Raw genomic sequence first — 56402 nt, 5'->3', positions numbered from 1 at the left:
TGCCCGTGGCCGGAGTCGCCGACACCGCCCTGCGGGGCACCGACCGAGCCCCACGTGGTGACGTACCCCTCGTTGACGTTGACCGTGCCCGCACGCACCCGGCGCGCCAGGGCGGCACCTCGACGCGTGTCGGCGGTCCAGATGCTCGCGTTGAGGCCGAGGTCGCTGTCGTTCATCGCGGCGACGGCCTCGTCGTCCGACGCGACCGGGTAGAGCGCGACGACCGGGCCGAACGTCTCCTCGCGGTGCAGCCGCGCCTCGGGCGGGACGTCGACGAGGATCGTCGGCTCGTAGAAGTACGGGCCGACGTCGGTGCGGTGCACGGCACCGGCGAGCACGGTCGCGCCATGGCCGATGGCGTCCTCGACGTGCTCGACGACCGTCGCGAGCTGGGCCGCGGACGTGAGCGACCCGACGTCGGAGCGGTAGTCGAGCCCGGAGCCGAGGCGCAGCGCGCGCGTGCGGCGGGCGAACGCGTCGGCGAACGCGTCGAACACCTCCTCGCGCACGTAGATCCGCTCGATGCTCACGCACACCTGGCCGGTCCCGACGAAGCACGCGCGGACCGCACCCTCGGCCGCGATCTCGACGTCGGCGTCCTCCGCGACGTACATCGGGTTCTTGCCGCCGAGCTCGAGGGTCACGGGCACGAGCCGCTCCCCCGCGCTCGCGGCGACGACGCGGCCGGTCGCGGTCGAGCCGGTGAAGCTCACGTGGTCGACGTGCTCGACGACCGCCGCCCCGACGGTCGGCCCGTCGCCGACGACGATCTGCAGCAGCCCGTCGGGCAGCCCGGCCTCCTCGAGGAGCTCGGCGGCCCACAGCGCTGTCAGGGCGGTCTGCGGGTCGGGGCGCAGGATGACCGCGTTGCCCGCGACGAGCGCGGGCAGGACGTCGCCCAGCGTCAGCGTGAGCGGGAAGTTCCACGGCGCGACGATCCCGACGACGCCGACGGGGTGCCGCAGCACGCGGACCGACGTGAGCCCCGGGATCAGGCCCGGGACGCGGCGCGTGCGCAGGTACCGCCCGGCGCGCGCGGCGTAGTGCCGCGACACGAGCGCGATGTCGCAGACCTCCTCGAACGCCGCGACGCGGGCCTTGCCGGTCTCGAGCTGGATCAGGTCGAGCACGTCGCTCTGCCGCGCCAGGACGAGGTCGTGCACGCGAGACAGCACCGCGGTCCGGGCCCGCAGGGGCGTCGCCGCCCACAGCCGCTGCGCAGCGCGCGCCGCACGGGCGGCACGGGCCACGTCGGCAGCGGTGGACAGCGGGACCGCGGCGATCGGGCCGCCCGTGTAGGGCGCGTGCGCCGTGTGCGTCGCGGCGCCCGGCTCGGCGACGACGCGGGCGAGGAGCGTGCGGACGTCCTCGGGTTCGAGCACGTACGTCGCGAGCGGGTCGGTCTCCGGGTCGTGGAGCTCGGTGTGTCCGTCGTGCGCCATGCGCGTCAGGGTACGCGCGGCACCTGTCCCCCCGGCCCGCGCGGCGCGGGTGTCGGCCGACGTCGCCCCGCCGGGTGACGCCCGTCGCGGCGGGCACCGGTCGTGGCGCCCACCGCGACGGTCGCTCAGACGCCGAGCGTGTCGCGCACCTCCGGCACGAGCATCGCGACGACGGCAGCGCGCGCGGCCTCCGCCGACTCTGCCGCGAGCGCGGCGGCGGCCATCGTCGCGCACTGCGCACCGGTGTGGTGGCGCAGCGCGTACCGGACGGCCGGCACGGCGCCCGCGGACATCGACAGGCTCGTGACGCCGAGCCCGACGAGCACGAGCGCGAGGACGGGGTCGGACGCGGACTCGCCGCACACCCCGACGGGCTTGTGCAGCTCCTGACCCGCGCGGGCGGTCGCGTCGACGAGATCGAGGACCGCGGGCTGCCACGGGTCGAGCAGGTCGGCGAGCTCGCCGCGCAACCGGTCGGTCGCCATCGTGTACTGCGCGAGGTCGTTGGTGCCGAGCGAGACGAAGTCGACCTCCGCGAGGATCTCCCGTGCGCGCAGGGCCGCCGCGGGGATCTCGACCATGACCCCGACCGTCGACAGGCCGTGCGCGCGGGCGCGCGCGGCGAAGTCCCGGGCCTCGGCGGCGGTCGCGATCATCGGCGCCATGACCCAGGGCGCGGCACCCGTCTCCGACTGCGCGGCGCCGAGCGCGGCGAGCTGGACGTCCAGCAGCTCCGGCGCGTTCCGGACGAGCCGGTACCCGCGGACACCGAGCGCCGGGTTCTCCTCGTCGGCCTGCGTCGCGAACGCGAGCGGCTTGTCGGCGCCCGCGTCGAGCGTGCGGACGACGACCTTGCGCTCGCCGAGCGCGGCCAGGGTCCGTGCGTAGACGGCGGACTGCTCCTCACGGGTGGGGGCGTTCGTGCGCTCGAGGAACAGCACCTCGGTGCGGAACAGCCCGACCCCCTCGACGGCCGCGCCGGAGATCCGCTCGGCGTCCTCGGCGGTGCCGATGTTGGCAAGCAGCTGCACGGGCCGGCCGTCGGCCGTGCCGCCGGGCGCGGTGTCGGCGGCGAGCGCGTCCTCGACGCCCGAGCGGCGGGTGAGCTCGGCGCGCAGCGCGTCGTCCGGGTCGAGCGTGAGCGTGCCGGCGGCGGCGTCGACGGCGACCTCGGTGCCGTCCTCGACCGTCGTCGCGAAGGGCACCTGCACGACGCAGGGCAGTCCCAGCTGGCCGGCGATGATCGCGGTGTGGCCCGTCGGGCCGCCGAGCTCCGTGACGATCGCAAGCACCTTGTCGAGGTCGAGCGCCGCGGTGTCGGCGGGCGCGAGGTCCCGCGCGACGACGACCGACGGGCGGTCGAGGTGCGGGACGCCCGGTGCGGGGAGGCCGAGCGCCTGGGCGACGACGCGGTCCCGCACCGAGCGCAGGTCGGTGACCCGCTCGGCGAGGTACCCGCCCGCCTGCTGGAACATCGTCGCGAACATCGCGACGACCCCGTCGACCGCGTGCACGACGTGGTCGCCCGCCGAGATGCGCGTGAGAACCTGGCTGCGCAGCGCCTTGTCGTCGGCCATCTGCGCGGTCGCCGCCAGCACGTCCCGCACGGTGCCGGTCGCGCGCGACGACTGCGCACGCAGGTCCTCGACGACCCGCGTGAACGCCTCGTCGACGATTCGGTGCGCCGTGGCCGGGTCCGCCGGGACGCCGTCCACCAGGAGCGGAGCGTCGTCGTCGACGTGCGGCGGCGGCTGCACCTGGGCGACGGGCCCGACGACGCCCCGCCGGCCCACGCCGACGCCGCGCAGCACGCGGTCGCCGTCGCGGGGGCCGGGCGCGTCGGGTGCCGCCGGCGTGGCCGGCACCGTCGGCGTGCTCACGAGCCCGTGCCGGAGGCCGCCGGGGCGTCCTCCGCGTCGAGGTCGGTCTCGAGCAGCGTGACGAGGTCGTCGAGCACGCGCTCGGCGCCGTCGTCGGTGCTGAGCGTGACCTCCTCGCCGTGCGGGACGCCGAGCGACATGACGAACAGGATGCTGCTCGCGTCGACCGGGTCGCCGCCCGGCCGGGCGATGGTCACCGGGACGCCGGTCGCGGCGACGGCGTTCGTGAAGATCATCGCGGGGCGGGCGTGCAGCCCGACGCGGGACGCGACGACGGCGGTGCGCTGAGCCATGGTGCTGGTCCTCCGGGGTTCGTGCCGGTGCGGGAGTGGTGCGGGGGGACGGCGTCAGGCCGTCTGCCCCACGAGGGCCGCCTGCTCGTCGGCGGCCTGCTCGGCCTCGACCAGCGGGTTGGGCTTGACGCTCTTGAGCGCCACGACGATCGCGGCCATGACGACCACGCCGATCGCGATCGCGAGGATGAAGCCGAGCGGGTTGCCGATGAGCGGCAGCACCCAGATGCCGCCGTGCGGGGCGCGCAGCGTGCAGCCGAACGCCATGACGATCGCGCCCGTGGCGGCCGAGCCGGCGATCGACGACACGATCACGCGCCACGGGTCGGCGGCGGCGAACGGGATCGCGCCCTCGGAGATGAACGACGCCCCGAGCAGCCAGGCGGCCTTGCCGTTCTCCTGCTCGGCGTGCGTGAACAGCTTCTTGCGGACGACGGTCGCGAGCGCCATGGCGAGCGGCGCGACCATGCCCGCAGCCATCACCGCGGCCATGACCTTGTACTGCGTGGCGTCGGCGTCGAGGCCCTCGGTCGCCAGGCCGGTCACGGCGAACGTGTACGCGACCTTGTTGATCGGGCCGCCCAGGTCGAAGCCCATCATGGCGCCGAGCAGCAGCCCGAGGAGCACGAGGTTGGAACCGGACAGGCCGTTGAGCCACGAGCTCAGGCCGTCCATGAGCGACGCGATCGGGCGCCCGATGATCACGAACATCACCAGGCCGACGACGAACGACGACAGGAGCGGGATCACCACGACGGGCATCACGCCGCGCACGCCCTTGGGGACCTTCCAGCGCGCGATCCACAGCGCCACGAAGCCCGCGAGGAAGCCGGTGACGAGGCCGCCGAGGAAGCCGGCGCCCACCAGCACGGACACCGACCCGCCGACGAAGCCGGGCACGAGGCCGGGCCGGTCGGCGATCGCGTACGCGATGAACCCGGACAGCACGGGGACGAGGAACCCGAACGCGACGCCGCCGGTCTGGAACAGCAGCACCGCCCAGTCCTGCAGCGACACCACGTTGAACGACGTCATGAGGTCGTCGAGCGGCACCTTCGTGACCTCGACGACGCCCTGGTCGCCCCACGCGAGCTGCGCGAGCATGAACGACAGCGCGATGAGGATCCCGCCCGCGGCGACGAACGGGATCATGTAGGACACGCCCGTCATGAGCCACTGCCGGACGCGCGTGCCGACCCCGGCGTTGCTGTCGACCTTGGTCGTCGGGCCTGTCGGCCCGGTGCCGGCCGCGTGACCGGTGGCCGCGGGGGCGGGGACGCCCGACTCGACGGCCGCGACGGCGGCGGCGATGACGCCCGGCGCGTCGTGCACGGCCTTCTTGACGCCGACGTCGACGAACGGCTTGCCGGCGAACCGGTCCTTGTCCTTGACCTCGAGGTCCGCGGCGTAGATCACGCCGTCCGCGTCGGCGATGACGCGCGGGTCGAGCGGCATCGAGCCCGCGGCACCCTGCGTCTCGACCGCGACCTCGTGGCCGGCGGCGCGGCCGGCCTGCTCGAGGGCCTCGGCGGCCATGTACGTGTGCGCGATCCCCGTGGGGCACGAGGTGACGGCGACGAGCTTCATGCCGGCACGACCTCTCGGGTGACGATCTCGGCGACGGTCGCGGCGTCCGGCGCGTCCTTGAGCGACGTCCGGAACGACTCGTGCACGAGCCGCCGGGCGAGCGCGGCGAGGATCTGCAGGTGCGCGCTGTCGCCGGAGTCGGGCGCGGCGATGAGGAAGACGAGCGTCGCGGGGCCGTCGGGCGCGCCGAAGTCGACGCCGCCGGGCACCTTGCCGACGGCGAGGCTCGGCACGGTGACGTGCGCCGAGCGGGCGTGCGGCAGGCCGATGCCTCCGGGCATGCCGGTCGCCATCTGCGCCTCGCGGGCGCGCACGTCGGCGTGGAACCCGTCGGCGTCGGTCACGCGCCCGGCGGCGGCGAGCAGGTCGATGAGCTGGCGGGTCGCGTCGTCGCGGTCCGTGGCGACGAGGTCGACGGCGACCAGGTCGGCGGTGATGAGGGGGGTGGTCACGTCACAGCTCCTTCAGCGCGGTTCGGGGGTCGGGGTTCTCGACGACCTGGACGGTGTCGACGTCGATCTGGTCAGGGGTGGGGACGGCGGTCCCGGGGAGCAGGACCGCGGCCCTGCCGAACGCGACGGCGCGGCGCAGGCGGGCCGCGGAGTCGCCGTCCCCGGCGATGAAGCCGGCGAGGGTCGTGTCGCCCGCGCCGACCGTGGACAGCGGCACGAGCGGCGGGCCACCGGCCCACCAGTGGTGCCGCGCGGTGACGAGCAGCGCGCCGTGCGCCCCGAGGCTCACGAGCACGGCGCGCGTGCCCGCCTCGATGACCTCGCGCGCGGCGTCGACGACGTCGCCGACGGTCACGAGCTCGTGGCCGACGAGCTCGGCGAGCTCGTCGTCGTTGGGCTTGACGAGCGTGAGCCCGCCGGACCGGACCGCCCGCGTGAGCGGGAGCCCGGACGTGTCGAGCGCGAAGGGCACGCCGTGCCGGGCGGCGAGGCCTGCGACCTGGACGAAGAAGCACTCCGAGGCTCCGCGCGGCAGGGAGCCCGCGCTGACCAGCGCGGCGGGCTGCGTCGTCAGCTGCTGCTCGACGGCCCGCAGCAGCGCGTCGCCCTCCTCGTCGGTGAGCCGCGGGCCGGGCGCGTTGACCTTGGTGGTCGCGCCGCCCGCCTCCACGAGCGTGAGGTTGGTGCGGGTGTCCTCGGCGATCGGGACCGGCAGCGCGGGCACGCCCTGCTCGCCCAGCAGCTCGACGAGGCGCGCACCGTCGGCGCCGCCGACGGGCAGGACGGCGAGCGTCGGGACACCGTGCGCCATGAGCACCCGGGAGACGTTGATGCCCTTGCCGCCGGGGTGCACCCACGCGCCGTCGGCGCGGTTGACCTCGCCGACCGCGAGCCGGTCGACCTGCAGCGCGCGGTCGAGGCTCGGGTTCGGGGTGAGTGTGAGGATCATGCGCGCACCACCCGCGTCCCGGCCGTCTCGATCTCGTCGACGAGCTCAGGCTCCGCACCGGTGTCGGTGACGAGCGTGTCGACGGCCGACAGCGGCACGACGTGCGCGAAGTCGACGCGGCCGAGCTTGGTGTGGTCCGCGAGCACGACGGTCCGCCGCGCGTTGGTGACCAGCGCGCGCTTGACCGCGGCCTCGGCGAGGTCGGGCGTCGTCAGCCCGTGCTCGACGGACAGCCCGTTGGTGCCGACGAACGCGACGTCGGCGTGGATGTCGGCCAGCGCCCGGACCGCCCACGTGCCGACCGCGGCGAGCGTGCGGCCGCGGACCGTGCCGCCCACCAGGTGCAGCGTGATGCCCGGACGCGTCGCGAGGACGGTGGCGACGGGCAGCGCGTGCGTGACGACGGTGAGCTCGCGGTCGTTCGGCAGGAGCTCCGCGAGGCGGACGGTGGTGGTGCCGGCGTCGAAGATGACGGCGCCCCCGTCAGGCAGCTCGTCGAGCGCGGCCTTGGCGATGCGCTCCTTCTCCCCCGCGAGCAGGCCCTCGCGGTCCGCGATGCCGGGCTCGAAGCCGAGGCGCTCCACGGGGATCGCACCACCGTGCACGCGCCGCACCAGGCCGTGCCGCTCGAGCGCGGTGAGGTCGCGGCGGATGGTCTCGGGGGTGACGTCGAGCTCGTCCGCGAGGGCGGTGACGTCGACCCGGCCCTCGGCGCGGGCGCGAGCCAGGATCTGCTGGTGCCGCTCCGGTGCGTACACGCTGCCTCCGTCGTGCCGGACACCGCGTTCATCGCGATGTCTGATGCGTCCAGAGTCCGCTTCTCACCCTGCCATGTCAAGAGATTCGGGCCCATTCGGACTTAAACAGACTTCTACCTGGGCAGACTCGGGCATCCGATCGTCCAGATTCCGGCCGTCGGACCACGCGCACGGGCGATCCGGACCCCGGGCGCTGATGAACGGGCACGACCGGACATCGCCGCAGACGACGGACGCCCGCCCCGGCGGACCGGGACGGGCGTCGTCGAGCAGGGCAGACGTCAGTGCGGCTGGTAGGGCGAGACCACGACCTCGACGCGCTGGAACTCCTTGAGGTCCGAGTAGCCGGTCGTCGCCATCGCACGCTTGAGCGCACCGACGAGGTTGAGCGTGCCGTCCGCGGTGTGCCCCGGGCCGAACAGGATCTGCTCCAGCGAGCCGGCCGTGCCGACCTCGACACGCTCGCCGCGCGGCAGGTGCGGGTGGTGCGCCTCCGGGCCCCAGTGCCAGCCCCGACCCGGCGCCTCGGTCGCGCGCGCGAGCGCCGCACCCAGCATCACCGCGTCCGCACCGCACGCGACCGCCTTCACCAGGTCGCCCGAGCGCCCCACGCCGCCGTCGGCGATCACGTGCACGTACCGGCCGCCCGACTCGTCGAGGTAGTCGCGCCGCGCCGCCGCGACGTCCGCGACGGCCGTCGCCATCGGCGCGTGGATGCCGAGCGACACGCGCGTCGTGTGCGCCGCTCCCCCGCCGAACCCGACGAGCACGCCCGCCGCACCCGTGCGCATGAGGTGCAGCGCCGCCGTGTACGTCGACGCGCCGCCGACGATCACCGGGACGTCGAGCTCGTAGATGAAGCGCTTGAGGTTGAGCGGCTCCGCGCGGCCCGACACGTGCTCGGCCGACACCGTCGTGCCGCGGATGACGAACAGGTCGACGCCCGCGTCGACCACGGTCCGCCAGAGCTCCTGCGTGCGCTGCGGCGACAGCGCGCCCGCGACCGTCACGCCCGCCGCCCGGACCTCCTTGAGCCGCTGGCTCACGAGCTCCGGCTGGATCGGCGCGGAGTAGATCTCCTGCATGCGGGCCGTCGCGCGGGCCACGTCGAGCGTCGCGATCTCCGCGAGCAGCGGCGACGGGTCCTCGTACCGCGTCCACAGACCCTCGAGGTCCAGCACGCCCAGACCGCCGGCCTGCCCCAGCGCGACCGCGGTCGCCGGGCTCATGACCGAGTCCATCGGCGCCGCGAGCACCGGCAGGTCGAAGTGGTAGGCGTCGATCTGCCAGCCGACCGAGACCTCCTCCGGGTCCCGCGTCCGCCGCGACGGGACGACCGCCACGTCGTCGAAGGAGAAGGCCCGCCGCCCGCGCTTCCCGCGCCCGATCTCGATCTCGTTGCTCACCGGACCAGGTTACCGGCGCCGCCACCCGCTCCCTGTCCGCGGCAGCATGGACGCATGCGGACGTGGCACCTCGACGTGGACGGGCACCGGTTCGACGTCAGCGAGCGGGCTCCGGGCACGTACGACCTCACGTGGATCACGGGCCCGCACACCGGGTACGGGTTCACGATCGGGTCGAACGACGGCTCGCCGATTCCCGCGGACCGCCTCGAGGCCGCGGCGCGCGGCTTCCTGCACGACGTCGACCCGTCGACCGGCTACCTCGCCGAGGACTGACTGCGGGCGCCGCGATCGTGTCGGTGCGCGGTGCTGTCGGTGGTCGGTGCGATCCTGGCGAAGCGGGCGGCACCACGAGCCCGTCACCGCCAGGCGCGTGCGCCGCGCGGTGAGCACGCCGGACGGACGAAGGACGCACGATGGGCTGGAACGACGGACCCTTGCTGGGCTTCGACACGGAGACCACGGGGCTCGACGTCGACCGCGACCGCATCGTCACCGCCGCGCTGGTCCGCCGTGACGCCGACGGCACGCACGTCCGCACCTGGCTGCTGAACCCGGGCGTCGAGATCCCCGAGCCCGCGGCGTCGATCCACGGCGTCAGCACCGAGCACGCGAAGGCGCACGGCGTCGCCCCCAAGGGTGCGCTCGACGAGATCGCCACCGAGCTCGCCGAGGCGTTCCGCGCGGGCGTCCCCGTCGTCGCCTACAACGCCGCGTTCGACCTGTGCCTGCTCGACGCCGAGCTGCGGCGCTACCGGCTGCCGACCCTCCCCGACCGGCTGCTCGGCGCTGCCCGGCCCGTCATCGACCCGCTCGTGCTCGACCGCGCCGAGGACCGCGAGCGTGAGGGCAAGCGCAAGCTCGTCGACCTGTGCGGCGTCTACGAGGTCGTCGAGTCGGGCGAGCTGCACAACGCCGACGTGGACGTCGTCGCGACGCTCGACGTGCTCGAGCGGATCGTCGGACGCTTCCCGCACCTCGCCGACCTGGACCTCGACACGCTGCACGAGTACCAGGTGACCGCGCACCGGGCGTGGGCGGAGAGCTTCAACGCGTGGCGCACCGAGAAGGGCCTCGACGGCCCGGGCGCGGAGCCCACCTGGCCCGCGCGCGAGCCCGTCGGCACCCTCTGGTAGCCCGCGGACACCCGCCTCCGCCGCCGCCCCACGGCCCGCCGCGGCCGCCTGGCGCCTCTGCCGCGCACGACGACGCCCGGGCCCCACGTGCGGGACCCGGGCGTCGTCGGACGTCAGCGGTGCGAGCTGTAGTTCGGCGCCTCGACCGTCATCTGGATGTCGTGCGGGTGGGACTCCTTGAGCCCGGCCGCGGTGATCCGCACGAACTGGCCCTTGGACTGCAGCTCCGGGATCGTGTGCGCGCCGACGTAGAACATCGACTGGTGCAGCCCGCCGATGAGCTGGTGCGCGACGGCCGCGAGCGGGCCGCGGTAGGGCACCTGGCCCTCGATGCCCTCGGGGACGATCTTCTCGTCGGTCGTGACGTCGGCCTGGAAGTACCGGTCCTTCGAGTACGAGACGCGGCCGCGGGACGCCATCGCCCCGAGCGACCCCATGCCGCGGTAGTGCTTGAACTGCTTGCCGTTGACGAACACGAGCTCACCGGGCGACTCGTCGCAGCCCGCGAGCAGCGAGCCCAGCATCACGGTGTCGGCGCCGGCGACGAGCGCCTTCGCGATGTCGCCCGAGTACTGCAGGCCCCCGTCGCCGATGACCGGCACGCCCGCGGGCTTGCACGCCTGCGCGGCGTCGTAGATGGCCGTGACCTGCGGGACGCCGACGCCCGCGACGACGCGCGTCGTGCAGATCGAGCCGGGGCCGACCCCGACCTTCACGGCGTCCACGCCGGCCTCGACGAGCGCGGTCGCACCCGCGGTCGTCGCGACGTTGCCGCCGATGACCTGGACGGCGCGCGTCGACGGGTCGGACTTGAGGCGGCGCACCATGTCGAGCATCAGCCGCGCGTGGCCGTTCGCGGTGTCGACGACGAGCACGTCGACGCCGGCGTCCACCAGGGCGGTCGCCCGCTCCCACGCGTCGCCGAAGAACCCGATCGCCGCACCGACGACGAGGCGGCCCTCGCCGTCCTTCGTCGCGTCGGGGTACTGCTCGGACTTCACGAAGTCCTTGACGGTGATGAGCCCGCGCAGCACGCCGGCGTCGTCGACGAGGGGCAGCTTCTCGATCTTGTGCTTCGCGAGCAGCGCGGCCGCGTCGTCGCGCGCGATCCCCACGGGTGCGGTGACGAGCGGCATGGGCGTCATGACCTCGTGCACGCGGCGGTGCTCGAAGTCGGCGGCCGGGACGAACCGCAGGTCGCGGTTCGTGATGATGCCGAGGAGGCGGTCCTGCGCGTCGACGACCGGCAGGCCGGAGACGCGGTAGGTGCCGCACAGGCGGTCGAGCTCGGCGAGCGTCGCGTCGGGCGAGACCGTCACGGGGTCGGTCACCATGCCGGACTCGGAGCGCTTGACGCGGTCGACCTGGTGCGCCTGGTCCTCGATCGACAGGTTGCGGTGCAGGATCCCGATGCCGCCCTGCCGGGCCATCGCGATCGCCATGCGCGACTCGGTGACCGTGTCCATCGCCGCCGACAGCAGCGGGACGCGCACCGAGATCTCGCGCGTGAGCCGGGAGGTCGTGTCGACCTCGCTCGGGATCACGTCCGTCTCCCCCGGGAGGAGCAGGACGTCGTCGTACGTGAGCCCGATCCGCGCGAAGGGGTCGGCCTGCGAGGGGGTGCCCGTCATCGCCCCAGGATACGTCCCGCGACGGGCAGCCCCGGCCCCCCGGTCCGCCTCCCGGACGCCGGCCCGACGCCCGCAGGGACGTCGGGACCGCGGCCGGTCGTCAGCGGATGAGCCCCCGGCGCAGACCGATCGCGACCGCCTGCGCACGGTCCTTCGCCCCGAGCTTGCGGAACAGCCGGCGCGCGTGCGTCTTCACCGTGTCCTCGGAGAGGAACAGCTCGGCGCCGATCTGCGCGTTCGACCGGCCGTTGCTCATGCCGACCAGCACCTCGACCTCACGCTTCGTCAGCGGCGCCGGCCCGGGCTCCGACGACGCGGGGGCGCCGTCGTGGCCGTCGACCGTGCCCGCCGCCGGGCGCGTCCCGTCCAGACCCGACCCGCCCATCGGCGTCGGCACCTCGACCGTCGCCCGCGGACCCTGCACCGGCAGCACCGCGCTCGCGAGCACGTGCGCCGCCACCGCCGACAGCTCCGCGCGGCCCACGTCGGGCGCGAGGAAGCCGCGCGCACCGAGCTGCAGCGCCCGGTCCAGCGCGACCGAGTCGTCGGGGTTGGCCAGCAGCACGACCGCCGCCGACGGCGAGACGGCACGCAGCCGTCGGATCGCCTCGGTGGCGCCGGGCGCCGGCAGGTGCGCGTCCAGCAGGACGACCGTCGGCGGGACCCTGCGTGCCAGCGTGATCAGCTCGTCCACCGATGCTGCCGCTCGCACCGGGGTGAGAGCGGGCACACCGATGGAGGTCACCACCAGGCGCTCGCGGATCACCGCTGAGCCGTGACAGACCACGACTCCCGCCATCGTTCCTCCTGTTTGCCCAAGACCGTCTCGTACGCCCGTCTGCTCCGACGGGCGGCGCGGCCCCTGCCGACCTGTCCGTCATCCGAACGGTTGATTCAGCACGGATATCGGTCGGCGCGCACGCAGACGTTAGCCCGCCGGGGCACTCCTGCGCCTCCCCCTGCCCTGGTTCCTCCCGCCGCGGGGGCTCCTGGCGGGGAATGTCCACTGGGCCGGACGGGGGACACCCGGCGGGTCGACGGGCCCTCGCCCGGCCGGGTGAGGGCCGCTGTGCCCCTCCAGGCCGCCCTGGGGCCCTGCCGCGATGCACCGGGCCCGCGGTGCCGAGACCACGACGGTGCCGCGGTGCCGAGACCACGACGGTGCCGCGGCGCCGAGGACGGCGCACGTGCCGTCAGGGGCGGTCGGCGGGTGCGGCGACCGCGAGCACCTCGTGCAGCAGGCCCGTGAAGGTGCGCGCGCGGTGCACGTGCCGCTCGACGGGCACGAGGCGCTGCGCACCGTCGGGCAGCATGACGAACTGCGGCAGGTCGGGGCGGTCCTGCGCGAGCCGGACCACGACCTCGAGCTCGGGCTCGGTGCGGCGCCCGACGGTGACCACGGCGCGCGCACGCGTCATCGCCACGAGCTCCGACGCGTGGTGCGGGGTCACGGGACCGCCGACGAGCCGGCCGTCGACCCCGCTCTCGACGAGCGCGCCGGCCAGCGCGTGCGCGACGAGCGGCCGCTCCTCCCCGGGCGGCACGAGGACCAGGACGACCGGGCTGCCCGCGGCGGGCGGGTCGACGGTCGCGTCGCGCAGCGCGGCGGACGCGGCGGCGCGGACGGTGAGCGCGGCGTCGACCCCGGGCCGGTCGACGACGGTCCGGCGGGCGAGCTGCGTGAGGGCCGGCTCGACGAGGTCGGTCCACCACCGCGCGACGGCTCCGGGCGTGCCGGGGGCGAGGGCGAGCAGCCGGGCGCAGCGGTCGGCGTCGTCCGCGAGCGCCGCGTCGACGACTGCGGTGGGGCTCGCGTCGGGGTGCGGGGCGACGGGCCGTGCGCGGTGGCCGTGCTCGGCGGACACGTCGGTCGCGAGCGCGAGGCGTGCGGCCTCGCCGGGGGCGACGCCCTCGAGCGTGAGGCGTCGCATGACGAGCAGCCGCTCGACGTCGGTCCCGCTGTAGCGCCGGTGCGCACCCGCGGAGTGCTCCGACGGTCCGAGCCCGTAGCGCCGGTCCCACGTGCGCAGCGTCGCCGGCGCGACGCCGAGCCGGCGCGCGACGGCCGCGACGGCGAGCGCGGGCGCTCCCGCGTCGGGCGCCGTGGCCGTGGGCGTCGACACGTCCTCGTCGGCGGGCATGACGCGATTGTGCCAGTGCTGCTGGGGTCGCCGTGCGGTGACGGCGACGACGCGCGGGCCGGACCGCGCCAGCCGACCTGGGCGTCCGCTCAGAAGCGCGTCATCACACGATCGTGCGAAGCAGTCTTGAACAACTTCTGGCGCGGTTGTAGCGTTCAGCCCACAGCACCACCCGCACCACCGTGCGGGGTGCCTGACAACCGAGCTACCGAGCGCGCTGGAGCCCACGGCCCGCCGACTCGGAATGACTGAGGAGGACGCATGGCGGAGATCTCGCGGTTGCCCGGACCGGTGATGGACCTGTGGGAGTGGCAGTTCGAAGGCGCCTGCCGCGACGCCGACCAGGACCTCTTCTTCCACCCCGAGGGCGAGCGTGGGTCGGCGCGCCGGCGCCGCGCGGAGGCCGCCAAGGCCATCTGCGCGACGTGCCCGGTGCTCAAGGAGTGCCGTGAGCAGTCGCTCGCGGTGCGCGAGCCCTACGGCGTGTGGGGCGGCCTCTCGGAGGACGAGCGGGCCGCGATCCTGGCGCAGCGCAGCGGTCGTCGCGCGGTCGTCTGACCCGCAGACCCACGAGACGACGAAGGCCCCCGACCAGCAGGTCGGGGGCCTTCGTGGTGCCCGGCGCCGTCAGCGACGGACGCCGGGCACCGTCAGATCACTTGACGACGACCGCGAGGATGTCGCGGGCCGAGAGGATGAGGTACTCCTCGCCGGCGTACTTGACCTCGGTGCCGCCGTACTTCGAGTAGATCACCTTGTCGCCGACGGCCACGTCGAGCGGGATCCGGTTGCCGTTGTCGTCGACACGGCCCGGACCCACGGCCAGGACCTCGCCCTCCTGGGGCTTCTCCTTGGCGCTGTCCGGGATGACGAGACCCGAGGCCGTCGTCGTCTCCGCGTCGAGCGTCTTGACGACGATCCGGTCCTCGAGGGGCTTGATGGAGACCGACACAGCGGACCTCCCCTTCGCATGTGAGTCGTGTTCGAGCTGTCCGAGCGCACCGACTCACGTCGTCGCGGGTGCCGTGACCAGGTGCGCAGCTGGCACACCCACAGGGAGAGTGCCAGCTCCTCACTCTAGGAACGCGTTAGCACTCGGTCAAGGCGAGTGCCAACGACCGGGCGTGGCGCGGGTGTCGCGCGGGCGCGCGCTTCACGAGCCACCGGGTGGCCCCGCCCGTCGTGCGGCCCGTCGGGCCGTGCAAGGATCGCCCGCATGGACGCCGCCGGCCTCAGCGCGCTGCTCAGCCCCCAGGGATGGGCCCTGCTCTCGGCGCTCCCGCCGTACGACGAGCAGCGGACCATGGCGCTGTCCGCGCGCCTGCACGCCGAGGGGCTCGACCCCGCCCTCGTCGCCGCCGCGCTCACGCAGTCCCGGCTGCGCGCGCGGGCCCGCGCGAAGCTCGGCGACTTCGCCAACGGCATGCTCTTCACCGCCGCGGGTCTTGAGCAGGCCACGCGGCTCACGGTCGCGGCGCACCACGCCCGGCGCTACCGCGACGCCGGCAGCACGCGGGTCGCCGACCTCACGTGCGGGATCGGCGCCGACGCGATGGCGTTCGCCGGCATGGGGCTCGCCGTGCTCGCGACCGACGTCGACGAGGCCACCGCCGCGATCGCCACCGTCAACCTGCGGCACTTCCCCGACACCGAGGTGCGGCACGCCGACGGGCTCACGCTCGACCTCGTCGCCGAGGGCGTCGACGGCGTGTACGCCGACCCCGCGCGGCGCACGTCGTCGGGCAGCCGCGTGTTCGACCCCGCCGCGTACGCGCCGCCGCTCGACGCCGTCCTCGCGCTGCGCGACCGCGTCCCCGCGCTCGGGCTCAAGCTCGGCCCGGGGGTCCCGCACTCGGCGCTCCCGCCCGACGCGCACGCGCAGTGGGTGTCCGTCGACGGCGACGTCGTCGAGGTCGGGCTCTGGTTCGGCCCCCTCGCACCCGAGGGCCCGGGGCGGTCGGCGCTCGTGCTGGCGGGGACGACGGCGCACACCCTGGCGACCGGTCCCGACGGCCCCGCGCACGCCTCCGCCGGACCCGTGGGCGCGTACCTCTACGAGCCCGACGGCGCCGTCATCCGCGCCGGGCTGGTCGGGGACGTCGCCCACCGGGTGCGCGGGACGCTCGTCGACCCCACGATCGCCTACGTGACGTCCGACGAGCTGCACGACGAACCCGTCGCCACCGCGTACCGCGTGCTCGACACCCTGCCGTTCGGCCTCAAGCGGCTGCGCACGTACCTGCGCGAGCGCGGCGTGGGGCGGCTGACCATCAAGAAGCGCGGCACGGCCGTCGTGCCCGAGCAGCTGCGCAAGCAGCTCGACCTGCGCGGCGACGCCGAGGCCACCGTCGTCCTGACCCGGGTCGCCGGGCACCAGCAGGTGCTCGTCGTGGAGCGCGTCTGATGGCCGCGCCCGTCACGCTGCCGTTCGCGCGGTCCGCGCGGTCGAGCGTCGGGCTCGAGTGGGAGGTCGCGCTCGTCGACGCCGACTCGGGCGACCTGCGGCAGGCCGCCCAGGCCATCTTCGACACCGTGCGGCCGACCGACGGCTCGGAGCACCCGCACATCAAGCAGGAGCTGCTGCTCAACACCGTCGAGGTCGCGTCCGGCGTGTGCCGGACCGTCGGCGAGGCCGGTGCCGACCTGCGCCGCGCGCTCGACGAGGTCGCCGCGGCCGCCGAACCGCTGCGCATCCAGCTCATGGGCGGCGGCACGCACCCGTTCGCGAACTGGGCGCAGCAGAAGGTCACCGACAAGCAGCGGTACGCGACGCTCATCGACCGCACGCAGTGGTGGGGCCGGCAGATGCTCATCTACGGCGTGCACGTGCACGTCGGGATCGAGGACCGCGACAAGGTGCTGCCGCTGTCCCGCGCGATGCTCACGGTGTTCCCGCACCTGCAGTCGCTGTCCGCGTCGTCACCGTTCTGGGGCGGCAAGGACACCGGGTACGCGTCCAACCGCGCACTGCTGTTCCAGCAGCTGCCGACCGCCGGGCTGCCGTTCGGCTTCGAGCGGTGGGAGCAGCTCGAGCAGTACGTCGGCGACATGATGCACACGGGCGTCATCGACCAGTTCGACGAGGTCCGGTGGGACGTCCGGCCGTCGCCGCGGTTCGGGACGCTCGAGATGCGCGTGGCCGACGGTGCGACCAACCTGCTCGAGGTCACCGCGATCTCGGCCCTCACGCACTGCTTCGTCGAGCACTTCTCGTCGATGCTCGACCGCGGCGAGGCGCTCCCCGCGCTGCCGCCGTGGTTCGCGCAGGAGAACAAGTGGCGGTCCGCCCGCTACGGCATGGACGCGATCATCATCACGAACGCCGCGGGCGACGAGGAGCTCGTCACCGACGCCGTGGGCCGCTGGCTCGTCGAGCTCGCGCCCGTCGCGGAGCGGCTCGGGTGCAGCGAGGAGCTCGAGCACGTGCGCGTCATCCTGCGCCGTGGCGCGTCGTACCAGCGGCAGCGGGCCGTCGCGCGCCGGAACGCGGGCGAGCTCGACGCGGTCGTCCGCTCGCTCGTCGCCGAGCTCGAGGCTGGCCGCCCCCTGTAGCCCGGGTCGCGACCCGGGCCCGAGGACCGGGTCGCGGGTCCGTGCGGTACCCGGCCCCGGGTCGCGGTCCTCTGACGCCCGGCCAGGCGTCGGGCGCCGTCACCGTGACGCAGGCGGACGTCAGGGCAGGCGGGTCGCGACGAGGTCGTCCCAGCGGACCGTCGTCGGGCCGTTCGTCGTCGACGAGCTGAGGTACGCCATCAGGCGCACGCCCCCGGCCGTCTGGAGCCCCGCCGTCGCGTCGGTCGTCGTGTACTGCCACGTCGTCGGCTCGGGTGTGCCGTCGAGCCAGGCCCGCGTGCGCACCGTCGTCGGCGCGGTGCCCTGGACCTGCACGCGCACGTGCAGGCGAGCACCCGGCGTGAGCACCACACCCGGCAGCGTGTTGCCCGTGAGGACCGTGCCGGACCGCTCGGTGTGCAGCTGCACCGCGCCGGTCGCGAGCACCTTCACCCGGGCGCCGTAGTCCGCGGACCCGACCACCCGCCCGGAGACCGTCGCGTAGAGTGGCCCGTCCGGGACGGTGTCGAGCGCGACGGTCGCGTGCACGTCCGTCGCGGTCGCCGCGACCGCCGCGGAGCCCAGCGTCGCGGTCAGCGTGGCACCCGCGGGGACCTGCGTCACGCCCGTCCCGGCGCCGACGGAGAACCGCGCCGACCCGCCCGCGACCGTCCACGCGCCGCCCGTGTCGGCGCTCCCCCAGCCACCGGTCACGGTGCGCGCGAACGCGTCGGCCGCGAGCGTCGTCGACGGCGGCGGCGGCGCGCTGACGGTGACCGCGCGCGTCGTCGACGCGGTCGCGCCGTCGTCGTCCGTCACCGTCAGCGTGACGGTGTACGTGCCCGCCGCGGCGTACGTGCGCGACGCGGTCGTGCCGGTCGCCGTGCCACCGTCGCCGAACGACCAGGTGCGGGACACGATCGTGCCGTCGGCGTCGGTCGACCCGGCCGAGTCGACGGACGCGGTGGGGCCGGCGGTCATCGCCGTGAACGACGCCGTGGGCGGCTGGTTCGGCGGTGGGGGCGGCGGCGCCGCGCCGATCGGCATGACGAGGAGGTCGTCCCACCGGGCCGTGAGCGCGCCGCCGGTCGTCGTGGAGCTCACGTACGTCATGAGCCGGACGCCCCCGGCGCCCTGCAGCGCGGCGGTCGCGTCGGTCGCGGTGAACTGCCACGCCGTCGGCTCCGCCTGCCCGTCCTCCCACGCACGCACCCGCACGACCGTCGGCGACGTGCCCTCGACCTGCGTGCGGACCCGCAGCCGCTCGCCCGCGGTGAGCGTGACGCCCGGCAGCGTGCCGCCTGTGAGGACCGTGCCCGAGCGCTCGGCGTGCAGCTGGACCGCACCGCCCGCGAGGACCTTGACGCGCGCGCCGTAGTCGCCCGACCCGACGACCCGGCCCGACACCGTGGCGTAGAGCGCGTTGCTCGGGATGCGGTCGAGCGCGACGGTCGCCGTCACGTCGGTCGCGGTCGACGACACGCCGCCGAGCGTCGCGGTGACGGTGCCGCCCGGGAGCGGCGACTGCTGGCCGGTACCGCCGCCGACGGCGAACCGCGCGGTCCCGCCGCCGACCGACCACGGGCCGCCCACGTCGGCGCTCCCCCAGCCGCCCGTCAGGGCCCGCCCGAACGCGTCGGCGGCGAGCGGGCCGGGAGGCGGGTCGGTCGGCGTGCCCGTCATCGCGTAGGGCAGCGCGAACTGGCTGTCGGCGTCGGTCTCGTAGCGGTCCAGCGTCGGCGAGTACGTCGTCGCGCGGATCTCGTCGGCCGCGGGGTCGAACGTGTAGTAGCGCAGCCAGCCGTCGCCGCCGTTGGCACGGTCCTGGTAGTCGGTGAGCACCGCGTGCACGGGCTGCCCGCACGCGTTGGTGTCGGTGCGGCGCGCCTCGCCGAGGTCGCCCTCGCTGAAGTGGCCCGAGACGACGAGGAAAACCGAGCACGACGGCCGGACGAGCTCCTCCCAGATCGCCCGGCCGCTGTTGCCGCCGTCGGCGCGCGCGACCTGCGTCGTGAGCCCGCCCGCGGTGTCGACGTAGGAGTGCGTCGCGACGATCGCGCGCCGCTCGGGGTAGGCGGCGAGGACCCGGCGGCCCCAGTCGAGCGCGGAGTCGGGCGCATTCATCTCGAGGCTGAGCAGCAGGAAGTCCATGCCGCCGGCGGTGAACAGCGCGAACGAGTCCATGTTCTGCCGGTCGACGGGGTCGGGCCCGAACAGCCCCTGCCCGAGGTACCCGCCGTACGACGCCGTCGCGCCGTTCCAGGACGCGTCCGCGTACCGGCTCGGCGGGAAGTACTGCCGGTAGAGCGGCGCCTCGCCGGTCGTGAGGTTCATGTCGTGGTTGCCGGGCAGCACGGCGTTCGGCACACCCGCCGTGTCGAGCACGGCCATGTGCTGCGACGCCCGCTGCCACTGCACGTCGGCGGTGTCGACGCCGACCAGGTCGCCGACCTGCGACACGAACGCGACGTCGAGCTCGTCGGCGTGGTCGGCGATCCACCGGGTCTGGACGCCCATCGTCGCCTGGTTCGCGGACGTGCTCACGTAGTTCTGCGTGTCGGGCAGCACGACGAACGTGAAGGGCGCGGGCTCGGCCGCGCCCGCGGGTGCGGCCGCGAGACCCCCGCCGACGAGGCCCGCGACGAGGAGGAGCACGACCGCGGCGCGCCGACGGCGCCGGGCCTCGCGGTGGGCGACCGGGAGCGCGTGGGCGGGCGGGTGCGGGCGGTCCGGGCGGGTGTGGCGCGGTCCGGGGCGGGGGCGGTCGTGCGGGGGCATGGCGACTCCTGGGCTCGTGTCCAGTGGATCGGTCCGGACAAACCGTGTCAATCACCCAGAAACGGGTCGCGCGGGTGATGTCCATGCCCGCTACTTGTCATTGCCAACTAGCGGGCATAGCCTCGACCCGTGGACGACGACCGGGACCCCCAGCTCCTCAAGGGCGTGCTGCCGATGCTCGTGCTGGCGACGCTCGGCCGCGGCGAGTCGTACGGCTACGAGCTCGTCACGCGCCTCCAGGACGCCGGCCTCACCGACCTGGCCGCCGGGACGCTCTACCCCGTGCTCAACCGGCTCGAGCGCGAGGGGCGCGTGTCGTCGCGGCTCGTCGCGTCGTCGGCCGGCCCGGCGCGCAAGTACTACGTGCCGACCGAGGCCGGCACCGCCGAGCTCGCGCGCGCGCAGCGGTCCTGGCAGCGCCTCGCCGGCACCGTCGCACGCGTGCTCGACGCCGGCACCCCGACCGACCCCGGCGCCGCACCGGCGCCCACCGACGACCCTTCCCGGAGGACCCGATGACCACCCTCTCGCTCCGCGACCGCCTGGTCCGCGAGGCCTACCTCACGCGCTTCTCCTGGGCCGTCCAGGACCACCCTCAGGACCGCGCGCTGGTCCGCGACGTCCGCCGCGAGGTCACGGCCACCGCCGAGGAGATCGGCATGCGCGCGGCCGTCGCCGGACTGGGCCACCCGCGTGTGCTCGCCGAGGGCTACCTCGCCGAGCTCGGTCGGCGCACCCCGCGCTGGGCGACGGGCGGGGTGTGGGCCGGGCTCGCCGTGGGCGCCCTGGTCTACCTCGGCTTCGCGTACGCGCTCGGCACGCTCGACACGCTGCTCGACCTCGGTGGCGGCACGCTCACCCGGACGACGCTCGGCGCGACGACCGAGTACACCGCGACGGCCGACGCGCTGGGCGTGGAGACCTCGGTGTCGTGGCAGTGGCTGGTGCTGGGCGCGGGCGTGTTCGCCGTGACGTTCGTGCTCGGGTCGCGCGCGTGGCGCGCGTGGTCACCCGCCTGAGCGTGCCGGCGTCCGACCACGACCCGCTTGAGCGGGTCGCCGTCAGACCAGGACCTGCGTGAGCGGCATCGACGAGTCGACCGGCAGGTCCAGCGACGACGGCGGCAGGCCGCGGCGCACGACGGCCGAGCCGAGCGCCGCGATCATCGCGCCGTTGTCCGTGCAGTAGCGGATCGGGGGGATGCGCAGGTCGATCCCTGCCTCGGCGCAGCGCTTCGCGGCCATGTCGCGCAGCTGCGAGTTCGCGGAGAAGCCACCCCCGACGACGAGCGTCGAGACGCCGTGCACGCGGCACGCGGCGATCGTCTTGGCGGTGAGCACGTCCGCGACGGCCTCCGCGAACGACGCGGCGACGTCGGGCAGCGGGATCTCCTCCCCCGCGTCCTGCCGTGCCTCGACCCAGCGGGCCACGGCCGTCTTCAGCCCGGAGAACGAGAAGTCGGTCGCGTGCTTCGCCTGGTCCTTGGGCGCGGTCAGCCCGCGCGGGAAGCGGATCGCGTGCGGGTCGCCCTCCCGCGCGAGGCGGTCGATGTGCGGGCCGCCCGGGTACGGCAGGCCGAGGAGGCGGCCGACCTTGTCGAACGCCTCGCCGGCGGCGTCGTCGAGCGTCGAGCCGAGCTCGGTGACGTTGACCGTGTCGTCGATCAGCAGCAGGGACGAGTGGCCGCCCGACACGACGAGCGCCATGACGCGCTCCGGGAACGGGCCGTCGACGAGCTCGTCGACCACCGCGTGCCCGATGACGTGGTTCACGCCGTACAGCGGCTTGTCGAGCGCGAGCGCGAGCGCCTTCGCGGCGGAGGCGCCGACGGTGAGCGGCCCGACGAGGCCGGGGCCCGCGGTGACGGCGATCGCGTCGACCTCGCCGAGCGACACGTCGGCGGTCGCGAGAGCGCGCTCGATCGTCGGCACCATCGCGTCGAGGTGGGCGCGCGACGCGATCTCGGGGATGATCCCGCCGAACCGCGCGTGCTCGTCGACCGAGCTCGCGACCGCGTCCACCAGCAGGTCGTGGCCGCGGACGAGGGCGACGCCGGTCTCGTCGCAGGACGTCTCGATCCCGAGGACGAGGGGCTGGGCGCCGGTCGCAGACATGTGCCCCAGGATAGGTGGGCGGACGGTGTGAGCAGCGTCACGGCCGCGTCGTGGAATCCTGCGGCCTAGTTGATGATTCAACGACACATGACCACCGACACGACCGTCCTGGACGGCCTCGACTTCCCGACGCCCGACCTCGCCGTCACCGACGACGTGGCCGACCTCCTCTTCCGCGAGGCCCGCACCGTCGGCGCCTTCACCTCCGACGAGGTCACCGACGAGCAGATCGCCGCCGTGTACGACCTGGTCAAGTGGGGCCCCACCGCCCTCAACACCACGCCGCTGCGCCTGCTCGTCGTCCGCAGCCCCGAGGCTCGCTCCCGGCTCGCCGCGCACATGGCCGAGGGCAACCGCGAGCGCGTCCTCGCCGCCCCCGTCTCGATCGTGCTCGCCGCCGACCCCGGCTTCCACGCGCACCTGCCCGTCCTCGCGCCGCACATGGCCGCGCTCGCCGACGCGCTCGAGCCGCAGGTCGAGCAGCGCGAGCAGATGGCCCGCACCAACGCGCTCCTGCAGGCCGGGTACTTCATCGTCGGCCTGCGCGCCGCCGGCCTCGACGCCGGCCCCATGGGCGGCATGGACGCCGACGGGATCGACGCCGACCTCCTCGCCGGCACCGGCTGGCGCTCGCTGTTCGTCGTCAACGTCGGCCACCGCGAGGGCGAGGGCACGCACCACCCGCGCGCGCCGCGCCTCACCTACGCGCAGACCACGCGCACCGTCTGACACCCACCCGGGCGCCGGCGACGACCGTCGGCGCCCGGGTCTCGGACGTCACTCCCACGACGAGCGTCGCCGCCCGGGTGCCGGGCGCCACGCCCGTCTCGGACGTCACTCCCACGACGAGCGTCGCCGCCCGGGTGCCGGGCGCCACGCCCACGACGAGCGTCGCGCCGGGTCCGGACCTCACCTTCGCGACGACGCCGCGGCCGCCGTCCGCTCGGCCCACGCGCCGACGTCGCCCTTCGCGAGCGCCACCGCGAGCAGCTCCGGGAACCGGTCGGGCGTGCACGCGAACGCCGGCACGCCCAGCGCCGCGAGCGCCGCCGCGTTGTCCCGGTCGTACGCGGGAGCACCCGAGTCCGACAGCGCCAGGAGCACGACGACCTGCACGCCCGACGCGGTCATCGACGCCACCCGGCGCAGCATCTCGTCGCGGATCCCACCCTCGTACAGGTCGCTGATCAGCACGAACAGCGTGTCCGCGGGACGCCGCACGAGAGACTGCGCGTACGCGATCGCACCGTTGATGTCGGTCCCGCCGCCCAGCTGCGTGCCGAACAGCACGTCCACCGGGTCGGCGAGCCGGTCCGTCAGGTCGACGACCGCGGTGTCGAACACCACGAGCGACGTCCGCAGCGCCCGCATCGACGCGAGCACCGCGCCGAACACCGACGCGTACACCACCGACTCCGCCATCGACCCCGACTGGTCGATCGCCAGGACCACGTCCCGCGCGACGACGTTCTGCGCGCGCGACCGACCCACCAGGCGCGCCGGGACGACCGTGCGGTGCTCGGGCAGGTAGTGGCGCAGGTTCGCGCGGATCGTCGCGTCCCAGTCGACGTCGCCCGGACGCGGCCGGTGCGTCCGGTCCCGTCGCAGCGCCCCCGCGACCGCCGACCGCGTCGCCGCGGCGATGCGCTTCTCGATCTCCGCGACGACCGTCGCGACCACGTGCCGTGCCGTCGCGCGCGTCTGCTCGGGCAGCGTGCGGTTCAGCGAGATCAGCGTCGACACGAGCGAGATGTCGGGCTGCACCGACGCCAGCAGCTCGGGCTCCAGCAGCAGGCGTCGCAGCCCCAACCGGTCCACGGCGTCACGCTGCATGACCTCGACGACCGACGTCGGGAAGTACGTGCGGATGTCGCCGAGCCACCGTGCGACGCGTGGTGCCGAGCCGCCGAGCCCCGCCGACCGCGACCCCGACGACCCCGCGCCGCGCGGACCCGGCCCGTCGCCGTCGTACAGCGCCGCGAGCGCCGCGTCCATCGCCGCCTCGTCCCGGCCGAGCGGCTCGGCCACACCCCCGGCCTCGCCCAGCACGAGCCGCCAGCGGCGCAGCCGCGTCGCCTCGTCGACCCGTGCCGGCCCGCCCGCGGCCTGCCCCGTCCCGTCGCCCACGTCGGCGGTGCCGTCGTCCGTGCCGTCGCTCATCGCGTCGCTCCCAGCAGCAGAGCCACCGTCCGGAGCGGACCGGCGGCGAGGTCAGCGTCGACGGCGACGGTGGTCGAGGCCGCCGGACCGCGTCCGCTGGCCGGGACCGCGACCGCCGCGTCGCCGACGTTGCGCCGCTCGGCCGGCGGCATCGCGCCGAACGTGCGACGCAGCAGCGGCAGGGCGTCGGTGAACGCGTCGGTCGGCAGCGTCGCGAGCCAGTCGTCCACGACGCCGAGCAGCGCGCGGTCGTGCGCGAGCAGCAGCCCGCCGCCCGCGAGGAACCCGTCGACCCACGCCGCCTGCGTGCGTGCGGGCGTGCCGTAGGACAGGTGCTGCCCCATCCGGGCCCGCACCTCGTCCACGTCGAGCTCGCCCGCGTCGAGCAGCAGCCGCGTCGCACGGCCGGTGAGCGCTCCCGAGATGTCCGCCCGGTCCGCGACCGCGCGCAGCGTGCCGAGCCACGCGCGCAGGCCGTCGGGGTCGTCCCGCAGCCGGACGGCGGCGTGCGTCGCGTCGACCTGACCGCGCAGCGCCGACGCGGCCTCGTCGTCGAGGCCCGTGACCGCGGCCGCCAGGCCCGCGCAGATGCGCGCGAGGAGCCCGTCGGCGACGCGCGCGAGGTCCGCGGTGCCCGTGCCCCGCACGTCGGAGTAGCGGTGGGCGCGCACGAGCGGCGGCAGCGCGGCCATGAGGCGGCCGATGTCCCCGTCGTGCGCGGCCTGCTCGTCGACGCGGCCCAGCAGCGGCCCGGTCGCGGCCGCCAGGTCGGCCAGCAGCGCCACCTCCAGCAGACCCGTGAGCTCGCGCAGGTCGGCGTCCGCCGCCCGGTCCACGCACCGAGCGGTCGCCGCCGCCTCGACCGTCGTGCCCCACAGCGCCGCCTCGACGACCGCGACCGCGAGCTCGGGACGCCACACGAGCGACCACGCCTCCCGGAACGTGCCCGTGCTGCGCGAGCGCGCCTCGTCCGCCTGCCCCCACGGCACGCCCAGCAGCGTGAGCCGGTGCAGGAGCCGCGAGCGGGCGAGGTCGTGGTCGCGCCGCAGGTCCAGCTCGAGCGTCCGCGGGGCCGCCGAGAACGCGAGCCGCAGGCGGCGTGCGGTCGCCCGCAGGTCCGCGTCGAGGGGCACGGTCGGCACGTCGTCGCCGATCTCCCCCAGCCGCTCCCCCACGACGAGCTGCGCGGTCACGTGCGCGACGAGCGCGTCGTCGCCGTCGCACAGCACCGCGCGGGTCGCCTCGGTGACCTCGGCCAGACCGGGCAGGTGCCGCCCGCGCACGGTCGCGAGCGTCTCTGCGAGCCGGACCGCCTCGATGACGTGCGCCGACGACACGGGCAGGTCCTTCTCCCGGAGCGCCGCACCGACCTGCACGAGCCAGCTCGCGACGACGTCGCGGTCCGTGCGGAACAGGTGCTCGCACCACCCGGGCGAGGTGATGCCCGCGCCGTAGCCCGACGCGCGGGCGAGCCGCGACGACGTCCACGGCACCCACGTCAGCGTGACCTTCTTCTTCGCCAGCCCGGTCAGGAGCCGGGCGTCGCCGGCGGCGGGCGGCAGGGGCGTCGTGAGCGCGGGCGCGTGCCACGCGCCGCACACGACCGCGACCCGGCGGTGGCCTGCCTTGAGGGCCGCGCGCAGCTGTTGGCGCATGTGCGCCTCGCGGCGCGCCTCGTGCTCGTCGGCCTCGGGCGCGGCGGCGCGCAGCGCGGCCATGGCCTCGGTGATCACCGCGAACGGGGTGGGCCCGTCGGTGCGGGACTCCACGACGTCCTCCCACCAGCGCTCGGGGTCGTCGTAGCCCGCGGCGGCCGCCAGAGCGGCGACCGGGTCGCGGCGGACTGCGGCGGGCGACGTCGGGCCGTCGTCGGTCCACGGCACGACGCCGTCGGCCGCACCCGGCGCGTCGCGGTCGACGTCGGTCCGCTCCGCGTCGCCGCCGGTCCGCTCCCCGTCGCCGCCGGCGTCCGTCCGCTCCCCGTCGCCGCCGGCGTCCGTCCGCTCCCCGTCGCCGTCGCCGTCCTCGTGCTCGCCGTCCCCCTCGGGGTCGCCTGCGTGCTCCCCCGCGGCCGCGTCCTGCGCGGCCCGCGCCGCGAGGACCGCACCGGCCGGGAGGTCGACGAACCGCACCGGCACCCCGCGCGCGGTCGCCCACACGAGCGCCTGCCACTCGGGCGAGAACTCGGCGAACGGCCAGAACGACGAGGTCGCGGGGTCGTCGGCGACGGCCGCGAGCATCGCGACGGGCGGGACGAGCCGACCGCCCGCGACGAACGGCACGAGGTGGTCGCAGTCCGCCGGGCCCTCGATGAGCACGACGTCGGGCTCGAGCGCGTCGAGGCCCGCGACGACGGCGCGCGCCGACCCCGGTCCGTGGTGCCGCACGCCCATGACCTCGACGCGCGCCTCGACGGTCTGCGTCACGCGGTGACCTCGCGGCACGCCCGGTAGAAGTCGGCCCAGTCCCGCCGCTCGCGCACGACGGCCTCGAGGTACTCGGTCCAGGCCACGGTGTCGGACGACGGGTCCTTGACGACGGCGCCGACGATCCCCGCGGCGACGTCGGCGGGCCGCAGGACGCCGTCGCCGAAGTGCGCGGCGAGCGCGAGGCCGCTCGTCACGACGGAGATCGCCTCGGCCGTCGACATGGTGCCGGACGGCGTCTTCACCGCGGTGCGCCCGTCCTCGGTCCGCCCGGAGCGCAGCTCGCGGAACACCGTCACCACGCGGGCGATCTCCTCCGCGGCAGCGGGGACCGGCGGCAGCTCGAGAGCACGGCCGAGCTGGGCGACACGGCGGGTGACGATGTCGACCTCCTCCGCGGCGGTCCCGGGCAGAGGCAGCACGACGGTGTTGAAGCGGCGCCGCAGCGCCGACGACAGCTCGTTGACGCCACGGTCGCGGTCGTTCGCGGTCGCGATGACGTTGAACCCCTTCGCGGCCTGCACCTCGGCACCGAGCTCGGGCACGGGCAGCGACTTCTCGGACAGGATCGTGATGAGCGCGTCCTGCACGTCGGACGGGATGCGCGTGAGCTCCTCGACGCGCGCGATCGACGCCTCGCGCATCGCGGTCATGACGGGCGACGGGACGACGGCCGCCTGCGTCGGCCCCTCGGCGAGCAGGCGCGCGTAGTTCCAGCCGTACCGGATCGCGTCCTCGCCGGTCCCGGAGGTGCCCTGCACGACGAGCGTCGACCGGCCGCTGACCGCGGCGGCCAGGTGCTCGCTGACCCAGGTCTTCGCGGTCCCGGGGACGCCGAGGAGCAGCAGCGCCCGGTCGGTCGCGAGCGTCGCGACGGCGACCTCGACGAGGCGACGCGGGCCCACGTACTTCGGGCTGACGACGGTCCCGTCGGCGAGCGTGCCCCCGAGCAGGTAGGTGACGACGGCCCAGGGCGACAGCCGCCACGCGGGCGGGCGGGGACGGTCGTCGACCGCGGCGAGCGCGGCGAGCTCGTCGGCGAACGCCTGCTCGGCGTGCGGGCGCAGCAGGTCGGCGGTGTCGGTCACGTGAGCTCCTCGAGGATCGTGCGGCGTTCGTGGACGAGGTCGGCCGCACGCGTGAGCGACGGCGCGACGTGAGGTCCGGCGCGGCCCGCGACGGCGCGGAGCAGGGCCTCGGTGCGCGCGGTGGGCTCGGCGTCGTGCCCCAGCCGGCGCAGGACGCCCGCGATGCCCCAGACGGCGCTCTGGCGGGCGGCCCACTCGGCGACGGCGACGGTGAGCGGCTCGGACCACGGTCCGCTCATCCCCTGCACGAGGCCTGCCACCGCCGCCTGTCCCGCGGAGGTCGCGCCGACCGTTGCCGTCACGGCGCGCACGACGTCGGCGCGGTCGCCGGGGTCGAGGACGGCACCGAGCGTCGCGGCCGCCTGCGCGGACCGCCCGGGGCTCGCGCGCAGCAGCGCACGCGCCCACCGCGGGTCGTGCTCGCGCTCCGCGGCGGCCGTCCAGCCGTCCAGCAGCGGCCCGGCGTCGGCGGCGGCGGCCAGCTGCGCGAGGGTGCCGGGGTCCCGACCGAGCCGGTCCCAGGCGGACAGCGGCGTGACCTCGACCAGCCGGGTGAGCAGCGCCGCCTTGGCCCCGGCACCGGGTGCGGGCGCGGCGAAGGGGTCGTCGGCCTCCGGCTCGGGGAGCTCGACGATGAGGTGGTCGCGCAGCATGCGCCGGGTGACCGTCACGGAGGCGAGCGCGCGCTCGGCGCACCGGGCCACGAACGCCGACGACGGCAGGTGGGCCAGCACGCCGACGGCCGCGGCCCGCACCGCGACCGAGCGGTCCGCGAGCGCCGCGTCGAGGAACGGCTCGTCGTCCGGGGACAGGCGGGACCGCAGCGCACGGACGAGCGTCGCGCGCTCCTGCGCCCCGGCGCTGCGCCACGCCTCGGCGACCAGCGCACGGGCGGTCGCGGGGTCGGCCGTCCGCGCCCGGTCGAGCCACGCGGCGCGCTCGGCGGCGTCGCCGTGCCGCCACGCCGGGTCGTCGCCGTCGACCGTGCCGGTGTCGACGGGAGCTGGGGCGGGCAGCAGCGCGCGCCAGGTCGGGTGCTGCGCGGCCAGCCACCGCCCGCGCTCACCGGCCGCGACCAGGGCGTCCGCGCGCAGCCCGGGTCGCCCCCCGGGCTCGGCGGCCACGGCCTCGAGCACGGGCACGAGGAGCGCCGGCGGGATCCGCAGCCCGCGCACCGCCGCGGTGCCCAGCCACAGCGCGAGCACGTCGACCGCCTCCGTGCCGCCCGCGAGGAGCCCCCGCAGGTGCGCGGCGGCCGCTGCGCCGCACAGCGGGAGCGTCTCGTCCGGTGCCGGCGCCAGCGGGGGGCCGGCGACCACCTGGCTGCCCGTCGCGCGGCGGGCCGTGGCGGCGAGCGCGGCCGCGTCCAGCAGCCGGGTCGCCGGGTCGTCGCGCTTGGGGAGCCCGGCGGCGGCGTCCGCGAGCACCGGGTCGGTCGTCGTCGGCGGTGCGGGCGAACGGTCCGTGCCGAGCAGCGCGGCGGTCGCGAGGTCGTCGCTCACAGTGCGACCAGCCCCTCGGTCGTCCAGGCGGCGCGCGGCGCGAGGCCCGTCGCCGTGCGGTCGGCCGCCACGGTCACCGGGCGACCGCCCGACACCGCGAGCAGCCCCCACGGCTCGACGCCCGCCGCGACGGGCGCGTGCGCGTCCGTGCCGTCCGTGAGCCACCACCGCTGCCCGTCCGTGCCGACCGTGACCGGCCCCGCGACGACCGGCACCGTCGACGCCCACGGGTCGGCCTCGAGCGTCGCCGACCAGACCGCGGCGACGTCCGCGAGCCCGACGGCCGCAGGTGCAGCGGTCGCGGTGACGGCGTCGGAGTGCCGCGTGCCCACGAGCGCCCGCAGCGGGTCGCCGGGGTAGGTGTGGACGTCCGCGTCGAGCTCCGTCCCGACGACGAGCGACGCGTCGAGCGGCTGTCCGGCCGCGGCGGCGAACGACACGACGGCGACGTCCCGCCCGGTCGCGCGCCCGTGCAGGTGGACCCGGCGCACCGTGAGGCGCCCGTCGACGCGGTCGGTCTGCGACAGCACGACCCACGTGTCGCGCACCGGGGGCGTCGCGAGGACGTCCTCCGTCCGGGTCGGCTGCCCGATCCGTCGCCGCACGACCGCTGCGAGCTCGGTCGGCAGCGCGCCGATCCGGTCGTGGGCCTCGACCAGGACGTGGAGCATCGCGAGCTCGTCGAGCAGGCGGCCGGGCCAGCCGTCGCCCGAGGCCGCGACGGACGGCAGCCGCCGCACCATGTCCGCGAGCCCCGGCGCCTGCGCGTCGACGAGCCGCGCGGCGACCTGCTCGTACGGCCGGTACCCCGCACGGTCCGCGCCGGCGAGCCCCGCCGCCAGCTGGTCGCGCAGCCACCGGCGCAGGTCCGCGACACCGCCCGCGACGCGGTCGGCTCGCTGCTCGGCGCGGCGCGCCGCCGCCTCGGGGTCGGGCGCCGCCGCCGGTGCCTTCTGCGCGCGCGCGGCCCGTGCGTCGAGCCACGTGGCCGCGAAGTCGGCCGGGGCGTCGGCCGCCGGGACCTGCCCGGCCGCCCAGATCAGCAGCAGGCCGAGGGCGTGCTTGCAGGGGAACTTCCGGCTGGGGCACGTGCACGAGTACGCGGGCCCGCTCAGGTCGACGACGGTCGCGTACGGGTTCTTGCCCGAGCCCGCGCACAGGCCCCACACCGCGGCGGGCGTCTCCGTGACACCTATCGAGCTCCAGGGCGCCGGGCTCGCGAGCTTGCGGCCCGCCGCGACCGACGAGGCGTCGGGCGCGAGCGCGAGCACCTGCTCCTGGGTCCACGTCGGCACGCGCGCGAGCGTAGCCGTCGGCCCCGACACGTCCGGCGCGTCTGCGCCCGTCGCCCGCGGCGAGCGCACCAGGTTCGCCCGGTTGCCGGACGGGCGCCCCGGTGCCGCCCTTCAGTCCCCCGTCGCGACCGGTCGGGACGGGTCGTTGGACCACTGCGACCAGGACCCTGGGTAGAGCGCCGCGTCGATGCCGACCGCGGCGAGCGCCGCGACCTCGTGCGCGGCCGTCACACCGGACCCGCAGTAGACGGCGACGGGCGCACCGGCCTCGACGCCGAGCGCGCGGAACCGCTCCCGGAGCGCGTCGTCGGAGCGGAACACGCCGTCCTCGGTGAGGTTGTCGGCCGTCGGGGCGCTCACCGCACCCGGGATGTGCCCGGCCCGCGGGTCGACGGGCTCGACCTCGCCCAGGAACCGCGGACGTGCGCGCGCGTCGAGCAGCGGGCCGTCCCAGCCGGCCGCGTCGTCGGCGTCGATCGTCGGCAGCGCCCCGGTGGACAGCACCACGTCGCCCGGCTCCGCCGTGACCGACCCCGCCTCGAGCGTGAGCCCCGCCGCGGTCCAGCCGGCCAGGCCGCCGTCGAGCAGCCGCACGTCGACAAGCCCTGCCCAGCGCAGCAGCCACCACGCGCGCGCGGCCGACGTGCCGCCCGCGTCGTCGTACACGACCACCGCACGGTCCTCGCGCACGCCCCAGCGCCGCGCGGCCTCCTCGAGGTCGGCGACGGCCGGCAGCGGGTGGCGCCCCTCCTCGGGGCTCGGCATCGACGCGAGCTCGGTGTCGAGGTCGACGTACACGGCGCCCGGCAGGTGCCCGGCGAGGTACTGCTCGTGACCGTCGTCGCGGCCCAGCGCCCAGCGGACGTCCAGCAGCACGGGCGGCTCGTCGCCGGCGAGGTGCGCCGCCAGCTCCACCGGGTCGACGAGCACCGCCTCGCGGGTCGTCGCTCGTCCCGTCCGCTGCTCCGTCATGGTGCCTCCCCCTCGTCGCGGCGCAGGTCGAGCCGCATGGTCCATGCGTCCGCATTCTCCGGCTGGTAGTACCCGCGCCGCAGGCCGAGCCGCTCGAACCCCGCGCTCTCGTACAGGTGGAGCGCCGGGGCGTTGTCCACGCGGACCTCGAGCAGCGCGGCTCGGGCTCCCAGCGCGCGCCCGTGGTCGAGCAGCGCGGTCAGCAGCAGCCGCCCGACCCCGCGGCCCTGGTGCGCGGGGTCGGTCCCGACGGTCATGACCTGGACGTCCTCGCCGTCGAACCACAGGCCCGCGTACCCGACGAGCGTGCCCGCGGAGTCCTGCGCGCCGACGTACCACCGGCCGGGCCCGACGACCTCCTCGAGGAGCGACTGCGCGGACCACGCGCCCGCGCCGAACAGCTCGTCCTCCATCCGGACCAGCGCCGGCACGTCCTGCGTCGTCAGCGCACGGACCTCGACGCCCGGCGCTCCCGCAGTCATCCGAGCACGCGCTTGCGGCTCGCGGCGGGGGTCACGTCGGGGCGGCGCAGGTAGAGCGGCGTCGTGGGGAGGTCCTCGCCGTGCGCGGACCGCTGCGCGGCGAGCGTCGCGAGGGCCGCGGGGTCCGGGTCGACGAGGCCACGGTCCTCCAGGTCGTCGGCAGCCCCGAGCACGGGGTACAGCAGACCGCCACGCCCGACGACGACCGCACCGGCCGTCCGCTCGTCCGCGGCGACGTCGTCGGCCGCACCGACCTCGGGGGCGACGAGCACGTCGACGCCACCGGCGCCGTCCGTGCGGTACAGCGACCAGTAGACCTCGCGGCGGCGGGCGTCGGTCGCGACGAGCACCGTCGACCCGGCGTCGAGGACGCGCGACGCGGCCACGGCGACGCCGTCGAGGCTCGGCACGCCGCGCACCGGCACGCCGAGCGCGAGACCGAGCGTCCGGGCGGTCACGAGCCCGACCCGCAGGCCGGTGAAGGGTGCGGGACCGGTGCCGACGACGACCGACGTCAGCGCCGCCCGGTCGACGCCCGCGTCCGCCAGGACGGCGGCGACCATGGGTGCGAGCAGCTCGGCGTGGTGGCGCGGCTGGTCGTCGCTGCGCGCGGCCAGGACCACGCCGGAGTCGTCGAGGAGGGCGACCGCGACGGCCGCCGAGGTGTCGAGCGCGAGGACGGGCACGGCGTCAGCCTGCCACCGCGTCCGCGCCGGGGAGCGCGACGCCCGCCCAGCGGTCGCCGACCGCCCGCACCGTGACGACCCGCTCGCCCGCGGCGGCGTCCTCGTCGTCGGCGGGGTCCACGCCGCCGCGCGGGCGGACCACCGTCACCTCGAGCCGGTCGGCCGCGAGGCCCTCGACCCAGCCCTCGCCCCACTCGACGACCGTCACGGCCTCGTCGAGGCTCGAGTCGAGGTCGAGCGCGTCGACCTCGTCGAGCGACGACAGCCGGTACGCGTCGACGTGCACGAGGCCCGGGCCGCGCGTGCCGTCCTCGCGCGGGAGGGGCGGGTGCTCGCGCGCGATGATGAACGTCGGCGACGCCACCTGGCCGCGGACGCCGAGCCCGGCGCCGATCCCCTGCGTGAGCGTCGTCTTGCCCGCGCCGAGGTCGCCCGTGAGGACGACGAGGTCCCCGGCGCGCAGCACCTCCGCGAGCGCGCGGCCGTACGCGCGGGTCGCGTCGCTGTCGGGCAGGTGCACCGTGGCCGTGGGTCCGGTGGTCACGGGGCCTGTGGTCACGGCGTCTGTGCTCACGGCGTCGGTCATCGGGCCACCTCCGTGGTGAGGGCGGGCCGGTCGCCCGCGATCGTGCCGGGCGTCCCGGCGTCGGACGTGCTGCTGCTGGACGTCGCGGCGTGCGCGCTGCGGTCGGCGTCGCCGTCGACGTGCACGCGCGGGACGCGGGCGCCGACGCGCGTGACGATCTCGTAGGAGATGGTGCCCGCCGCGCGCGCCCAGTCCTCGGCGGTCGGGCCGCCGTCGCGGCCGGTGCCGAACAGCTCGACGCGGTCACCGGCGACCTCGCGGGCACCCGGCCCGAGGTCGACGACGACCTGGTCCATGCACACGCGACCGGCGACACCCAGCGTGCGCCCGCCGACCCGCAGCGGCCCGCCGGGCCGGACCTGCGTGCCCGACGCGTGCCGCGGCACGCCGTCGGCGTACCCGACGGGCACGACGCCGACGACCGTGTCGTGCGGGGTCACGTACTGGTGCGCGTACGAGATGCCGTGACCCGCGGGGACGGCCTTGACCGTCGCGAGCTCGGCCTCGAACGTCATGGCCGGCACGAGCCCGAAGTCCTCGGGACCGCCGAGCTGCGGCACGGGCGACAGCCCGTACACCGCGATGCCGGGGCGCACGAGGTCGTGGTGGACCGCGGGGTCCGTGAGCGTCGCAGCTGAGTTCGCCAGGTGCCGCACCTCGACGTGCGCACCCGCGTCCTCGACGGCGCGCACGGCGTCGGCGAACACGACGGCCTGCGCACGGACGGTGGGGTGCGCGGGCTCGTCGGCGAACGCGAGGTGCGACCAGACCCCGACGACCTCGACCGCGCCCTCCGCCTGCGCGCGCAGGGCGTCCGGCAGCAGCGCGTCGAGGTCCGCGGGCGTCAGGCCGTTGCGCCCGAGCCCCGTGTCGACCTTGAGGTGGATCCGCGCGGTCCTGCCGGCGGCGCGCGCCGCGGCGACGACCTCGTCGAGCGCCCACGCCGCGGCGACGGACACGTCCACGTCGGCCTCGACGGCCTCGCGCAGCGGTGCGCCGGGCGCGTACAGCCACGTGAGCACGCGGGCGCCGACGATCCCGGCCCGCCGCAGGGCGACGGCCTCCGGCACCTGCGCCGCACCCAGCCACGTCGCGCCGCCCTCGACCGCGGCCTGCGCGCTCGGGACCAGCCCGTGGCCGTATGCGTCGGCCTTCACGACCGCCATGACCTGCGCCGTCGGTGCGTGCGCCGCGAGGCTGCGCACGTTGCCGCGGATCGCGGCGAGGTCGACGACGGCACGCGAGGGGAACTGGCTCACGGCGCCCAGTGTCGCACCCGCACCCACCGGCGCCCGTCGATCCGGCGACGCGGGCGACCTCTCCAGCAGACCCGGCACCGACGACCCGGGCCTCGGTACCGCGACGCGCCCCCGGGCGGTCACCAGACCCGGGTCGAGGGCGGGAGGCCGGTCAGGTCGACAGCCGGGCGCGTCGACCGGCTCAGGCCGGGCGGACCACGACGTCGGCGCGCCCCGCGGTCGCCGCGACCAGCCGCGCGTTGCGCTCGTCGGGACCGTGCGCCCACGCGTGCGCGGCGTCGGCGGGCTTGCCGAACGCCTCGTGCCGCGCGACCAGCCGGGCGAGCCGCAGGTCGTCGTCGGGTGCGACGAACCACGCCTCGTCGAGCAGCCCGGCCACGGGCGCGAAGCCGTGCGTGTCGAGCAGCAGGTAGTTCCCCTCGGTGACGACGAGCGGGACGTCGGGCGCGACCCGGATCGCCCCGGCGACCCCGTTGCGCAGGTCGCGGCGGTACTCGGGCGCGTACACGACCTCGTCGGGGTGCGGGTCGCGCAGCCGCCGCAGCAGTGCGACGAACCCGGCGGCGTCGAACGTGTCGGGCGCGCCCTTGCGGTCCGCGAGGCCGAGGCGCTCGAGCTCGGTCTGCGCGAGGTGGAACCCGTCCATCGGCACGACAACGGCGGCGTCGGGGTACGCGGCGGCGACCTGCGCGGCGAGCGTGGACTTGCCCGCACCGGGCGCCCCGGCGATCCCCAGCACCGCGCGGCGGCCCGTGGCGAGCAGCCGTTCGACCCGCGACGCGAGGTCGCGGTCGAGCGTCGTCGCGGGGGCGGTCATGCGGCCTCCCCCGAGCGCGCCACGACGTCCCTCCCGACCGCGGCGAGGACGGCGGTCACGCGGCCCGCCCGAGCAGGTCGGCGACGGTCGCGGGCAGCGCGTGCGCGACCGCGAGCGCGGTGACGGGCCCGCCGGGGTTGGCCCGGTCCGCGGCCCGCCCGTGCACGAGCGCGGCGGTCGCCGCGAGCGCGGGAGCCAGCGTGGCGTCGCCGTGCACGTCCTCGACGCGCCCCGCGAGCAGCGCCCCGAGCAGGCCCGCGAGCACGTCGCCGGCGCCCGCGGTGGCGAGCCACGGCGGCGCGTCCGACTGCGCGTAGACGACACCGTGCGACCCGACGACGACCGTCGTCGCACCCTTGAGCAGCACGGTCGCGCCGGTGCGGTCGTGCGTCTCGCGTGCCCACCTCAGCGGTTCCGCCTCGACGTCCGCCCGCTCGACGTCGACACCGCGCTGCGCGAGGAGCCGGGCGGCCTCACCCGCGTGCGGCGTCAGGACGACGTGTGCGCCGACCCGCTCGGGCAGCAGGTCGAGCGCGCCCGCGTCGACGACCGCCGCCTCGCCGCGGTGCAGCACGCCCTCGAGCGCCCGCTGGACGCGTCGCCGCTGGGCGGCGTCGTCGGGCGAGACCCCGGGCCCGAGGACCCAGGCCTGCACCCGGCCGGGTCCGACGACGACCTCCGGCCGGGCGGCGAGCACGGCGTCGCCCGCGTCGCCGACGTACCGGACCATGCCGACGCCCGCGAGCGCCGCACCCGACGCCGCGAGCACGGCCGCTCCCGGGTAGGTGCGGGTCCCCGCCACCACCCCGACCACGCCGCGCGAGTACTTGTGCGCGTCGCGCACGGGCACGGGCCACAGGGCTGCCGCGTCGTCGGTGTGGAGGGTCGCGACGTCGGGCCGCTCGGGCAGGTCCAGACCGAGGTCGACGACCTCGACGCGGCCCGTCGACGCGGCGGCGGGCGGCAGCAGCAGCCCGGGCTTGGCCCCGCCGAACGTCACCGTGACGTCGGCGTCGAGCACAGCGCCGGTGCGGGTCCCGTCGTCCACGCCGATGCCGGACGGCAGGTCGACCGCGACGACCACCGGGCCGTCCACGTCGCCGGTCGCGGCGCGGACCTCCTCGACCAGCGACGCGACCGGTCCGCGCAGGCCGCCGCGTGCCCCGATCCCCAGCACGCCGTCGAGCACGACGTCCGCGGCCAGGACCTCGTCGACCGCTCCCGCGACCGTCACCGCGGGCCACGGCCCGCCCGTCCCCGACGCGTCGTCGACGAGCCCCCGCACCCGTCCGCCGGCGGCCCGGAGCGCCGCGAGGCCGCCCTCGTGCACCCGGTCCGCGGTCGCGACCACCCGCACGCGCGCACCGCGCCGCGCCAGGAGGGCCCCCGCGTGCAGCGCGTCTCCCCCGTTGTTCCCGGCCCCGGCGAGCACGACGACGCGCGCGCCGGCGAACCGGCCGCGACGCCGCACGACCTCGCGCGCGACCGCGACGTGCAGCGCGAACGCGGCGCGCTCCATGAGCGGGACGCCCGCGTCGAGCAAGGGCTCCTCGGCGGCACGGACGGAGGCGGCGTTCCACGAGAGCAGCACGAGTCTCATCCTGGCGTGCGCGCAGGTAACGTGCCGAGCATGCGCTTCGGACTCTTCATCCCTCAGGGCTGGCGTCAGGACCTCACGGGCATCGAGCCCCGCGACCACTGGTCGGTGATGAACGGGCTCGCCCAGCACGCCGACCAGGGCGACGCCTTCGACTCGATCTGGGTGTACGACCACTTCCACGCGGTGCCCGAGCCCAACGGCGAGGCGACGCACGAGGCGTGGAGCCTCATCAACGCGTACGCGGCGACGACGTCGCGCGTGAAGCTCGGCCAGATGTGCACGTGCATGGCGTACCGCAACCCCGCCTACCTCGCGAAGGTCGCCGCGACCGCCGACGTGATCTCGGGCGGCCGCGTGCAGATGGGCATCGGCGCCGGCTGGTACGAGCACGAGTGGCGCGCGTACGGCTACGGCTTCCCGCGCGCGGGCGAGCGGCTCGCGATGCTCGACGAGGGCGTGCAGATCTTCAAGCAGCTCTGGACCAACGGGGTCGCCACCTTCGACGGGAAGCACTACCAGGTCGACGGCGCGCAGCTCGCGCCGCTCCCCCTGCAGGTCGACGGCCCGCCGCTGTGGATCGCGGGCGGCGGCGAGCAGAAGACGCTGCGCATCGCCGCCGAGCACGCGCAGTTCACCAACTTCGACGGCCACCCCGACGTCTTCACGCACAAGTCGGAGGTGCTGCGCGGCCACTGCGAGGCCATCGGCCGGCCGTTCGAGGAGATCACGCGCTCGTCGAACTTCAACGTCGTCATCGGCGAGACCGAGGCCGACGTCGACGACCGCATGGCCTGGGTCGAGGAGCACCTGTCGCTGACCGTGCCGAACAAGGCCCCGGAGGTCGCCGAGGAGTTCCGCAAGGGCGTGCTCGTCGGCACCCCGGAGCAGCTCGTCGAGAAGCTGAAGCACCTCGAGACGCTCGGCATGACGTACGCGATCACGTACTTCGCGGAGGCCGCCTACGACCGCTCGGGCATCGAGCTCTTCGAGCGCGAGGTCGTGCCCGCGCTGCGCTCCGCCTGACGGACGACGCCGGCGCGGGCGCTCCCGCTCGCGCCGGCGTCAGTCGCGCTCGGCGATCACCACGGCGGACGCGATGCCCGCGTCGTGCGAGATCGACAGGTGGAACCGTGCGACGCCGAGCTCGGCGGCGCGGGCGGCGACCGTTCCGGTGACCTCGAGCACCGGCTGCGACCCGGCCGTGCGCGGCACCTGCGCGTCGTGCCAGTGCAGGCCGGGCGGGGCGCCGAGCGACTTGGCGAGCGCCTCCTTGACGGCGAACCGCGCGGCGAGCGACGTCTCGGGCATCGCCCGCTCCGCGGGCGTGAACAGCTTCGCGCGCAGTGCCGGGACGCGGTGCAGGGTGTCGACGAACCGCGCGATGTCGACGACGTCGATGCCGACGCCGACGATCACGCGCGCCTCCCGACGCCCCGAGCCGGTCCCGTCACTCGACGGTGACGGACTTCGCGAGGTTGCGGGGCTGGTCCACGTCGAGGCCCTTGGCGGTCGCGAGCTCGCACGCGAACACCTGCAGGGGCACGACGGCGAGCAGCGGCGCGAGGAGCGTCGGCGCCTGCGGCACGTAGAACACCTCGTCGGCGTAGGGGCGCACGGCCTCGTCGCCGTCCTCGGCGATCACGAGCGTGCGGGCACCACGCGCGCGGATCTCCTGGATGTTCGACACGACCTTGGAGTGCAGCGAGTCGCGCCCGCGCGGCGACGGGACCACGACGAACACCGGCTGACCGGGCTCGATGAGCGCGATCGGGCCGTGCTTGAGCTCACCGGCGGCGAAGCCCTCGGCGTGGATGTACGCGAGCTCCTTGAGCTTGAGCGCCCCCTCCATCGCGACGGGGAATCCGACGTGCCGGCCGAGGAACAGCACGGACTGCGTGTCCGCCATCCAGCGCGCGATCTCCCGGACGCGGCCCGAGCGGTCGATGACCTGCTGGATCTTGTCGGGCATCGCGCGGAGCTCGTCGAGGATCGCGGTGACCTCGTCGGCGAACTTGTTGCCGCGCAGCTGCGCGAGGTACAGGCCGAGCAGGTACGCGGCGGTGATCTGCGCGAGGAACGCCTTGGTCGACGCGACCGCGATCTCCGGGCCGGCGTGCGTGTAGAGCACCGCGTCGGACTCGCGCGGGATCGTCGAACCGTGCGTGTTGACGATGGCCAGGACCTTGGCGCCCTGCTCGCGCGCGTGCCGGACGGCCATGAGCGTGTCCATCGTCTCGCCCGACTGCGACACCGCGACGACGAGCGTCTGCTCGTTGACGACGGGGTCCCGGTACCGGAACTCGTGCGCGAGCTCGACCTCGACGGGGATGCGGCACCAGTGCTCGATCGCGTACTTCGCGACGTGGCCCGCGTAGGCGGCGGTGCCGCACGCGATGACGACGATCTTGTCGACGGACCGCAGCACCGACTCGTCGATGCGGATCTCGTCGAGCACGAGGCGGCCGTGCGCGTCGGTGCGGCCCAGCAGCGTGTCCGCGACCGCGTGCGGCTGGTCGTGGATCTCCTTGTCCATGAAGGACGGGAAGCCGCCCTTCTCGGCGGCGGCGGCGTCCCAGTCCACGGTGTAGCGCCGTGCGTCGGCGGGCTTGCCGTCGAAGTCGGTCACGGTGACCGCGGTCGGCGTAATGGTCACGACCTGGTCCTGGCCGAGCTCGAGCGCCTCGCGCGTGTGCGCGATGAACGCGGCGACGTCGGAGCCGAGGAAGTTCTCGCCCTCGCCGAGGCCGACGACGAGCGGCGAGTCGTGGCGGGCGCCGACGACGACGTCGGGCGCGTCGGCGTGCACCGCGAGCAGGGTGAACGTGCCGTGCAGCGTGCGCGCGACCTCGGTCACGGCCTTGGTCAGGTCGCCCGTGCGGTCGTAGGCGCGCGAGACGAGGTGCGCGGCGACCTCGGTGTCGGTCTCCGACTCGAACTCCACGCCCTCGGCGAGGAGCTCGGCCTTGAGGGTCGCGAAGTTCTCGACGATGCCGTTGTGGATCAGCGCGAGCCGGCCCGAGACGTGCGGGTGCGCGTTGACGTCGGTGGGTCCGCCGTGCGTGGCCCACCGGGTGTGGCCGATCGCTGCGGTGGCCTCGGCGAGCGGGTGGGCGTCGAGCTCCTCGACCAGGTTCGCGAGCTTGCCGGCCTTCTTCGCGGTGTCGAGCTCGCCGTCGGGGCCGACGAGCGCCACCCCCGCCGAGTCGTACCCGCGGTACTCGAGCCGTCGGAGACCTTCGAGGACGACGTCCAACGGGCGGTCGCTCGCGGTCTGGGATCCGACGTAGCCCACGATTCCACACATGGCCGCGAGTCTAACGGGCGTGCGGCGGGTGACCGGCGGGGGGTGAGCACCGTCACGGCGTGCCCGGACGCCGCCACCGGACGCACGTCGGACGGTCGACGTCGTCGTCCGGCACAATCGTCCCGTGCCACCGTCGCTCACCCCGGCCACGCCGTACGTCGACCTGGACCGCGACGCGTGGCGTCGGCTCTCGGCCTCGACGCCGCTGCCCCTCACCGACGCGGACGTCGACCGTCTCGCCGGCCTGGGGGACCCGATCGACCTCGCCGAGGTCGACGCGATCTACCGGCCCATCTCGCGCCTGCTCGACCTGCACATCGAGGCGACCCGCGGCCTCCACGCGGCGTCGAGCACGTTCCTGCGCGAGGACGTCGGCGGCACGCCGTTCGTGATCGGCGTCGCCGGGTCCGTCGCGGTCGGCAAGTCGACGACCGCCCGGCTGCTGCGCGAGCTCCTGGCGCGCTGGCCGGCGACGCCGCGCGTCCAGCTCGTCACGACCGACGGGTTCCTCTACCCCAACGCCGAGCTCGAGCGGCGCGGGCTCATGGAGCGCAAGGGTTTCCCCGAGTCGTACGACCGGCGCGCGCTGCTGCGGTTCGTCTCCAAGGTCAAGGCCGGCCGCCCCGAGGTCCGGGCGCCCGTCTACGACCACCTGACGTACGACATCGTCCCCGGCCGCGAGATCGTCGTGAACCGCCCCGACGTGCTGGTCGTCGAAGGTCTCAACGTGCTGCAGCCCGCGCGACCGACGAGCGAGGGCACGTCCAACCTGGCGGTCAGCGACTTCTTCGACTTCTCGATCTACGTCGACGCCCGCACGACCGACATCCGCCAGTGGTACGTCGACCGGTTCCTGAGCCTCCGCTCGACCGCGTTCGCCCAGCCCGAGTCGTACTTCCACCGGTACGCGTCGCTCTCCGACGACGAGGCCGTCGAGCGCGCCGAGCGCATCTGGGACACGATCAACGCGCCCAACCTGCAGCAGAACATCCTGCCGACCCGCAGCCGCGCGACTCTCGTGCTGACGAAGGGCTCCGACCACTCCGTCGAGCGCGTGCGCCTGCGCAAGCTCTGAGCGTCCGAGGCTCCGTGCGTCAGCGGCCCGACGGCGGACCCGTCGGCGTGACCCGCTCCACGGGGAACTCGGTCGTGTCCGTCTCGTGCAGAGCGTCCAGCGCCGCGAGCACGTCCGCGACCGGCGCGCCGCACGCGTCGGTCGGCCACACGGGCCGAACCGCTCGCCCGAGCGCGTCGACCAGCCACAGCACCGTCGGCACCGCCCCCGACGTCTCGCACGCTCCCGACGGCTCCTGCGACGGCCGCTCGAGAGCGGCGAGCAGCGGGGCGAGATCCCCCTCGCGCCGGCTCTCGGTCACCGCCGCCCACGTGCCGGACGCGGACTTGAGCGTGCCGGACGCGGAGCACACGAGCACGCTCGACGCCGCGAAGTCCTCGGGCACGGCGCCCGGCGTCGCGGCCGGACCGGTCTCCTCGGCCGCGGCCGTCCGGTCCTCGAGCACGAGCCCGAGCTCGCGGACGACCTCCGGGTCGAGGCAGTCCGCCTGCACCGCGACCCGCGCCTCGGCCTGCCGCGTCACCGTCGGCGCACTCGCGCACCCGCCGGCCGCGGCGATCCCGGCGACGACGAGCGCGGCCACGCCCCCGCGTACGCCGGACGACCGCCGACCCCGTCGTCGGGACGTGCGTCTCTCGTGCGGTTCCCCTGCCATGTCTGCCCCCTGTCGTGTAGCCCCGCGGACAGCAGGCCGGGAGGCCACACGGGTCGCAGGGAGTGCCGACTGCCCTGTCGACCCGAGACGAGCGTAGGCACGCTCCGGCGCGCACGTCGCGGTCGACACCGGATCGTTAGCAGCCGCGGTCCGATCGTGAGCAGACCGTGACCCGGGGACGTCAGGCGACGGCGTCGTCCTCGGCCACGGCGCGGCGGTGCGCCGACGCCTCGACGCTGCGCAGCGGCACCGCGGGGGCGTGGTGGACCCGGGCCCGGCGGCGCTGCGCGAGAGCCTGGTAGCGGCGCAGCAGCCAGTCGATGACCACGCCGAGCAGCACGCCGCCGACGACACCCACGACCACCGCGAGGATCGGGTTGTGCCCGAGCCACGCCGCGGCACCGATGCCGATCGCCGTCGAGTAGACGCCCCACGTGAGCGCGGCGAGCGCCGCGAGCGCGCTGAACCTGCGGCGGCTGTACCCCAGCGCGCCCGCGGTCATGTTGACCGCCACCCGGCCGACCGGGATGTACCGCGCGGCGATGATGAACGACGCCCCGCGGTGCTCGAGCGCGCGCTCCGCCCAGTCGATGGTCGCCTGCGCCCGGGCCGAGCGCAGGAAGCGGACCTCGCGCACCTTGACCTTCGTCCCGATCTGGTACGCGATCTGGTCACCCGTGAACGCGCCGGCGGCGGCGACCAGGATCACGAGCACCAGGTTCGGCTCGCCCTGCGCCATGGCCAGCGTGGCCAGCGCGATGACGACCGACTCGCTGGGGATGGGCGGGAAGAACCCGTCGATCGTCGCGAAGAGGTACAGCACGACGAAGACCCACGGTGAGCCCACCAGGGCCAGCACCCATGCCTCCACGCGTCCTCCAGGTCGTCGGGCGCCGGCCTTGCGGACCGGCGTCGTGACTCCCACGGTAGGACCCGGGGCAGCGCCGCCGATATAGGGGACACCCCCGGATCATCCCTGAGGTCACCCCGAACGAGCCGTCGGGTGCAGGCAGGTCGGACCGCCCTCCTCCTCCGGGGGGAGGCCCCGGCGGCGCCGACGTGGCAGGACGGCGCCGACCGGTCAGGACGCGGGGCGCTGACCTCCGACGGGGTCCCCGTCCGACGCCGGCTCGCCGTCGGCCGCCGACCCCGACGCGTCGACGTCGTCGGTCCGGGCCGCACCGGCCTCGACGTCGCCCGCTCGGGCGGCACCGGCCTCGACGTCTCCCGCACGTCCCGCGCCGCCGTCGGGGTTCGCCGCCGGCGCGCCCTCCGCGACGGGTGCGGCGTTGTCGGCGGCGTCGAGGTCGACCTCCGGGCCGGTCGCGGCGTGGGCGCCCACCCGGGGTTCCGCCGGGACGGGAGCGTCGTCGGATGCGGGAGCGTCGTCGGACGCGGGAGCGCCGTCGGACGCGGCAGGGTCGGCGGACGCGGCAGCGTCCGGCACGGCACCGTCGTCGGGCACCGCGCCGAGGTCGAAGCCGAGCGCCCGCGCCGCGGTCGTCGGGCGCGGCTCGCTCGCCCAGCGCAGCCCGAGGGCGTCGGCCGCGGCGAGCGACCGCAGCTCGGCGCGGTCGAGGTAGAGCACACCACCGAGGTGGTCGGTCTCGTGCTGCACGATGCGCGCGGGCCAGCCGGACACGACCTCGTCGAGCGCACGGCCGCGCTCGTCGGCACCGGTGAGGTGCACGTGCCGCGGCCGTGCGACGACGGCCTGGTACCCGACGACGCTGAGGCAGCCCTCGTAGAACGCGACACGCTCGTCGTCGACGGGCGCGTACCGGGGGTTCACGAGCACGCGGAACGCCAGCGGGGAACGCTCGCGGACCTGGCCGACGTCGCCGTCGGGCGGCCCCGCGTCCTCGATCACGGCGACGGCGACCGGGAGCCCGATCTGCGGCGCGGCGAGGCCCACACCCGGCGCGGCGTGCATCGTCGCCCGCATGACGTGCACGAGCGACTCGAGCTCGTCGTCGGCGAGCTGGCCGTCGTACGGCAGCGCCTGCGCGCGCAGCACGGGGTGGCCCGCCTGCACGATCGGGACCGTGCCGGTGCCGTGGGCGGCGTCGAGCAGCCGCAGGACGAGGTCGCGCAGCGCGACGTCCCGCTGCCGCGCGGACCCCGTGGTGCTCACAGGGCGAGCCGCGACGACACGACGTCCGCGAGCTCGCGCGCGACACCGTCGGCCTCGGCCTGCGTCGCGGCCTCGACCATGACGCGGACGAGCGCCTCGGTGCCCGACGGCCGCAGCAGCACGCGACCCGTGTCGCCCAGCCGCGCCTCGGCGGCACGCACGGCGTCGAGCAGCGGCTCGTCGCTCGACGCCCGCGCCTTGTCCACGCCCGACACGTTGACGAGCGTCTGCGGGAGCCGCTGCACGACGCCCGCGAGCTTGGCGAGCGGCTCACCGGTCTCGGCGACGCGCGCGGCGAGCTGGAGCGCGGTGAGGACACCGTCGCCCGTCGTGGCGTGCGCGGCCATGATGATGTGGCCCGACTGCTCGCCGCCGAGCGAGTACCCGCCCGCGCGCATCGCCTCGAGCACGTAGCGGTCGCCCACCGCGGTCTCGACCGTGCGGACCCCGCGGTCGCGCATCGCGAGCCGCAGACCGAGGTTGCTCATGACGGTCGTGACGAGCGTGTCGTCGGCGAGCGTGCCGGCGTCGCGCATCGCGAGCGCGAGGACGCCCATGATCTGGTCGCCGTCGACCAGGTTGCCGTCGGCGTCGACCGCGAGGCAGCGGTCCGCGTCCCCGTCGAACGCGACACCGAGGTCGGCCTCCGACGCGACGACGGCCGCGAGCAGCTGCTCGGGGTGCGTCGAGCCGCACTTCTCGTTGATGTTGCGCCCGTCGGGCGACGCGTTGATGACGACGACGTCGGCGCCCGCCTGCCGGAGCGCCGCGGGACCGACCTCGCTGGCCGCACCGTTCGCGCAGTCGACGGCGATGCGCAGGTGGCCGAGCGAGGGACGGATGGTCGCGACGAGGTGGTCGACGTAGTCGTCGCCCGCGCGGCCCGTGTCGAGCCGGATCCGGCCGACGTCCGCGCCCGTCGGGCGGTCCCACGCCTCGCCCATGCGCTTCTCGATCGCGCGCTCGAGGTCGTCGTCGAGCTTGTGCCCGCCGCGCGCGAGGAACTTGATGCCGTTGTCGGGCATGGGGTTGTGCGACGCGGAGAGCACGACGCCGAGGTCCACGCCGAGCTCGGCGGTGAGGTACGCGACGGCCGGCGTCGGCAGCACGCCGACGTTGACGACGTCGACACCCGCGGAGGCCAGGCCTGCGGCGACGGCGGCGGCGAGGAACTCGCCCGAGGCCCGCGAGTCGCGGCCGACGACCGCACGCGGACGGTGCCCCTCGAACGCGCCGCTCGCGCCCAGCACGTGCGCCGCGGCGACGGACAGGTCGAGCGCGAGCTCGGCCGTCACGTCCCGGTTCGCCAGTCCTCGCACCCCGTCGGTGCCGAACAGTCGGGCCATCTCTGCACTCCCTTGTCACGCGACGTCGTCGGCGCGCCCCTGCGTCCCCGCCGTCTTCCCTGCTGTGCTCACCATCCCGCAGACACCGATGGCCCCGCTGGTCTTCCGACCGACGGGGCCATCGGGTGAGGCGCTGAGATCAGCGCTTCGAGTACTGCGGAGCCTTGCGGGCCTTCTTGAGACCGGCCTTCTTGCGCTCGACCACACGGGCGTCGCGCGTGAGGAAGCCGGCCTTCTTGAGGGCCGGGCGGTTGTGCTCGGCGTCGATCGCGTTGAGCGCACGGGCGATGCCCAGGCGCAGCGCGCCGGCCTGGCCGGAGACGCCACCGCCGGTGATGCGCGCGACGACGTCGAAGCGACCCTCGACGTCCACGAGCTTCAGCGGCGAGTTGACGAGCTGCTGGTGCACCTTGTTCGGGAAGTAGTCCTCGAGCGTGCGCCCGTTGATCTTCCACTGGCCGGTGCCGGGCACCAGGCGCACGCGGGCGATGGCCTCCTTGCGGCGGCCGAGGGCCTGGCCGGGGGCCGTGATGGACTGACCGCGACCCTGGGGGGCCGCCGTCTCGCTGGTGTAGCTGGTGGGCGTCTCGTCGCCCTCGAGGTCGATGTCGACCGTGGTCTCTGCCACTGGTGTCCTCGGTTCCTGTCTGCTCTACGCGCGGCGGCCGTCAGGCCTGCTGCGCGACCTGGGTGATCTCGAACGGCTTCGGCTGCTGGGCGGCGTGGGGGTGCTCGCCACCGGCGTAGACCTTGAGCTTGCCGAGCTGCTTGGCAGCGAGCGAGCTCTTGGGGAGCATGCCGCGGACGGCCTTCTCGATCGCGCGCTCCGGGTGCTTCTCGAGGAGCTCGCTGTAGCGCGTCGCCCGCAGACCACCCGGGTAGCCGGAGTGGCGGTAGGCGAGCTTGGTCTCGCGCTTGTTGCCGGTGAGGGCGACCTTGTCCGCGTTGATGACGATGACGAAGTCGCCGCCGTCGACGTGCGGAGCAAAGGTGGCCTTGTGCTTGCCGCGCAGCAGCGTGGCCACGTGGGTGGCCAGGCGGCCGAGGACGACATCGGTCGCGTCGATGACGTACCAGGTCCGCTCGACGTCGCCGGGCTTCGGGGTGTACGTACGCACGGGTCGTAAGCCTTCGTTCGTTGTGTCTGCATGTCACGGTCGTCGCGCGAGCGGCGCCGTGGAGGGCTGTCGGAGCATCCCTCCGGCGAGTGGGAACCGCACCGGGACGCCACCGCAGCGCTCAGGTGAGAAGTCCGGGCGCGCGACAGGGGACGCACAACAACGCACAAGACTACCTGCGCGTCGGAGGGACGGTCAAAACAGGTGGCGTCGGCTGCGCCACACCGTCCTGACGGTGGCCGCCGCACCGCGCCGTGGCGCTCAGGACCGGTGCAGCGAGCGCGACGCGCGCAGGACGCGCTCGGTGAGGTCGTCGAGCGTCGGCGTCCGCAGCGCCCAGTGCTGCCAGAAGAGCGGGACGTCGAGCCACCTCCCGGGCGCGACGTCGACGAGCGCGCCGGAGGCCAGCTCCCCGGCCGCTGCCTGCTCGGGCACCATCCCCCACCCGAGCCCCGCGCGCAGCAGCGCCACGAACGCCCCCTGCTCGGGCGCGTAGTGCAGCGGCAGCGGGGGCCGCGCACGCGTGACCTGCTGGACGAACGCGTGCTGGAGACCGTCGGCGCGGTTGAACGCCACCGCGGGCACGTCGCCGAGGACGTCGGCGAGCGCGTGCGCGTCCGGGTCGGGGTCGGCGAACCAGCGGTCCCGGACGTCCGGCGCCGCGAGTGCGAGGTAGCGCATCGACCCGAGCGGCCGCACGCGGCAGCCCTGCACTGCGCGACGCTCCGCGGTGACCGCCGCGGCGACGGTGCCGTCGCGCAGCAGCTGCGCGGACAGGTCCTGGTCCTCGCGCCGCAGGTCCACGAGCACGTCCCCGGGCAGGCCGACGAGGGCCGCGGGGAACCATGTCGAGAGGGAGTCGGCGTTGACGGCCACCGCGAGGCGTCGCCGGCCGCCGGGCTGCGCGCCCGCGACGGCACCGAGCTCCGCGAGCGCGTCGCGGGCGAGCGCGTCGACCTGCCCCGCGAGACGGACGAGGACCTCCCCCGCGGCGGTCGGCAGGCAGGGCCGCGAGCGCTGCACGACGACCCCGCCGACCTGCTGCTCGAGCGCCTTGATCCGCTGGCTCACCGCCGACGGCGTCACGTGCAGCGAGCGGGCGGCCGCGTCGAAGCTGCCCTCGTCGACGACCGCGGCGAGCGTGCGCAGGTGGTCGGTGTCGAACGTCATGAAGCGATGCTAATGGTCCGGCAGAAACCTGAACTGGTCTTCACGCGCGTGCTCGACCTACCGTCGACGCATGCTCCCCGCGGTCCTCACCGGCTTCCTCAGCGCGCTCTCGCTCATCGTCGCGATCGGCGCGCAGAACGCCTTCGTGCTGCGCCAGGGCCTGCGTCGCGAGCACGTCCTGCCCGTGGTCCTCGTGTGCGCCGGCGCCGACGCGCTGCTGGTCGCGGCGGGGATCGCCGGGCTGGGCGCGCTCGTCGGGGACCACCCCGTCGTGCTGCGCGTGATCCGGTACGCCGGCGCGGCGTTCCTCCTGGTCCTCGCGGTCGGTGCAGCACGTCGGGTGGCGCGGCCCCAGCAGCTCGACCCCGCGAGCGACGGACCGGCCCGCCGCTCGGCCGTCCTGCTCACGTGTCTCGCGCTGACGTTCCTCAACCCGCACGTCTACCTCGACACCGTGGTGCTGCTCGGCGGGCTCGCGCAGCAGCACCCCGCCGCGGGCGGGTGGGCGTTCGGCGCGGGCGCGGTGACCGCGAGCGTCGTGTGGTTCACCGCGCTCGGGTTCGGCGCCGGAAGGCTGCAGCCGCTGTTCGCGCGGCCGCGCGCGTGGCAGGTGCTCGACGGCGTCGTCGCGGCCGTGATGGCGACGCTCGCGGTGCTGCTCGTCGTCGGCGGCTGACCTGCGCCGCTCGTCGGCCGGCCGCCGCCGCACCGCTCGGACGACGGGCAGGTGGTCGGGTCCTACGCGTCCGCGCGCGGCGCCTGACGCTGGCTCGGCAGCAGCGCCCGCAGGTCCGCGACGGGCACGACGCCCGCGTGCCGCCCGCGCCGGGCGCGCGCCCGGTCGACGAGCGTGCCCAGCGCCTCGTGCAGCGCCGCGCGCTGCGCCTCCGCGACCCGGTGCCGCTCGTCGGCCAGCAGGTGGTCGCTGAAGTCGCAGCGGTCGTGGGACAGGTCACCGAGCTGACGCATGAGGACGCCCGACGCGAGCGCGATGCGCTGCAGCGCCTGCGCGCACCGCTCGAGCTCCTCCTGGTCGTCGGTGTCGGTCAGCTGGACGTGCGACAGCCACTCGGCCAGCGTGCCGAGCGCCGCGGCGTCGTCGACGCGCGCAGGGCGGTGGACCCACGGGACGGTGGTGTTCGACATGGCGTCATTGTGCGCCGCACGCGGCGGCCCGGGCGGGTGAGATACGTCGACATGCAGGACGTGCGTCGCAGGTCGTACGGCAACCGGGTGACGGCGGCAGGGCCGTCTGGTGGACGCTCGTCCAGGGAAGCGCTCGCCCGCCCCGTCGCGGGATCGGGCGGCGGGTCGACCTGCCGGTCGCGCGCGACGGCGCACCGCGTCAGGACGCCCGAGCCGGCGCGCTCGGGTCAGCGCGCCCGCTCGACCCGCGCCGTGTCCCAGACCGGCTCCGGCGTCTCGACGACCGACCCGTCGGCCGCGAACACGAGGAACCGGTCGAACGTCCGCGTGAACCACCGGTCGTGCGTGACCGCGAGCACCGTGCCCTCGAACGCCGCGAGCCCGGCCTCGAGCGCCTCCGCCGAGTGCAGGTCGAGGTTGTCCGTCGGCTCGTCCAGCAGCAGCAGCGTCGCGCCGCCCAGCTCGAGGAGCAGGATCTGGAGCCGCGCCTGCTGGCCGCCCGACAACGTCTCGTAGGCCTGCTCGGCCTGGTCGACGAGCTCGTACCGGTCGAGCGCACGGCTCGCCTGCTCGCGCCCGAGCCCCGCCCGGTGGGCGTCACCCCGGTGCAGGATCTCGAGCAGCGTCCGGCCCACCAGCTCCGGGTGCGCGTGGTTCTGCGCGAACCACCCCGGCCGCACGCGGGACCCCAGGACGACCGACCCGGTGTGCCGCACGGGCGCGACCGCCGTCTCCCCCGCGGGCTCGTGCTCGGGGCCCGGGTCCGAGCCACCGGCCGCGAGCAGCCGCAGGAAGTGCGACTTGCCCGACCCGTTCGACCCGAGGACCGCGACGCGCTCGCCGAACCACACCTCGAGGTCGAACGGCTTCATCAGGCCCGTGAGCTCGAGCCCTGTCGCGACCACCGCGCGCTTCGCGGTCCGGCCACCGCGCAGGCGCACGCGCACCGACTGCTCGCGCACTTTCACCATCGGCGGACCGGCCTCCTCGAACTTGCGCAGCCGCGTCTGCGCCGCCTGGTACCGCGACGCGAGCCCGTCGTTGAACGCCGCCTTCGTCTTGAGCGTGAGCACCAGCTCGCGGAGCTTCGCGTGCTCCTCCTCCCAGCGCCGCATGAGCTCCTCGAGCCGCGAGCGCCGGTCCTCGCGCGCCTGGTGGTACGTCGAGAAGCCCCCGCCGTGCACCCACACCGACGCCCCCACCGCGGTCGGCTCGAGCGTCGCGACGTGCGTCGCCACGCGTGCCAGCAGCTCGCGGTCGTGGCTCACGAGCAGCACCGACTTCGACGACGCGAGCAGCCGGTCCTCGAGCCACCTCTTCGTCGGGACGTCGAGCGCGTTGTCCGGCTCGTCGAGCAGCAGCACCTCGTCGGGACCGCGCAGCAGCGCCTCGAGCACCAGGCGCTTCTGCTCGCCGCCCGACAGCGTCCGCACCTCCCGGTGCTGCGCGCGCTCGAACGGCACCGACAGGACCGCGTCCGTCACACGGTCCCAGCCCACCTCGGCCTCGTACCCGCCGACGTCCGCCCAGTCCACGAGGGCCTGCGCGTACCGCATCTGCGCGGGCTCGTCGTCGACCTCCATGATCCCCAGCTCCGCCGCGGACAGCTCGACCGCCGCGTCGCGCACGGCCGCGGGCGCGAGAGACGCGAGCAGGTCGCGCACCGAGCGGTCGTCGTCGATCCGCCCGACGTCCTGCCGCATGACGCCCAGGCCGCCGCTGCGCTGCACCGACCCCGCGTGCGGCTGCTCGTCACCGGCGACGATCCGCAGCAGCGTCGACTTGCCGACCCCGTTCGGACCGACGAGCGCGACGCGCGCACCCTCCCCCACACGGAACGTCACGTCGTCGAGGAGCGGACGGCCGTCGGGGAGGACGTAGCCGATGCCGCCGATGTCGAGATGGCCCATGCCGCACAGTCTGACCGGCCCGCGCGCCCTGGCCGAACCTCATTGCCCCGCCGTCCCCTGGCGGAGCGTCGCGGCCGGTGCGAGGGTCGGAGCATGAGCGACGAGACACCTGCCACCCGGACCGATGCCGCACTCGGCAGCGAGGGCGACACCGACCAGCTCCCCGGCGAGGACACCCTCGTCGAGCGGGGCGTCGACGACCATCTCGACGAGGGCTACACGCCCCCCGAGCGCGACCGCCCCCGGACGACCCACTACGGGGAGACGCACTGGGAGGAGGAGCACCGCGAGACCATCGACCAGCGGATCGAGCAGGAGGAGCCCGAGGTCTGGGAGCAGCGTCCGCGCGTCACCGGCGACCGCGAGGAGCTCCGCGCCGGCCGTCTGGTGGCGGACGACGACGCCGTCGAGTCCGGCGTGAACGACACCTTCGCGGTCGACGCGGGCGTCTCCGGCGGCGCCGCGAGCGCCGAGGAGGCCGCCGTCCACCTCATCGAGGAGGAGTACGTCGACGACCGCTACTACCAGGACGGCGAGGACGAGCGTCCCTGACGTCTGTCCGCGCGACCAGCCGGCGGTGCCTCAGCAGCACCCTGGCGTCAGCAGCACCCTGGCGTCGCGTCGACGTCGTGCGCCTCGCGGCGTGCGCGGGTCTGCACCGCGCGCGCCGCGAGCGCGTCGTCCGCGGGGTAGCCGACCTCCTCGAGCGTGAGGCCGTGCGCCGCGACGACCGCCGCACCCGCGTCACGCCGACGCCCGGCCAGCAGCTCCGCGGCCCACCCGGCCGGGCGGCGCCCCTCCCCCACGGCCACGCACGCGCCGACCAGCGCCCGCACCATCGAGTGGCAGAACGCGTCCGCCTGGACCGTCGCCACCACCAGACCCGCGTCCGCGGCCCCGGCCGCCCCGCGCGACCACGAGAACCGCTCCAGCGTGCGGATCGTCGTCGCCCCCTCGCGCGGCTTGCAGTACGCCGCGAAGTCGTGCCGCCCGAGCAGCGAGCCCGCCGCCGCGTCCATCGCCTCGACGTCCAGCGGGCGGCGGTGCCACAGCACGTGCGCGCGGCTCAGCGGGTCCCGCGCGGCGCTGTCGTCGCAGATCCGGTACGCGTAGCGCCGTCGCAGCGCGGAGAACCGGGCGTCGAACCCCTCGGGCGCCCGCGTCACGCGGTGGACGACGACGTCCGCCGGCAGCACGCCCGCCAGACGCGACACGAGCGCCGCCTCCGCGGTCGGGGCCGAGCGCGCCCGGGCCGCCTCCAGCACCTCGGGCGCGACGTCGACGTGCGCCACCTGCCCGCGCGCGTGCACCCCCGCGTCCGTCCGGCCCGCGACCGTCACGTGCGGCGCCGGCACGCCGTGCGCCGCGGTGCGCAGCACCACCGCGAGCGCGTCCTCGAGCACGCCCTGCACCGTGCGCAGCGCCGGCTGCCGCGCCCACCCGCTGAACGCCGTGCCGTCGTACGCGAGGTCGAGCCGCAGCCGCGTCGCGCCCGCCGCCGCGTCGCCCGACGGCTCGGTCGTCCCGGCCGGCCGAGCCTGACCCTCGGGCCTGGCCTGCCCGGCCTTCCCAGCCGGTCCAGCCGGTCCAGCGGGTCCAGCGGCTCCAGCAGGTCCAGCCGAGCCAGCGGGTCCAGCCGGCGACGGTGCGGCCGTCGTCGGGGTGCCGCGCAGGTCGCTGCGCGCGCCGGTCGGCTCGGTGAGCGGTGCGTCGGTCGGCTCGGCGGGCGGGACGGTCACGAGGGACCACGGTAGTGCGGCGTCGGCCACGGGCCCGCGCACGCGCGCGAGGCACGGTCCGATCACCGTCAGCGGCCCGTCGTCGTGGCGAGGGATAGCGTGGCGACGTGCCGACGACGCCCGCCCACCCCTTCACCCTCGCGGTCGACTGCGGCGGCGGCGGGATCAAGGCGTCCGTGCTCGACGCCGCCGGCACGCTCCACGCCCCCGCCGTGCGGGTCCCGACCCCGTACCCGCTGCCCCCGTCGCGGCTCGTCGACACCATCGCCGCGATCGGCGCGGACCTGCCCGCCGCCGACCGCGCCACGGTCGGCATGCCCGGCATGATCCGGCACGGCGTCGTCGTCGCGACCCCGCACTACGTCACGCGCTCCGGTCCCCGCACGACGGTCGACCCCGCGCTCGTCGACGCGTGGGCCGGGTGCGACGTCCGCGCCGCGCTCCAGGAGCGCCTCGGCGTCCCGACGCTCGTCCTCAACGACGCCGAGGTGCACGGCGCGGGCGTGGTCTCCGGCACCGGCGTCGAGCTCGTCCTCACGCTCGGCACCGGCCTCGGCTCCGCGCTGTTCGACGGGGGCGTCCTCGCGCCGCACCTCGAGCTGTCCCACGCGCCCGTCCGGTGGGGCACGACGTACGACGCGTACGTCGGGCAGGTCGAGCGGACCCGGCTCGGCGACGGCCTGTGGTCGCGGCGCGTGCGACGCGTCGTCGAGGGCCTGCGGCCCGTGTTCCTCTGGGACCGCCTGTACCTCGGCGGCGGCAACGCCCGACAGGTGACGCCGCAGGTGCTCGAACGGCTCGGCGACGACGTCGTCGTCGTGCCGAACCAGGCCGGGATCGTCGGCGGGGTCCGCGCCTGGACGCTCCACGCCTGACCCGCACCCTCACGCGCACGGGCCGCACGGTGAGCGCTGCGACGCGTCCCGGCCCACCGGCGCGACGCGTCCCGGTCGCCACGAGCCCGCCGCGCGGCGGGATCGCCCCCCGACCGCACGCACCAGGGTCGCTGCCCGACCCGCACGCACGGGTCGCCGCCCGACCGCACGCACCGGCGTCACCGCGCAGGTGCCGCCCGGTCGACGCCCGCGCGTCGCGCGTCTCCGCCCGGCGCGACGGACGCCCCGTCGGCGCGGTCCACGTCGTCCAGCGCCTCCAGCACGGACCGGGTGAACCGCTCCGGCGCGACCAGGCTCACCATGTGCGTCGCACCGGGCACCACGACGAGCCGCCCGTGCCGGCACGCGCGCAGGAACGCGCGCTCGTCACCGCGGAAGTGGTCGAAACGCCCGTTGACGAGCCACACGGGCGCGTCGACCCGCGCCAGGTCGTCGAGCGGCGTCGCCGTCGTGACCTCGCGCAGCACGTCGCGCGTGACCATGAGCGCGAACCCGCCGGCCCCGACGTCGAGCGCACCCTGTGCCGGCAGGAACCGTCGCACCATGAACGCGTTGAGCCCTTCGCCGTGGTCGGGCAGCCGCCCGATGCCGCGCGCCGCGAGCGCCCAGCCGCCGACCAGCAGCGGCAACGGTCGGGTCGAGCACGACGCGGCGACGAGCCCGGCGACCTGCTCGGGGTGACGGGCCGCGTGCGCGATCCCGACGTAGCCGCCGAGCGACAGCCCGACGACGAGCGCCCGGCCCCCGACGTCGTCGACCGCTGCCCGGACCGTCTCGACGGCACCGTCGAAGGTGAACGGCTCGTCGACCCGCGCACCGTGCCCGGGGAGGTCGACCGCGAGAGCCGTGCGGCCCGCACGCTCGAGTGCCTCGACCTGCGCGCGCCACATCGTGCGCGACGTCCGCAACCCGTGCACCAGGACGACCGGCAGCCCCATGGCACGACCCTACGGCGCGCGCCCGACCCTGCCACCGCGGACCATGCCGACGGCGCAACGACCCGGGCGGCGGCGCGCTCACAGCGGAGGCGACCTGTCCGCACACGGCCGGACGCACGAGAGGCCCGGAACCTGCGCGGTTCCGGGCCTCTCGTCGGTGCTGCGGAAGGGTCAGGCCTTCTCGGCGTCGCCCTCGGTCGCCGCGGTGGTGTCCTCGGCCGGAGCCTCGGTCGCCTCGGCGTCGGTCGTCTCCTCGACCTCGGCGGCGGGGGCCTCGTCAGCCTTCTTCTCCGCCTTCGGCGCGGCCTTCGCGGTGGCCTTCGTGGCCTCCTTGACGACGGCCTGCTTCGGCGACAGCGGCTCGAGCACGAGCTCGATCACGGCCATGGGCGCGTTGTCGCCCTTGCGCGGACCGATCTTCGTGATGCGCGTGTAGCCACCCTGACGCTCGGCGACGGCCGGCGCGATCTCGGTGAACAGGGTGTGCACGACACCCTTGTCCTTGACGACCGTCAGGACACGGCGGCGGGCGTGCAGGTCGCCGCGCTTCGCGAAGGTGATGAGGCGCTCGGCGAGCGGGCGCAGACGCTTGGCCTTGGCCTCGGTCGTCGTGATCCGCTTGTGCTCGAACAGCTGCGTCGCGAGGTTCGCGAGGATCAGACGCTCGTGCGCCGGTCCGCCACCGAGCCGGGGACCCTTGGTGGGCGTGGGCATGATCTACTCCTTGAGTTCCAGTGATCGGCGACGCGCACCGGACCGTTCAGGCCCGGCGCGCGTTCCCCGGCGTCAGTACTGCTCGTCCTCGACGAAGTCGCCCTCGTCGTCGCCGTAGAAGGCCGACGCGGACGGGTCGAAGTCGAGCGGGCTGTCCTTGAGCGTCAGGCCGAGCTCGGCCAGCTTCTCCTTGACCTCGGTGATGGACTTCGCACCGAAGTTGCGGATGTCCAGGAGGTCGGCCTCGCTGCGCGCCACGAGCTCACCCACGGAGTGGATGCCCTCACGCTTGAGGCAGTTGTACGAGCGGATCGTCAGCTGCAGGTCCTCGATCGGCAGCGCGAGGTCCGCGGCGAGCGCAGCGTCGGTCGGCGACGGGCCGATCTCGATGCCCTCCGCCTCGACGTTGAGCTCACGGGCCAGGCCGAACAGCTCGACCAGCGTCTTGCCGGCGGACGCGAGCGCGTCACGCGGGCTGATGGCGGCCTTGGTCTCGACGTCGACGACGAGCTTGTCGAAGTCGGTCCGCTGCTCGACACGCGTGGCCTCGACCTTGTAGGTCACCTTGAGGACAGGCGAGTAGATCGAGTCGACCGGGATCCGGCCGATCTCCGCGTCGAACGACTTGTTCTGGGCGGCGGAGACGTAGCCGCGGCCGCGCTCGACCGTGAGCTCGATCTCCAGCTTGCCCTTGTCGTTCAGCGTCGCCAGGTGCAGGTCGGGGTTGTGCACCTCGACCCCGGCCGGCGGCACGATGTCCGCGGCGGTGACGACACCCGACCCCTGCTTGCGCAGGTACATCACGACCGGCTCGTCGTTCTCCGAGGAGACGACCAGGTTCTTGATGTTGAGGATGATCTCGGTGACGTCCTCCTTGACACCCGGCACGGTGGAGAACTCGTGCAGCACGCCGTCGATCCGGATGGAGGTGACGGCGGCACCGGGGATGGAGGACAGCAGCGTCCGGCGCAGCGAGTTGCCGAGCGTGTAGCCGAAGCCGGGCTCGAGCGGCTCGATGGAGAACCGCGAACGGTTCTCCGAGATGACCTCTTCGGTCAGGGTGGGGCGCTGTGCGATGAGCACGGTGGGTTTCCTCTCAGCGGGCGTCCGCCATATGACGCTCCGCAGTACTGCGTGACGGCCATGCCTCGGTCCGCATGACCGGTCGGACGAGTCACGCCGTGGCCGGTGCGTCGACGACGCGAGCACCGGCCACGGCCGAGCCGAGGGTCAGACGCGGCGGCGCTTCGGCGGGCGGCAGCCGT

The 56402-nt window shown here is 75.4% G+C and carries 54 protein-coding genes (1 of these 54 running past the window's edge); 13 read left to right on the top strand and 41 right to left on the bottom strand.

Annotation, left to right across the window (positions count from 1 at the left end; translation table 11 throughout):
• The 8 genes from KOV94_RS03950 to KOV94_RS03915 form a co-directional block, all read right to left on the bottom strand.
• Positions 1 to 1442, bottom strand: partial view of a succinic semialdehyde dehydrogenase gene (locus tag KOV94_RS03950; RefSeq protein WP_162352693.1) — the 5' portion only. 172 nt of this gene lie to the left of the window's left edge; the window shows 1442 of its 1614 coding nt (coding positions 1-1442); it begins with the start codon at positions 1440 to 1442; the stop codon falls past the left edge of the window.
• 125 nt (positions 1443 to 1567) lie between these two features.
• Positions 1568 to 3322: a phosphoenolpyruvate--protein phosphotransferase gene (gene ptsP / locus KOV94_RS03945; RefSeq protein WP_443623166.1), complete on the bottom strand. Its 1755-nt coding sequence runs from the start codon at positions 3320 to 3322 to the stop codon at positions 1568 to 1570.
• The gene (locus KOV94_RS03940; protein ID WP_124343827.1) at positions 3319 to 3615 is read right to left on the bottom strand and encodes an HPr family phosphocarrier protein; all 297 of its coding nucleotides are present in this window, start codon (positions 3613 to 3615) and stop codon (positions 3319 to 3321) included. Before KOV94_RS03940 ends, ptsP begins: the two co-directional genes overlap by 4 nt.
• Before the next feature lie 54 nt (positions 3616 to 3669).
• A complete protein-coding gene (locus tag KOV94_RS03935; protein WP_218051279.1) occupies positions 3670 to 5202 on the bottom strand; it encodes a PTS fructose transporter subunit IIC in 1533 nt (510 codons plus the stop codon).
• Entirely contained in the window at positions 5199 to 5654 is a 456-nt protein-coding gene (locus KOV94_RS03930) for a PTS sugar transporter subunit IIA (protein ID WP_124343829.1), read from the bottom strand. The genes KOV94_RS03935 and KOV94_RS03930 overlap by 4 nt, the downstream gene beginning before the upstream one ends.
• A 1-nt stretch (position 5655) precedes the next feature.
• Positions 5656 to 6603, bottom strand: coding sequence for a 1-phosphofructokinase (gene pfkB / locus KOV94_RS03925; protein ID WP_124343830.1), 948 nt, complete (start codon positions 6601 to 6603; stop codon positions 5656 to 5658).
• Positions 6600 to 7361: a DeoR/GlpR family DNA-binding transcription regulator gene (locus KOV94_RS03920; protein WP_124343831.1), complete on the bottom strand. Its 762-nt coding sequence runs from the start codon at positions 7359 to 7361 to the stop codon at positions 6600 to 6602. The genes pfkB and KOV94_RS03920 overlap by 4 nt, the downstream gene beginning before the upstream one ends.
• 281 nt (positions 7362 to 7642) lie before the next feature.
• Positions 7643 to 8767, bottom strand: coding sequence for a GuaB3 family IMP dehydrogenase-related protein (locus KOV94_RS03915; protein ID WP_124343832.1), 1125 nt, complete (start codon positions 8765 to 8767; stop codon positions 7643 to 7645).
• Positions 8768 to 8821: 54 nt separating this feature from the next.
• On the opposite strand from KOV94_RS03915, the gene KOV94_RS03910 reads away from it, so the two are divergent.
• Positions 8822 to 9043 carry a hypothetical protein gene (locus tag KOV94_RS03910; protein ID WP_162352697.1) on the top strand — a complete coding sequence of 74 codons (222 nt, stop codon included), beginning with the start codon at positions 8822 to 8824 and terminating at the stop codon, positions 9041 to 9043.
• A 140-nt stretch (positions 9044 to 9183) separates the two neighbouring features.
• Entirely contained in the window at positions 9184 to 9903 is a 720-nt protein-coding gene (locus KOV94_RS03905) for an exonuclease domain-containing protein (RefSeq protein ID WP_124343833.1), read from the top strand.
• Between the two features lie 113 nt (positions 9904 to 10016).
• On the opposite strand, the gene guaB is transcribed toward KOV94_RS03905, so the two are convergent.
• The 3 genes from guaB to KOV94_RS03890 form a co-directional block, all read right to left on the bottom strand.
• The gene (gene guaB / locus KOV94_RS03900) at positions 10017 to 11534 is read right to left on the bottom strand and encodes an IMP dehydrogenase (protein WP_124343834.1); all 1518 of its coding nucleotides are present in this window, start codon (positions 11532 to 11534) and stop codon (positions 10017 to 10019) included.
• Positions 11535 to 11634: 100 nt separating this feature from the next.
• A complete protein-coding gene (locus tag KOV94_RS03895; protein WP_443623165.1) occupies positions 11635 to 12228 on the bottom strand; it encodes a response regulator transcription factor in 594 nt (197 codons plus the stop codon).
• Positions 12229 to 12727: 499 nt separating this feature from the next.
• The gene (locus tag KOV94_RS03890; protein WP_218051277.1) at positions 12728 to 13675 is read right to left on the bottom strand and encodes a MerR family transcriptional regulator; all 948 of its coding nucleotides are present in this window, start codon (positions 13673 to 13675) and stop codon (positions 12728 to 12730) included.
• Between the two features lie 261 nt (positions 13676 to 13936).
• Here KOV94_RS03890 and KOV94_RS03885 point away from each other — a divergent pair, with 261 nt between their 5' ends.
• Positions 13937 to 14233 (top strand): WhiB family transcriptional regulator, encoded by a 297-nt coding sequence (locus KOV94_RS03885; RefSeq protein WP_124343837.1) that lies wholly within the window; start codon positions 13937 to 13939, stop codon positions 14231 to 14233.
• Between the two features lie 97 nt (positions 14234 to 14330).
• Here KOV94_RS03885 and groES read toward each other — a convergent pair whose 3' ends face one another.
• Positions 14331 to 14627 carry a co-chaperone GroES gene (gene groES, locus KOV94_RS03880; protein WP_124343398.1) on the bottom strand — a complete coding sequence of 99 codons (297 nt, stop codon included), beginning with the start codon at positions 14625 to 14627 and terminating at the stop codon, positions 14331 to 14333.
• 264 nt (positions 14628 to 14891) lie between these two features.
• Here groES and KOV94_RS03875 point away from each other — a divergent pair, with 264 nt between their 5' ends.
• Together KOV94_RS03875 and KOV94_RS03870 are read left to right on the top strand one after the other, a co-directional pair.
• Positions 14892 to 16079: a class I SAM-dependent methyltransferase gene (locus KOV94_RS03875; RefSeq protein WP_218051276.1), complete on the top strand. Its 1188-nt coding sequence runs from the start codon at positions 14892 to 14894 to the stop codon at positions 16077 to 16079.
• The gene (locus KOV94_RS03870; RefSeq protein WP_218051275.1) at positions 16079 to 17227 is read left to right on the top strand and encodes a glutamate--cysteine ligase; all 1149 of its coding nucleotides are present in this window, start codon (positions 16079 to 16081) and stop codon (positions 17225 to 17227) included. The genes KOV94_RS03875 and KOV94_RS03870 overlap by 1 nt, the downstream gene beginning before the upstream one ends.
• A gap of 120 nt (positions 17228 to 17347) precedes the next feature.
• On the opposite strand, the gene KOV94_RS03865 is transcribed toward KOV94_RS03870, so the two are convergent.
• Positions 17348 to 20005, bottom strand: a complete 2658-nt coding sequence (locus tag KOV94_RS03865) for a PKD domain-containing protein (RefSeq protein WP_218051274.1) — start codon at positions 20003 to 20005, stop codon at positions 17348 to 17350.
• Positions 20006 to 20134: 129 nt separating this feature from the next.
• On the opposite strand from KOV94_RS03865, the gene KOV94_RS03860 reads away from it, so the two are divergent.
• Both KOV94_RS03860 and KOV94_RS03855 read left to right on the top strand, forming a co-directional pair.
• Complete coding sequence (locus KOV94_RS03860) at positions 20135 to 20524, top strand: PadR family transcriptional regulator (protein WP_200829605.1); 390 nt, start codon at positions 20135 to 20137, stop codon at positions 20522 to 20524.
• Entirely contained in the window at positions 20521 to 21024 is a 504-nt protein-coding gene (locus KOV94_RS03855) for a hypothetical protein (RefSeq protein WP_218051273.1), read from the top strand. The genes KOV94_RS03860 and KOV94_RS03855 overlap by 4 nt, the downstream gene beginning before the upstream one ends.
• 42 nt (positions 21025 to 21066) lie before the next feature.
• On the opposite strand, the gene tsaD is transcribed toward KOV94_RS03855, so the two are convergent.
• A complete protein-coding gene (gene tsaD / locus KOV94_RS03850) occupies positions 21067 to 22119 on the bottom strand; it encodes a tRNA (adenosine(37)-N6)-threonylcarbamoyltransferase complex transferase subunit TsaD (RefSeq protein ID WP_124341256.1) in 1053 nt (350 codons plus the stop codon).
• 87 nt (positions 22120 to 22206) lie between these two features.
• Here tsaD and KOV94_RS03845 point away from each other — a divergent pair, with 87 nt between their 5' ends.
• The gene (locus tag KOV94_RS03845) at positions 22207 to 22848 is read left to right on the top strand and encodes a malonic semialdehyde reductase (RefSeq protein ID WP_124341255.1); all 642 of its coding nucleotides are present in this window, start codon (positions 22207 to 22209) and stop codon (positions 22846 to 22848) included.
• A 180-nt stretch (positions 22849 to 23028) separates the two neighbouring features.
• Here the strand turns inward: KOV94_RS03845 and KOV94_RS03840 are convergent, their stop codons facing one another.
• The 12 genes from KOV94_RS03840 to KOV94_RS03785 form a co-directional block, all read right to left on the bottom strand.
• Complete coding sequence (locus KOV94_RS03840; protein ID WP_218051272.1) at positions 23029 to 24279, bottom strand: VWA domain-containing protein; 1251 nt, start codon at positions 24277 to 24279, stop codon at positions 23029 to 23031.
• Positions 24276 to 26705, bottom strand: a complete 2430-nt coding sequence (locus tag KOV94_RS03835) for a DUF5682 family protein (protein ID WP_218051271.1) — start codon at positions 26703 to 26705, stop codon at positions 24276 to 24278. The genes KOV94_RS03840 and KOV94_RS03835 overlap by 4 nt, the downstream gene beginning before the upstream one ends.
• Positions 26702 to 27793, bottom strand: a complete 1092-nt coding sequence (locus KOV94_RS03830; protein ID WP_124341252.1) for an ATP-binding protein — start codon at positions 27791 to 27793, stop codon at positions 26702 to 26704. The genes KOV94_RS03835 and KOV94_RS03830 overlap by 4 nt, the downstream gene beginning before the upstream one ends.
• Positions 27790 to 29295 (bottom strand): DUF5691 domain-containing protein, encoded by a 1506-nt coding sequence (locus KOV94_RS03825; protein ID WP_218051270.1) that lies wholly within the window; start codon positions 29293 to 29295, stop codon positions 27790 to 27792. Before KOV94_RS03825 ends, KOV94_RS03830 begins: the two co-directional genes overlap by 4 nt.
• A complete protein-coding gene (locus KOV94_RS03820; RefSeq protein WP_218051269.1) occupies positions 29292 to 30590 on the bottom strand; it encodes an SWIM zinc finger family protein in 1299 nt (432 codons plus the stop codon). Before KOV94_RS03820 ends, KOV94_RS03825 begins: the two co-directional genes overlap by 4 nt.
• A gap of 111 nt (positions 30591 to 30701) precedes the next feature.
• Positions 30702 to 31562: a sulfurtransferase gene (locus KOV94_RS03815; RefSeq protein ID WP_124341332.1), complete on the bottom strand. Its 861-nt coding sequence runs from the start codon at positions 31560 to 31562 to the stop codon at positions 30702 to 30704.
• Positions 31559 to 32044, bottom strand: a complete 486-nt coding sequence (gene rimI / locus KOV94_RS03810; protein WP_124341331.1) for a ribosomal protein S18-alanine N-acetyltransferase — start codon at positions 32042 to 32044, stop codon at positions 31559 to 31561. Before rimI ends, KOV94_RS03815 begins: the two co-directional genes overlap by 4 nt.
• Complete coding sequence (gene tsaB / locus KOV94_RS03805) at positions 32041 to 32730, bottom strand: tRNA (adenosine(37)-N6)-threonylcarbamoyltransferase complex dimerization subunit type 1 TsaB (RefSeq protein WP_124341330.1); 690 nt, start codon at positions 32728 to 32730, stop codon at positions 32041 to 32043. Before tsaB ends, rimI begins: the two co-directional genes overlap by 4 nt.
• A gap of 4 nt (positions 32731 to 32734) precedes the next feature.
• Positions 32735 to 33316 carry a tRNA (adenosine(37)-N6)-threonylcarbamoyltransferase complex ATPase subunit type 1 TsaE gene (tsaE, locus tag KOV94_RS03800; RefSeq protein WP_124341329.1) on the bottom strand — a complete coding sequence of 194 codons (582 nt, stop codon included), beginning with the start codon at positions 33314 to 33316 and terminating at the stop codon, positions 32735 to 32737.
• Positions 33313 to 34575, bottom strand: coding sequence for an alanine racemase (alr, locus tag KOV94_RS03795; RefSeq protein ID WP_372449433.1), 1263 nt, complete (start codon positions 34573 to 34575; stop codon positions 33313 to 33315). Before alr ends, tsaE begins: the two co-directional genes overlap by 4 nt.
• A gap of 181 nt (positions 34576 to 34756) precedes the next feature.
• A complete protein-coding gene (locus KOV94_RS03790; RefSeq protein ID WP_218051268.1) occupies positions 34757 to 35392 on the bottom strand; it encodes a nucleoside/nucleotide kinase family protein in 636 nt (211 codons plus the stop codon).
• Positions 35393 to 35447: 55 nt separating this feature from the next.
• On the bottom strand, positions 35448 to 36992 hold the full coding sequence (locus tag KOV94_RS03785) for an NAD(P)H-hydrate epimerase (protein WP_218051267.1): 1545 nt from the start codon (positions 36990 to 36992) through the stop codon (positions 35448 to 35450).
• Positions 36993 to 37022: 30 nt separating this feature from the next.
• Between KOV94_RS03785 and KOV94_RS03780 the strand changes: the two genes are divergently transcribed.
• The gene (locus KOV94_RS03780) at positions 37023 to 38015 is read left to right on the top strand and encodes an LLM class F420-dependent oxidoreductase (RefSeq protein ID WP_124342244.1); all 993 of its coding nucleotides are present in this window, start codon (positions 37023 to 37025) and stop codon (positions 38013 to 38015) included.
• A 39-nt stretch (positions 38016 to 38054) separates the two neighbouring features.
• On the opposite strand, the gene KOV94_RS03775 is transcribed toward KOV94_RS03780, so the two are convergent.
• Together KOV94_RS03775 and glmS are read right to left on the bottom strand one after the other, a co-directional pair.
• A complete protein-coding gene (locus KOV94_RS03775) occupies positions 38055 to 38408 on the bottom strand; it encodes a holo-ACP synthase (RefSeq protein WP_124342245.1) in 354 nt (117 codons plus the stop codon).
• A 31-nt stretch (positions 38409 to 38439) separates the two neighbouring features.
• Positions 38440 to 40296, bottom strand: a complete 1857-nt coding sequence (glmS, locus tag KOV94_RS03770) for a glutamine--fructose-6-phosphate transaminase (isomerizing) (RefSeq protein ID WP_124342246.1) — start codon at positions 40294 to 40296, stop codon at positions 38440 to 38442.
• 124 nt (positions 40297 to 40420) lie between these two features.
• Here glmS and coaA point away from each other — a divergent pair, with 124 nt between their 5' ends.
• Complete coding sequence (gene coaA / locus KOV94_RS03765; protein WP_124342247.1) at positions 40421 to 41371, top strand: type I pantothenate kinase; 951 nt, start codon at positions 40421 to 40423, stop codon at positions 41369 to 41371.
• Positions 41372 to 41390: 19 nt separating this feature from the next.
• Here the strand turns inward: coaA and KOV94_RS03760 are convergent, their stop codons facing one another.
• From KOV94_RS03760 to KOV94_RS03730, 7 genes are all read right to left on the bottom strand, one after another.
• Entirely contained in the window at positions 41391 to 41954 is a 564-nt protein-coding gene (locus tag KOV94_RS03760; protein ID WP_124342248.1) for a hypothetical protein, read from the bottom strand.
• A 253-nt stretch (positions 41955 to 42207) separates the two neighbouring features.
• Positions 42208 to 42897 (bottom strand): DedA family protein, encoded by a 690-nt coding sequence (locus tag KOV94_RS03755; protein ID WP_124342249.1) that lies wholly within the window; start codon positions 42895 to 42897, stop codon positions 42208 to 42210.
• Positions 42898 to 43107: 210 nt separating this feature from the next.
• The gene (locus KOV94_RS21155) at positions 43108 to 44160 is read right to left on the bottom strand and encodes a peptide deformylase (protein WP_218051266.1); all 1053 of its coding nucleotides are present in this window, start codon (positions 44158 to 44160) and stop codon (positions 43108 to 43110) included.
• On the bottom strand, positions 44157 to 45506 hold the full coding sequence (gene glmM / locus KOV94_RS03745; protein WP_124343460.1) for a phosphoglucosamine mutase: 1350 nt from the start codon (positions 45504 to 45506) through the stop codon (positions 44157 to 44159). The genes KOV94_RS21155 and glmM overlap by 4 nt, the downstream gene beginning before the upstream one ends.
• Before the next feature lie 139 nt (positions 45507 to 45645).
• On the bottom strand, positions 45646 to 46134 hold the full coding sequence (rpsI, locus tag KOV94_RS03740; RefSeq protein WP_162352728.1) for a 30S ribosomal protein S9: 489 nt from the start codon (positions 46132 to 46134) through the stop codon (positions 45646 to 45648).
• Positions 46135 to 46174: 40 nt separating this feature from the next.
• Positions 46175 to 46624, bottom strand: a complete 450-nt coding sequence (gene rplM, locus KOV94_RS03735) for a 50S ribosomal protein L13 (protein ID WP_124343458.1) — start codon at positions 46622 to 46624, stop codon at positions 46175 to 46177.
• Between the two features lie 261 nt (positions 46625 to 46885).
• Positions 46886 to 47794 carry a LysR family transcriptional regulator ArgP gene (locus KOV94_RS03730; protein WP_218051265.1) on the bottom strand — a complete coding sequence of 303 codons (909 nt, stop codon included), beginning with the start codon at positions 47792 to 47794 and terminating at the stop codon, positions 46886 to 46888.
• Positions 47795 to 47864: 70 nt separating this feature from the next.
• On the opposite strand from KOV94_RS03730, the gene KOV94_RS03725 reads away from it, so the two are divergent.
• On the top strand, positions 47865 to 48470 hold the full coding sequence (locus KOV94_RS03725; protein ID WP_218051264.1) for a LysE/ArgO family amino acid transporter: 606 nt from the start codon (positions 47865 to 47867) through the stop codon (positions 48468 to 48470).
• Positions 48471 to 48532: 62 nt separating this feature from the next.
• On the opposite strand, the gene KOV94_RS03720 is transcribed toward KOV94_RS03725, so the two are convergent.
• Together KOV94_RS03720 and KOV94_RS03715 are read right to left on the bottom strand one after the other, a co-directional pair.
• A complete protein-coding gene (locus KOV94_RS03720; protein WP_218051263.1) occupies positions 48533 to 48940 on the bottom strand; it encodes a hypothetical protein in 408 nt (135 codons plus the stop codon).
• A gap of 227 nt (positions 48941 to 49167) precedes the next feature.
• Positions 49168 to 50850: an ABC-F family ATP-binding cassette domain-containing protein gene (locus KOV94_RS03715; protein WP_218051262.1), complete on the bottom strand. Its 1683-nt coding sequence runs from the start codon at positions 50848 to 50850 to the stop codon at positions 49168 to 49170.
• Between the two features lie 93 nt (positions 50851 to 50943).
• On the opposite strand from KOV94_RS03715, the gene KOV94_RS03710 reads away from it, so the two are divergent.
• The gene (locus tag KOV94_RS03710) at positions 50944 to 51402 is read left to right on the top strand and encodes a DUF5709 domain-containing protein (RefSeq protein WP_124343453.1); all 459 of its coding nucleotides are present in this window, start codon (positions 50944 to 50946) and stop codon (positions 51400 to 51402) included.
• Between the two features lie 47 nt (positions 51403 to 51449).
• Here the strand turns inward: KOV94_RS03710 and truA are convergent, their stop codons facing one another.
• A complete protein-coding gene (truA, locus tag KOV94_RS03705) occupies positions 51450 to 52331 on the bottom strand; it encodes a tRNA pseudouridine(38-40) synthase TruA (protein ID WP_218051284.1) in 882 nt (293 codons plus the stop codon).
• A gap of 365 nt (positions 52332 to 52696) precedes the next feature.
• On the opposite strand from truA, the gene KOV94_RS03700 reads away from it, so the two are divergent.
• Complete coding sequence (locus KOV94_RS03700) at positions 52697 to 53464, top strand: ROK family protein (protein ID WP_218051261.1); 768 nt, start codon at positions 52697 to 52699, stop codon at positions 53462 to 53464.
• A gap of 179 nt (positions 53465 to 53643) precedes the next feature.
• On the opposite strand, the gene KOV94_RS03695 is transcribed toward KOV94_RS03700, so the two are convergent.
• From KOV94_RS03695 to KOV94_RS03685, 3 genes are all read right to left on the bottom strand, one after another.
• A complete protein-coding gene (locus KOV94_RS03695; RefSeq protein WP_218051260.1) occupies positions 53644 to 54423 on the bottom strand; it encodes an alpha/beta fold hydrolase in 780 nt (259 codons plus the stop codon).
• A 171-nt stretch (positions 54424 to 54594) separates the two neighbouring features.
• Positions 54595 to 55137, bottom strand: coding sequence for a 50S ribosomal protein L17 (gene rplQ, locus KOV94_RS03690; protein ID WP_124343450.1), 543 nt, complete (start codon positions 55135 to 55137; stop codon positions 54595 to 54597).
• Positions 55138 to 55209: 72 nt separating this feature from the next.
• A complete protein-coding gene (locus KOV94_RS03685; RefSeq protein ID WP_124343449.1) occupies positions 55210 to 56220 on the bottom strand; it encodes a DNA-directed RNA polymerase subunit alpha in 1011 nt (336 codons plus the stop codon).
• Between the last annotated feature and the right edge of the window lie 182 nt (positions 56221 to 56402).

Source organism: Cellulomonas algicola, assembly GCF_019024305.1.
In the GTDB taxonomy this organism is placed as follows: domain Bacteria; phylum Actinomycetota; class Actinomycetes; order Actinomycetales; family Cellulomonadaceae; genus Cellulomonas; species Cellulomonas algicola.
This window is presented reverse-complemented; position numbering and strand designations above follow the sequence as displayed.

Coding starts and splice junctions, on each gene's coding strand:
- KOV94_RS03780 (WP_124342244.1), top strand. CDS start 37,023: ATGCGCTTCGGACTCTTCATCCCTCAGGGCTGGCGTCAGGACCTCACG.
- tsaE (WP_124341329.1), bottom strand. CDS start 33,316: ATGACCGACGCCGTGAGCACAGACGCCGTGACCACAGGCCCCGTGACC.
- KOV94_RS03845 (WP_124341255.1), top strand. CDS start 22,207: ATGACCACCGACACGACCGTCCTGGACGGCCTCGACTTCCCGACGCCC.
- KOV94_RS03855 (WP_218051273.1), top strand. CDS start 20,521: ATGACCACCCTCTCGCTCCGCGACCGCCTGGTCCGCGAGGCCTACCTC.
- KOV94_RS03865 (WP_218051274.1), bottom strand. CDS start 20,005: ATGCCCCCGCACGACCGCCCCCGCCCCGGACCGCGCCACACCCGCCCG.
- guaB (WP_124343834.1), bottom strand. CDS start 11,534: ATGACGGGCACCCCCTCGCAGGCCGACCCCTTCGCGCGGATCGGGCTC.
- KOV94_RS03935 (WP_218051279.1), bottom strand. CDS start 5,202: ATGAAGCTCGTCGCCGTCACCTCGTGCCCCACGGGGATCGCGCACACG.
- KOV94_RS03715 (WP_218051262.1), bottom strand. CDS start 50,850: ATGGGCCATCTCGACATCGGCGGCATCGGCTACGTCCTCCCCGACGGC.
- glmM (WP_124343460.1), bottom strand. CDS start 45,506: ATGGCCCGACTGTTCGGCACCGACGGGGTGCGAGGACTGGCGAACCGG.
- tsaD (WP_124341256.1), bottom strand. CDS start 22,119: ATGTCTGCGACCGGCGCCCAGCCCCTCGTCCTCGGGATCGAGACGTCC.
- KOV94_RS03815 (WP_124341332.1), bottom strand. CDS start 31,562: ATGACGGAGCAGCGGACGGGACGAGCGACGACCCGCGAGGCGGTGCTC.
- KOV94_RS03710 (WP_124343453.1), top strand. CDS start 50,944: ATGAGCGACGAGACACCTGCCACCCGGACCGATGCCGCACTCGGCAGC.
- KOV94_RS03885 (WP_124343837.1), top strand. CDS start 13,937: ATGGCGGAGATCTCGCGGTTGCCCGGACCGGTGATGGACCTGTGGGAG.
- KOV94_RS03890 (WP_218051277.1), bottom strand. CDS start 13,675: ATGCCCGCCGACGAGGACGTGTCGACGCCCACGGCCACGGCGCCCGAC.
- KOV94_RS03695 (WP_218051260.1), bottom strand. CDS start 54,423: ATGGGGCTGCCGGTCGTCCTGGTGCACGGGTTGCGGACGTCGCGCACG.
- KOV94_RS03910 (WP_162352697.1), top strand. CDS start 8,822: ATGCGGACGTGGCACCTCGACGTGGACGGGCACCGGTTCGACGTCAGC.
- rimI (WP_124341331.1), bottom strand. CDS start 32,044: ATGACTGCGGGAGCGCCGGGCGTCGAGGTCCGTGCGCTGACGACGCAG.
- KOV94_RS03875 (WP_218051276.1), top strand. CDS start 14,892: ATGGACGCCGCCGGCCTCAGCGCGCTGCTCAGCCCCCAGGGATGGGCC.
- KOV94_RS03905 (WP_124343833.1), top strand. CDS start 9,184: ATGGGCTGGAACGACGGACCCTTGCTGGGCTTCGACACGGAGACCACG.
- KOV94_RS03725 (WP_218051264.1), top strand. CDS start 47,865: ATGCTCCCCGCGGTCCTCACCGGCTTCCTCAGCGCGCTCTCGCTCATC.
- KOV94_RS03785 (WP_218051267.1), bottom strand. CDS start 36,992: ATGAGACTCGTGCTGCTCTCGTGGAACGCCGCCTCCGTCCGTGCCGCC.
- KOV94_RS03940 (WP_124343827.1), bottom strand. CDS start 3,615: ATGGCTCAGCGCACCGCCGTCGTCGCGTCCCGCGTCGGGCTGCACGCC.
- KOV94_RS03720 (WP_218051263.1), bottom strand. CDS start 48,940: ATGTCGAACACCACCGTCCCGTGGGTCCACCGCCCTGCGCGCGTCGAC.
- KOV94_RS03790 (WP_218051268.1), bottom strand. CDS start 35,392: ATGACCGCCCCCGCGACGACGCTCGACCGCGACCTCGCGTCGCGGGTC.
- pfkB (WP_124343830.1), bottom strand. CDS start 6,603: ATGATCCTCACACTCACCCCGAACCCGAGCCTCGACCGCGCGCTGCAG.
- rplQ (WP_124343450.1), bottom strand. CDS start 55,137: ATGCCCACGCCCACCAAGGGTCCCCGGCTCGGTGGCGGACCGGCGCAC.
- KOV94_RS03840 (WP_218051272.1), bottom strand. CDS start 24,279: ATGAGCGACGGCACGGACGACGGCACCGCCGACGTGGGCGACGGGACG.
- KOV94_RS03870 (WP_218051275.1), top strand. CDS start 16,079: ATGGCCGCGCCCGTCACGCTGCCGTTCGCGCGGTCCGCGCGGTCGAGC.
- KOV94_RS03730 (WP_218051265.1), bottom strand. CDS start 47,794: ATGACGTTCGACACCGACCACCTGCGCACGCTCGCCGCGGTCGTCGAC.
- glmS (WP_124342246.1), bottom strand. CDS start 40,296: ATGTGTGGAATCGTGGGCTACGTCGGATCCCAGACCGCGAGCGACCGC.